Origin of the sequence: Joostella atrarenae (assembly GCF_021764745.1) — a bacterium.
Lineage (GTDB): Bacteria > Bacteroidota > Bacteroidia > Flavobacteriales > Flavobacteriaceae > Galbibacter > Galbibacter atrarenae.
Genome location: NZ_JAETXX010000005.1, coordinates 173015 through 230685, shown reverse-complemented (window position 1 = coordinate 230685; position 57671 = coordinate 173015). Strand labels below are relative to the sequence as shown.

Annotated in this window: 29 protein-coding genes (2 of these 29 running past the window's edge); 14 read left to right on the top strand and 15 right to left on the bottom strand. The window is 33.7% G+C overall.

What is annotated here, in order from left to right; genetic code table 11:
- The 4 genes from JM658_RS10020 to JM658_RS10005 form a co-directional block, all read right to left on the bottom strand.
- A protein-coding gene (locus JM658_RS10020; protein ID WP_236959123.1) for a DUF7507 domain-containing protein crosses the window boundary here: on the bottom strand, positions 1–21535 show its 5' portion. Its footprint begins 4529 nt before the window's first position; the window shows 21535 of its 26064 coding nt (coding positions 1–21535); the start codon lies at positions 21533–21535; its stop codon lies off the left edge, out of view.
- A 482-nt stretch (positions 21536–22017) separates the two neighbouring features.
- Positions 22018–23238 (bottom strand): efflux RND transporter periplasmic adaptor subunit, encoded by a 1221-nt coding sequence (locus JM658_RS10015; protein ID WP_236959122.1) that lies wholly within the window; start codon positions 23236–23238, stop codon positions 22018–22020.
- A 10-nt stretch (positions 23239–23248) separates the two neighbouring features.
- Positions 23249–27643: a CusA/CzcA family heavy metal efflux RND transporter gene (locus tag JM658_RS10010; RefSeq protein WP_236959121.1), complete on the bottom strand. Its 4395-nt coding sequence runs from the start codon at positions 27641–27643 to the stop codon at positions 23249–23251.
- An 80-nt stretch (positions 27644–27723) separates the two neighbouring features.
- Positions 27724–28020: a DUF6660 family protein gene (locus JM658_RS10005; protein ID WP_317207868.1), complete on the bottom strand. Its 297-nt coding sequence runs from the start codon at positions 28018–28020 to the stop codon at positions 27724–27726.
- A 294-nt stretch (positions 28021–28314) separates the two neighbouring features.
- Between JM658_RS10005 and JM658_RS10000 the strand changes: the two genes are divergently transcribed.
- The gene (locus JM658_RS10000) at positions 28315–28953 is read left to right on the top strand and encodes a cytochrome P460 family protein (RefSeq protein ID WP_236959119.1); all 639 of its coding nucleotides are present in this window, start codon (positions 28315–28317) and stop codon (positions 28951–28953) included.
- A 121-nt stretch (positions 28954–29074) separates the two neighbouring features.
- On the opposite strand, the gene JM658_RS09995 is transcribed toward JM658_RS10000, so the two are convergent.
- The 6 genes from JM658_RS09995 to JM658_RS09970 all read right to left on the bottom strand — a co-directional run bounded on the left by JM658_RS09995 (position 29075) and on the right by JM658_RS09970 (position 37921).
- Positions 29075–29623 carry an RNA polymerase sigma-70 factor gene (locus JM658_RS09995; protein WP_236959118.1) on the bottom strand — a complete coding sequence of 183 codons (549 nt, stop codon included), beginning with the start codon at positions 29621–29623 and terminating at the stop codon, positions 29075–29077.
- 205 nt (positions 29624–29828) lie between these two features.
- Positions 29829–31421 carry a calcineurin-like phosphoesterase C-terminal domain-containing protein gene (locus tag JM658_RS09990; RefSeq protein ID WP_236959117.1) on the bottom strand — a complete coding sequence of 531 codons (1593 nt, stop codon included), beginning with the start codon at positions 31419–31421 and terminating at the stop codon, positions 29829–29831.
- Positions 31422–31434: 13 nt separating this feature from the next.
- Positions 31435–32865, bottom strand: coding sequence for a SusD/RagB family nutrient-binding outer membrane lipoprotein (locus tag JM658_RS09985; RefSeq protein WP_236959116.1), 1431 nt, complete (start codon positions 32863–32865; stop codon positions 31435–31437).
- Between the two features lie 84 nt (positions 32866–32949).
- Positions 32950–36435, bottom strand: a complete 3486-nt coding sequence (locus tag JM658_RS09980) for a SusC/RagA family TonB-linked outer membrane protein (RefSeq protein ID WP_236959115.1) — start codon at positions 36433–36435, stop codon at positions 32950–32952.
- 125 nt (positions 36436–36560) lie between these two features.
- Positions 36561–37505 (bottom strand): FecR family protein, encoded by a 945-nt coding sequence (locus tag JM658_RS09975; protein WP_236959114.1) that lies wholly within the window; start codon positions 37503–37505, stop codon positions 36561–36563.
- 233 nt (positions 37506–37738) lie between these two features.
- The gene (locus JM658_RS09970) at positions 37739–37921 is read right to left on the bottom strand and encodes an adenylosuccinate synthetase (RefSeq protein ID WP_236959113.1); all 183 of its coding nucleotides are present in this window, start codon (positions 37919–37921) and stop codon (positions 37739–37741) included.
- A gap of 238 nt (positions 37922–38159) precedes the next feature.
- Between JM658_RS09970 and JM658_RS09965 the strand changes: the two genes are divergently transcribed.
- The 5 genes from JM658_RS09965 (at position 38160) to JM658_RS09945 (ending at position 42775) form a co-directional block, all read left to right on the top strand.
- Positions 38160–39560 (top strand): nucleotide sugar dehydrogenase, encoded by a 1401-nt coding sequence (locus tag JM658_RS09965; protein WP_236959112.1) that lies wholly within the window; start codon positions 38160–38162, stop codon positions 39558–39560.
- Positions 39561–39784: 224 nt separating this feature from the next.
- Positions 39785–40348 carry an RNA polymerase sigma factor gene (locus JM658_RS09960; protein WP_236959111.1) on the top strand — a complete coding sequence of 188 codons (564 nt, stop codon included), beginning with the start codon at positions 39785–39787 and terminating at the stop codon, positions 40346–40348.
- A complete protein-coding gene (locus JM658_RS09955) occupies positions 40338–40907 on the top strand; it encodes a hypothetical protein (RefSeq protein ID WP_236959110.1) in 570 nt (189 codons plus the stop codon). The genes JM658_RS09960 and JM658_RS09955 overlap by 11 nt, the downstream gene beginning before the upstream one ends.
- The gene (locus JM658_RS09950) at positions 40888–41958 is read left to right on the top strand and encodes a DUF4097 family beta strand repeat-containing protein (protein ID WP_236959109.1); all 1071 of its coding nucleotides are present in this window, start codon (positions 40888–40890) and stop codon (positions 41956–41958) included. Before JM658_RS09955 ends, JM658_RS09950 begins: the two co-directional genes overlap by 20 nt.
- A gap of 88 nt (positions 41959–42046) precedes the next feature.
- On the top strand, positions 42047–42775 hold the full coding sequence (locus JM658_RS09945; protein ID WP_236959108.1) for a head GIN domain-containing protein: 729 nt from the start codon (positions 42047–42049) through the stop codon (positions 42773–42775).
- Positions 42776–42864: 89 nt separating this feature from the next.
- On the opposite strand, the gene JM658_RS09940 is transcribed toward JM658_RS09945, so the two are convergent.
- The 3 genes from JM658_RS09940 to trxB all read right to left on the bottom strand — a co-directional run bounded on the left by JM658_RS09940 (position 42865) and on the right by trxB (position 47887).
- Entirely contained in the window at positions 42865–44205 is a 1341-nt protein-coding gene (locus JM658_RS09940) for a hypothetical protein (RefSeq protein ID WP_236959107.1), read from the bottom strand.
- A gap of 10 nt (positions 44206–44215) precedes the next feature.
- On the bottom strand, positions 44216–46639 hold the full coding sequence (locus JM658_RS09935) for a TonB-dependent receptor (protein WP_236959106.1): 2424 nt from the start codon (positions 46637–46639) through the stop codon (positions 44216–44218).
- A 279-nt stretch (positions 46640–46918) separates the two neighbouring features.
- Positions 46919–47887, bottom strand: a complete 969-nt coding sequence (gene trxB / locus JM658_RS09930) for a thioredoxin-disulfide reductase (protein WP_236959105.1) — start codon at positions 47885–47887, stop codon at positions 46919–46921.
- Between the two features lie 254 nt (positions 47888–48141).
- Between trxB and JM658_RS09925 the strand changes: the two genes are divergently transcribed.
- Positions 48142–48585 (top strand): hypothetical protein, encoded by a 444-nt coding sequence (locus JM658_RS09925; protein ID WP_236959104.1) that lies wholly within the window; start codon positions 48142–48144, stop codon positions 48583–48585.
- Positions 48586–48614: 29 nt separating this feature from the next.
- Here JM658_RS09925 and JM658_RS09920 read toward each other — a convergent pair whose 3' ends face one another.
- Together JM658_RS09920 and galK are read right to left on the bottom strand one after the other, a co-directional pair.
- Positions 48615–49655, bottom strand: a complete 1041-nt coding sequence (locus tag JM658_RS09920) for a UDP-glucose--hexose-1-phosphate uridylyltransferase (protein ID WP_236959103.1) — start codon at positions 49653–49655, stop codon at positions 48615–48617.
- 2 nt (positions 49656–49657) lie between these two features.
- Complete coding sequence (gene galK, locus JM658_RS09915) at positions 49658–50824, bottom strand: galactokinase (RefSeq protein WP_236959102.1); 1167 nt, start codon at positions 50822–50824, stop codon at positions 49658–49660.
- A 76-nt stretch (positions 50825–50900) separates the two neighbouring features.
- Between galK and JM658_RS09910 the strand changes: the two genes are divergently transcribed.
- The 7 genes from JM658_RS09910 to JM658_RS09880 all read left to right on the top strand — a co-directional run.
- Positions 50901–51605: an NUDIX hydrolase gene (locus JM658_RS09910; protein ID WP_236959101.1), complete on the top strand. Its 705-nt coding sequence runs from the start codon at positions 50901–50903 to the stop codon at positions 51603–51605.
- Between the two features lie 66 nt (positions 51606–51671).
- Complete coding sequence (locus tag JM658_RS09905) at positions 51672–52313, top strand: DUF4159 domain-containing protein (RefSeq protein WP_236959100.1); 642 nt, start codon at positions 51672–51674, stop codon at positions 52311–52313.
- 1 nt (position 52314) lies between these two features.
- Positions 52315–52860 (top strand): TrmH family RNA methyltransferase, encoded by a 546-nt coding sequence (locus JM658_RS09900; RefSeq protein WP_236959099.1) that lies wholly within the window; start codon positions 52315–52317, stop codon positions 52858–52860.
- 10 nt (positions 52861–52870) lie between these two features.
- Entirely contained in the window at positions 52871–53971 is a 1101-nt protein-coding gene (locus JM658_RS09895) for an AI-2E family transporter (RefSeq protein ID WP_236959098.1), read from the top strand.
- A 7-nt stretch (positions 53972–53978) separates the two neighbouring features.
- Entirely contained in the window at positions 53979–55163 is a 1185-nt protein-coding gene (locus tag JM658_RS09890) for a class I SAM-dependent methyltransferase (protein WP_236959097.1), read from the top strand.
- Positions 55164–55248: 85 nt separating this feature from the next.
- Positions 55249–56316: a substrate-binding domain-containing protein gene (locus tag JM658_RS09885; RefSeq protein ID WP_236959096.1), complete on the top strand. Its 1068-nt coding sequence runs from the start codon at positions 55249–55251 to the stop codon at positions 56314–56316.
- A 260-nt stretch (positions 56317–56576) separates the two neighbouring features.
- Positions 56577–57671 carry the 5' portion of a 3-keto-disaccharide hydrolase gene (locus JM658_RS09880; RefSeq protein WP_236959095.1) on the top strand. It continues 288 nt past the right edge of the window, so 1095 of the gene's 1383 nt are visible here — the first part of the coding sequence; the start codon lies at positions 56577–56579; its stop codon lies beyond the right edge, outside the window.

Sequence of the window (57671 nt, the reverse complement as noted above, 5' to 3'; positions counted from 1 at the left end):
TTCCTGTAGCTCCAGGAATTAAACTTATTGGTGATACTACTACATCTGTAAGTCCAATTCGTGAATCATCAATTAAGACATCTATAATTGTTACATTTCCTGTATTAGTCACTTCAAAGGTATAGTCAATAGTATCTCCAGCATTTACTACGCCATCACCACCATCATCTACAACAGATGTTTTAATAAAAGTAAGCTCTGCATCTTTTGGAATTATAGTTTCAGTTTTATCATCTTCTGTATTTCCATCAGTATCGTTTCCGTTATCAGAAATATCAGAAACATCTGTTCCTTGTGTACTTTGTCCTTCTGCTAATGCACTATTTCTAACTCCTCCAGCATCAATATCGCTTTGCATTAGTGTATAAGTGGCAGTATAAGTAGCTACTTCATTTGGAAGTAAATTTCCTTCTGAACTACTTAATGAAGAACTGCTAAAAGTAGGACCGCTATCCAAACTTAAAGCTTGATCGTTTGCATCTAATAACGTATCTGTTAATCCTATTGAATTTAAAGTAACATTACCTGTATTCTCTACTGAAATTGTATAGGTAATAATATCTCCAGCATTAGTTGTACCGCTTGAATTAGTATCTGCGACGATAGCAGTTTTTACCACATTAATATCGGCGTCTTCTGTAATTGGGAACTCTGTAGGATTATCTCCTGCTCCTGCTGCATTATTAGAAGTATCTGTTACTACTGTTGATTTAGGATCTGTCCCAGAAGCTAACACACTATTACTAACACCTCCAACATCGATTGTTTCTTGTACAATTGTATAACTTACCGTATAAACTGCAACTTCTGAAGGCTCTAATGTTCCTTCTGTATTATCCGATTGCGTTGAATCGAAATTTGGCGTTAAACTCGTACTTAAAGCTCCTCCATTGATATCAGTAAATGTATCAACTATATTTACTCCTGTTAAAGTAGTATTTCCTGTATTGGTAACTGTTATTGTATAACTTATAACATCATCTATTTCTCCTAAAATTCCATCAGTATCTTTATCTGTAACCTGTTGCGTTTTTACCACTTCTATTTCAGAAGAAATGGTAATCGGAGTGATTGTAGGATCATCTTCTCCTCCTGTTGTATTATCGTTATCTGAAACATCTGTAACGGTGTCGCCATCTGGATCCAACCCATTTACAGTTGCCGAGTTACTTATTTCTCCAGCATTAACATCTGCCTGTGTAATTGTATAGGTACTCGAAACGGTTGCTACTCCTCCTGGATTTAATATTGATGGTGTTAATCCTAAATTACTCTCTTGTAATTTTGTATCTGTAATAGTTAAACTTCTAACTGTAACATTTCCTGTATTGGTTACTGTAAATGTATACGCTATTGTATCTCCAGCATCATCCAATCCATTTCCGTTAACATCTGTAATAGCAGCCGATGTTTTTATTAATTCTAATGATGGCGCTTTCAATAATTCTACAAAATCATCATCAGTATCAGTAACTGCATTATTCTGTGGATCTGTACCAGCTACCTCAGCTTCATTAGTAACTCCACCAGCATTTATATCTAATTGTGTAACTGTATACGCTACAGTCAATTCTGTACTAGCTCCAGGAGCTAATTCTGTATCTGGTAAAGTAAGGTCTATAGAACTAGGTAAGAAATCGTCTGTTAATACAATATTATCTACGGTAATATTTCCTGTATTGGTTACCGTAAAGGTGTAATCTATAACATCACCAGCATTCACAACTCCATCGCTGTTAGCATCACTATAAGCTCCTAATTTAGCCAGTGTTAATTCTGGATTGTAACAAAAATCTACTTTTGTTGGTGTATCATTAAGAATATTTGTTCCTGAAACATCGTCTACAGTAGTCCCATTAGGAGCATTAGAAGTAACCGAAGCACTATTGCTTATACTTCCAGTATTAAGTACTGTTTGTGTTATAGTATAATCTGCTTCATATACCCATGTCTCAGTTACATCAAGAACGGTGTCGCTATTAGAATCTCCAGAAATTAAAGTTATAGCTCCTATTCCTGATAAAGTTTCTGTAATTACTACATCGCTTAATGATACATTTCCTCTATTAGATAATGTAAAAGTATACGTAATTGTTTCTCCAGCATCCGTACAGTTATTTCCATTTTCATCATTCTCAACTCCTTCTTTCACTAATTTTATTGATGGATTTGGTACGATAGGTGTTACTGTTGGATCATTATCTCCATCACCATCTGAATCGGTGTCACTAGGATTCCCATCATCTGAAACATCACTTACGTCCGTATTATTTGGTGTTTTTGAGTTTACAGTAATACTATTTTGTATTCCTCCAGCATCAACATCACTTTGTGTGATAATATAAGATGCATTATAAACAGCACTTTCCGTAGGAACAATAATTCCTTCCACACTACTTAAACTAGACGAATCGAATGTAGGCTCTGTATTGAGAGTTAATGTATTTCCACTTAAATCGGTTAGTACATCTGTAAGTACTAAGCTTCGTAATGTAACATTCCCTGTATTTGTAATTGTAATTTCATATTGAACCTCATCACCAACATCAATAGTTGTATTCGCATCATTTTGAACTATTGTAGCTTGTTTTAGGGCTACAATACTTGGATCTTCTGGAATTATAAGAGTGGTCTTATCATTAACAGTGTTCCCATCTGTATCATCTCCATCATCAGAAACATCGGAAACCTCTGTTCCTTTTGGACTATCTCCAGAAGCCAAAATACTATTACTTACACCTCCAGCGTCTATATCATTTTGCGTCAATGTATATGAAACCGTATAAGTTGCAGTTTCATTTATTAACAACGTTCCTTCATCACTTCCTTGATCTGCACTTACAAAAGTTGGTGCGTCTAATGCTATTACATTTCCTTTAGCATCAGTAAAAGTATCTATCAATGCAACACTACTTAAAGTTACATTACCTGTATTTGTAGCAGTAATAGTAAATGTAATTTGATCTCCAGCAGTCGGATTTGTAATTGGAGTTAAGAGTTTAACCGCTTCTATAGATGGATCCTCTGGAATTATAGTTTCTGTTGGATCATTACCTCCATCTCCATCAGAATCTGTATCGTTAGGATTTCCATCATCAGAAACATCAGAAACATCTGTTCCTTGTGTACTTTGTCCTTCTGCTAACGCACTATTTTTAACTCCTCCAGCATCAATATCGCTTTGCGTTAATGTATAAGTGGCAGTATAGGTAGCTACTTCATTTGGAAGTAAGCTTCCTTCTGAACTACTTAACGAGGAACTACTAAAAGTAGGACCGCTATCTAAACTTAAAGCTTGATCGTTTGCATCTAATAACGTATCTGTTAATCCTACTGAATTTAAAGTAACATTACCTGTATTCTCTACTGAAATTGTATAGGTAATAATATCTCCAGCATTAGTTGTACCGCTTGCATTAGTATCTGCTACAATAGCAGTTTTTATTATATTAATATCGGCGTCTTCTGTAATTGGGAACTCTGTAGGATTTTCTCCTGCTCCTGCTGCATTATTAGAAGTATCTGTTACTACTACTGTGTCAGGTCCCGTTCCAGAAGCTAACACACTATTACTAACACCTCCAGCATCGATTGCTTCTTGTGCAATTGTATAACTTACTGTATAAACTGCAATCTCTAAAGGCTCTAATGTTCCTTCTGTATTATCTGAAAGTCCTGCATCAAAAACTGGTGTTAAAGTCTCACTTAAAGCAACCTCATCTATATCTGTGAAGGTATCTACTACATTTACTCCAGTCAAAGTAGCATTTCCTATGTTGGTAACCGTTATTGTATAGGCGATAACATCATCTATTCCTCCTGAAATTCCATCACTATTTGTATCTGAAATTCTTTGCGTTTTAACCACCTCTATTTCAGAAGAAATTGTAATCGGAGTGATTGTTGGATCATCTTCTCCTCCTGTTGTATTATCGTTATCTGAAACATCTGTAACTGTGTCGCCATCTGGATCCAACCCATTTACAGTTGCCGAGTTACTTATTTCTCCAGCATTAACATCTGCCTGTGTAATTGTATAGGTACTCGAAACAGTTGCTACTCCTCCAGGATTTAATGTTGATGGCACTAATCCTAAATTACTCTCTTGTAATTTTGTATCTGTAATAGTTAAATTTCTAACTGTAACATTTCCTGTATTGGTTACTGTAAATGTATACGCTATTGTATCTCCAGCATCATCCAATCCATTTCCATTAACATCTGTAATAGCAGCCGATGTTTTTATTAATTCTAATGACGGAGCTTTTAATAATGGAGTAGTAACCTCACTAGTTGCCCCAACAGAAGCATTCTGTGGATCTGTACCAGCTACCTCAGCTTCATTAATAACGCTTCCAGCATTAATATCTGCTTGTGTAAATACATAAGTAGCACTAACTGTTGCTATAGCTCCAGGAACTAATTCTGTAGCAGATAAAGTAAGATCTGTTGAACTAGGTAAGAAATCGTCTGTTAACACAATATTGTCTATAGTAACATTTCCTGTATTTGTAACTGTAAAGGTGTATTCTATAGTATCCCCAGCACTATCATCTCCACTGCTATCTACATCTACTATAGCACTTGCCGTTTTTAAAAATGTTAATTCTGCATCTTTTGTAAGTGTTGTTTCCGTTGGGTTATCCGTACCATCTAATGAATCCCCATCATCAGAACGATCAGTAACAGGGTCTCCTGCTGGATCTTCTCCTGTAACAGTTGCTTGATTTATAAAAGAACCACTATCTATATCTGCCTGTGTAATTGTATAAACAAAAGACGCATCAGTAAAAGTTACATCTTCACCTGGGTCTAAACTTGTAGGCGTCACATCAAAATCGACAATTCCTATATCAGGATCGCTTATTTGAAGAACATCAACGGTTACGAATCCAGTATTTGTCAAGCTAAACGTATAAGTAATTGTATCTCCAGCATCCACTCTACTATCTCCTCCATCATTAATAGTTGCAGTTTTAATCAATTCTAATTCTGCTTCAGATGGAATTAGAGTTATTGTAGGGTCATTTCCTGGATCTCCATCAAAATTGGAATCTGTATTAGCATCACCATTATCAGAAATATCAGAAACTTGAGTTCCATCAGGATCATTTCCAGTAACTGTAGCTGTATTTTCTACTTCCCCTAAATTAATATCATCTTGAACAAGCACATACGTATAGGTGACATTTGCAACCTCATTTGGAGCCAAAGTAGTTGGAGTAACTACTAAATCTCCCACATTTGTTCCTAAACCATTATCTACTAAAGTAAGTCCGTTTATGGTTACGTTACCTGTATTTCTAATACTAAAAGTATAATTTATATTATCACCAGCTTGGTAAGATCCATCAGCAGGAAGTCCAATAACCTCATTAGGATCTGCTGTTTTCACTAAAGTAAGTGCTGCACTCTTAGTAATATTTGTTGTTGTTGGATTATTAGTTCCGTTAACAGGATTATCATCATCTGAAGTATCGGATACTGCTGTTCCTTGTGCAGTTGTTCCATTTGCATCAGCACTATTAATTACACCTCCAGCATTAACATCACTTTGAGTTAATATATAAGAGGCTGTATACGTAGCTGTTTCATTAGGAAGTAAAGTCCCTTCATCACTTCCTAAAGTAGCATCATCAAAAGTTGGAGTTGTAGTTAATGTTAAAGAATTTCCATCAGCATCAGTTAAAGTATCTGTAATAGAAAGACCACTAACGGTAACATTCCCCGTATTTGTAACTGTAATTTCATAATTTACTGTATCTCCAGCATTATCCGTATTACTATTATCTGTATCAACTAAATCGGCAGTTTTTATAACCTCAATACTTTCATTTTCATCTATAATCCAGACTGTAGGATTATCATCTCCATTAATATTAATTCCATCATCAGAAACATCAGAAACATCTACTCCAGTTGGTGATGTGGCTGTAGCTGATACGCTATTACTCACTCCCCCTTCATCTACATTAGATTGGGTTATGGTATAAGTAGCTGTATAATTAGCTTGTTCATTAGGTTTTAAATTTCCTAGCGTACTATTTAATGTGCTACTCACAAATGTTGGTCCGCTATCTAAACTTAAAGCACCTCCGTTTATATCCGTTAAAGTATCTACTAAATTAAGACCTGTAAGGCTTACATTCCCTGTATTTATTACTCTTATAGAATATGTTATTACATCATCTACACCACCAATAACCCCATCGCTATTAGTATCTACTACATTTTGAATCTTTATTACTAGAATGTCTGGTTCTGGAGCTAAGGTTGTTACCGTTGGTTTCTCTCCTGGATCGTCTGGATCATCATCAGAATCATCGTTTACATCACCTCCATCAGGATCTTCTCCTGTTGCTGTTGCTGTATTTACAACTTGCCCGGCATCTATATCACTTTGCTTAATAGCATATTCCGCTGTAGCAACACCAATTTCTCCTGGAGCCAAAGTTGATGGTGACAATCCTAAGTTAGTTATTCCAAGAGTTGCATCAGAAATACTAATAATTGTTACTGTTACATTTCCAACATTGGTCACTGTAAAAGTATATTCAATTACATCGCCAACATCATCAACACCACTACCATTTTTATCTACTACAACAGAAGTTTTTATAAGTTGTATTTCGGCATCTTTAGTAATTTCTACTACCGTAGCCCCTGTTCCGTTACTATTATTAGAAACAGCTGTAACATCATCTCCATTAGGATCTTCTCCTGTAGCTGTAGCCGTATTCGTTATTCTACCTGCATCTACATCCGCTTGTGTTATGGTATAAGAAACTGTTCTACTTCCTACAGCTCCTGGGTTTAGTGTGCTTGGTAATAAACTCACTCCAGGTGTTCCGATTCCGATTCTTGCATCTACAAGATTAATTCCAGTAATAGTTACATTACCTATGTTCGTAACGGTTAAATCATAAACAATTCTATCTCCAGCATTTTCAATACCGTCACCATTAGTATCTTCATAGGTTGCCTCTTTTAACAATGTGATTTCTCCGTTCTGATCGAACGTTGTTACTGTTGGCTCGTCTGGACCAGAAGTAGGCTTATTGTCTCCTGAAATATCTGTAACCTCAGAAGCATCATCAACTCTATTTCCAGTAACTGTTGCGGTATTGCTGACAGAACCTGAATTTATATCATCTTGAGTAACTGTATATTCAACATTTGCAGCAGTTCCAGATTGATTAGGTCCTAAAGTAGATGGCGTAACAACCATATCTGTCAATCCTAGTGGAGCATCATCAATAGTAATTGTTTCTATAGTGATATTCCCAGTATTTTTTACATCAAAACTATAAGTAATCGTTTCGTTTACATCTGCTAGATTATTTCCATTTTCATCATTAAATACCGCCGATTTTATAAGTTCCAAGGAAGCTTCTGTCATTAAGCTCACATATGTTGGATCATTATCACCGTCTGTATCGGGGTCTAAATCTGAATCTGCAGGATTCCCATCATCAGAAATATCTGTTACCGATGCTACATCTGGATCTGTTCCGCTAGTTGTAGCAGAATTTATTACTTCCCCAGCATCTATATCACTTTGTGTTAATGTATATGAAGCACTCACTATAGCAACTCCTCCAGGCTGTAGCGTAGTTGGAGAAACTGTTAGGTCTGTAGAAGCAGGTAAAAAATTATCTGTTAGCACGATATTATCAATCGTTACATTCCCAGTATTCTCAATAGTAAAGCTATAAAGAATAATATCTCCAACATTATTATCTCCACTACTGTCTACATCGGTAATATCTGTTATTTTTTTAATAAGTGTTAACGCTGCATCTTTAGGAATGTCTGTAACAGTTGGATCATCTCCTGTGTCTCCATCTCCAGTATTTCCATCATCTGAAATATCATCTACACTTGTTCCTACTGAAGTTGTTCCTTCTGCAAGAACGGAGTTTGTAACTCCTTCAGCATTAATATCACTTTGTGTTAAAATATAATTTGCAGTATAGGTTGCTATTTCTGAAGGAAGTAAAGTTCCTTGAGCACTTCCTGAATCTGCTCCAATAAAAGTTGGTCCGCTATTTAATGATAATGCATCTCCATTATTATCTGTAAAAGTATCGGTAAGGGTTATTGAATTTACGGTAACATTCCCTGTGTTTTCTACTGAAATAGTATAAATTATAACATCTCCAGCACTTACCATATTATCATTATCAACATCATCAATTGTAGCTCCTTTTATAACCTCTATTGATGGATCTTCGGTGATATTAAGAATTGTAGGAGCATCTAATTGATCTGTAACTTCTGTACCATTTGGATCATCTCCAGATGCTAAAACTTCATTATTTAAACCTCCTCCATTTACAGCTTTTTGCTTGATGGTATATGTTGCAGTGTATGTTGCAACTTCTGCTGGCTCCAAAACACCTTCATTATTATCTGAAGAGGAAGCTACAAAAGTAGGTCCGCTATCTAAGTTTAGAGAATTTCCTGCTACATCTGTAAACGTATCTGTAATACTCACATTTTCTAAAGAAACGTTCCCTGTATTTGTTACTGTAATCGTATAAGTAACAAGATCATTAATTCCGCCAGTAAGTCCATCACTATTAGTATCTGCAACAACCTGTGTTTTTGTTACCTGTATACTTGGCTCCCCTGTTATTGGTGTTACTGTAGGATCATCTCCTGTTCCATTCCCACTATCGGAAACATCAGTAACATCCATATCATCTGGATCCTTCCCTGTAACGGTAGCTGTATTTGTAATACTTCCTGCATTTACATCAGCCTGGGTAATAGTATAATTGCTTGTAATAGTACCGATAGCATTTGGCGCTAACGTTGATGGAACTACACCTAGGTTTGATACTGGTAATCTTGGATCAGAAATTATTAAACCTGTAACTGTTACATTCCCTGTATTAGTGACAGTAAATGTATAAGTAATAATATCTCCAGCATCGTTATTTCCATTTCCATTAGTATCTGCAATAACTGCTTCTTTTATTAATTCTAATGATGCGTCTTTTGGTAAATCTGTAATTGTTGCTCCTGTACCAGCTCCATTATCTGAAGTTGCAGTTACAGGATCTCCTTCTGGATCCGCTCCTGTTGCTATGGCAGTATTCGTTACATTTCCTGCATCTATATCTGATTGGGTAATCGAATAGGTTACCACAGAATACCCTAGCTCGCCAGGTGATAAATCTGTTATTGCTGTTGCTTCAGTTATATCTGTATAGATGTTTTCTGCAGAAGCTCCAATTCTACTATCTTCTATCGTAGTAGCACTTACGGTTACATTTCCTGTGTTTTCAACAGTAAAAGTATACGTAATAATATCTCCAACATTAACAACAGAATCTCCATTATCATCGACATATACACCTTCTTTTAGTAAGCTTATTTCTGGAACTTGCGTAAAGTTGGTAACTGTATTGTTATTTCCTCCATTTGTTGGATTCCCATCATCTGAAACATCAGAAACATCATTATTATCATCAGACCGTTGTCCTGTAGCTGTTGCGGTATTGCTAAAAGACCCATTGTCTATATCTTGTTGTAGAATTGTATAAGAAACATCGTTAATAACCCCTGATTGGCCTATCGCAAGAGTTGCCGGATTAAGAGTCGTTCCTGTAAAGCTTAGAATAGGATCATCTATTACAATATTTTCAATACTGATGTTTCCAGTATTTGTAACAGTAAAACTATAGGTAATTGTTTCTCCAGCTTGCGTAATCCCATCTCCATTTTCATCATTTAAAACTCCTAATTTCTGAAGGTCTAATTCTGCTAGAGTTGTAAGATCTACAACTGTAGGATCATTTTCAAAATCGCCATCGTTATCATCATCAACATTAGCATCTCCATTATCTGAAACATCTGTTACTGAATCTCCATCTGGATCATCCCCAGTAATTGTTGCTGAGTTTATAACCTCCCCAGTATTAACATCAGGATTTTGAACTATAAAATAATCAGCAGTAAAATTAATAACTTCTCCTGGAGCAATAGAAGTATCTGTTAATGTAAGGTCTGTAGAAGCTGGTAAATAATTATCCGTAAGGATTAAATTATCTATAGTTACATTCCCATTATTTTCAATTCTGAAAGTATATCTTATTCTATCCCCAGCATTATCATCTCCACTACCATCTACGTCTACAACAGTACTTGCCGTTTTTATTAAAGCCAACACAGGGTCTTTAGTTATTAAAGTTTCTGTAGGGTTATCATCTCCATTACCTGTAACACCATCATCAGAAATATCTGAAACATCCGTTCCTTGTTTTGTAACTCCATCTGCTGTAGCGGTGTTGCTCACACCACCAGCATCTACATCTGCTTGTGTAATATTATATGTAGCAGTATAAGTAGCTCTTTCTCCTGGAGCTAAACTTGTAGCTGTTCCATTCCCAGTAGCACTTACAAAACTAATTGGAGAAGTTAATGTTAACACTCCCCCTTCAGCATCTGTTAAATTATCTGTAATCGTTAAACTACTAACTGTAACATTTCCTAAATTTTCTATAGTAAAAGTATACGTAATAATATCTCCTGCATTATTTGTATTACTATTATCTACATCACTAACAGAAGCTGTTTTTATAAGCTCAATAATTGGATTTTCAATAATCAATAAATCTGTAGAATCATCAACATTGTTTCCATCAGTATCATCTCCATCATCAGAAACATCCTGTAATTGAGGTACATCTACTCCTGTACCTACAGCTACTGCACTATTTACAAGTCCACCAGCATCCACATCACTCTGCTTTAAGGTATAAATTGCATTATACGTAGCAGATTCTCCCACTAATAAAGTTCCTTCTGTACTTCCTAAGCTAGCACTCCCTGAAACATAAGTAGGCCCACTAGTTAAAGTTAAAGTAGCTCCCAAAGCATCTTCAAAAATATCCGTAACACTCACATTTGTTAGTGTTTCTTGACCATTATTAGTAACTGCTATTGTATAAGTAACAACATCTCCAGCATTTGTAGATCCATCGCTATTTGTATCCGCTATAGCCTGTGTTTTTGTTGCCTCTATACAATAATTTACAATTGTAATTGATAATGGTGTTGGAAGTACACATCCTTGATCATCTTCAACTGTAACTGTATAATTTCCTACTGCAAGTCCTGTAAATTCTCCTGTTGTATTGGTCTCGCTAGTTTCAGTAATAGTGTAAATGAAGCCACTATTCGATCCTCCTTGAGCTACCACTGTAAATGCCCCAATTGATGGACTATCACAAGTAACATTTTGATGATCTGAAATTTTCTCTGAAATACTCACAACAGCTGTTTCAGTTAAAGTAACAGTTATTGGATTTTCATTGGTACAACCATTAGTATCAGTAATTACTACAGAATAGGTTCCTGCTGTAAGTCCGTTTAAATCTTCGTTATTCTCTTGTCCCGTTGGAATGATTCCTCCATTAGTAGCGGTCCATAAATAAGTATATGACGGTGTTCCGCCAGTAGCTGTTAAGTTTATAGTTCCTGTAGCATCTCCATTACAAAGGATATTTACAGCTATAGTCGTTCCTGAAACTGCTGCAGCAGGTTCTGTAATTGTAACTTCTATAGTATTTGCATTGGTACAACCATTTGCATCAGTAATTACTACAGAATAGGTCCCTGCTGTAAGATTTGTTGGATCTTCAGTAACCTCCACCCCTGTTGGTATGGAACCATCTGTTGTTGTCCATAAATAAGTATAAGGTGCTGTACCACCAGTAGCTGTCAAATCTATAGCTCCTGAGTCATTACCAGCACATAAAATATTAGTTTGAGTTGTAGTTCCAGAAACGATAGCTGCTGGTTCTGTTATTACTACACTTATTGGACTTGCGTTTGTACAACCGTTAGCATCAGTAACTACTAAGTTATAACTCCCCGCAACAAGTCCGCTTATATCTTCATTAGTACTTGTTCCTGTTGGAATTACTCCCCCATTAGTCGCTGTCCATAAATAAGTATAAGAAGATGTTCCACCAGAAGCGGTTATATCTATTCCACCTGTAGCCTCATTAACACATAATACATCTGTTTTTGTGACACTCACAGTTAGTGCTTCTGCAGGTTCTGTAATTTGCACATTAATAGCTGTTGGGTTAGTACAACCATTAGCATCGGTAATTATTACTCTATAAATACCGTTTACTAAGTCTGTTAAATCTTGGTTATTCTCTTGTCCCGAAGGAACTGCTCCGCCAACTGTAGACCAAACGTATGTATAAGGTGCTGTACCACCAGCTGGTGTTAAATCTATAGAACCTGTATTATCTCCGTTACATAAAATATCAGTTTTTGTAATACTTCCTGAAACAACCTCAGCTGGCTCTGTAATTGTAACATCTATTGAAGCCGTTGAACATCCATTAAAATCTGTGATCACTACAGAATATGTTCCAGCTGGTAAATTTGTTAAATCCTGTGCAGTTTCTAATGAAGAAGGAATTGTTCCATCCGTTGTAGTCCAAGCATATGTATATGGTGTCACTCCACCAGTAGGTGTTAAATCTATAGAGCCTGTATTTCCACCATTACATGATACATTTGTTTGTGTAGCTGTTCCTGAAACAACAGATGTAGGCTCTCCTATTAAAACATTTATAGCTACTGGATTTGTACAGCCATTACTATCTGTAATTACAACGGAATACGTTCCTCCAGTAAGTCCCGTTAAATCTTCGTTCGTATTTGTTCCAGATGGAATTGTTCCATCGGAGGTACTCCATACATATGAATACGGTGGTGTACCTCCTGCTGGAGTAAGTGCAATTGCTCCTGTTGCGTCTCCAAAACAAGACACATCTGTTTGTACTGTAGTTCCGCTAACAACCAAGGGCTCTGAAACCGTAACATCTACTGTTGTTTCTGCCTCACAACTTGTATCGTTCGCATCTCTTACTTCAATAGTATAATCTCCTGCTGATAAACCAGCAAAAACACCATTTGTTACTGTTGTTGTAAAGCCATCGATACTATATTCATAAGTTCCACTACCTCCAGTAGCTGTAGCTGTAATACTTCCATCATCACCTCCATTACAACTAACACCAACTATTGTTGGAGTTGCCCCTATTACAAGTGCATCTGGCTGGTTTACTGTTACCGTTATTGGAGTTGCTGCCTCACAACTCGTATCGTTTGCATCTCTTGCCTCTATTGTATAGCTTCCTGCCGATAATCCAGTAAAATTACCATCTGTCACTGTTGTCGTAAAGCCATCGATACTATACTCATAAGTTCCACTACCTCCAGTGGCTGTAGCTGTAATACTTCCATTACTACCTCCATTACAAGTAACATCAACTACTGTAGGAGTCGCTCCAATTACAAGTGCATCTGGTTGACTTACTGTGGCTACTATTGATGATGGAGCCTCACAAGTGGTAAAGTTAGCATCTCTAACTTCTATGGTATAATTCCCTGTTGTTAAGCCAGTAAATACACCATTACTTACTGTTGTTGTAAAGCCATCGATACTATATTCATAGGTTCCGCTACCTCCAATGGCTGTAGCCGTAATTCGACCGTTATCACCTCCATTACAAGTAACATTTACTACCGTTGGCGTAGCTCCTATAACAATTGCTGTTGGCTCTGTAATTACTACATTTATTGAAGACGTTTCGCATCCATTAAGATCTTCTATTACTACGGAATATGTTCCTGATGTAAGTCCTGTTAAATCTTGACTTGTTTCTGATCCAACAGGGACTGTACCTCCATTTGTTGCTGTCCATTGGTAAGTGTATGGAGGTGTCCCGCCAGCAGGTGTTAAATCTATTTCACCTAAAGCTGCTCCGTTACATGTATTATTTGTTTGTGTAGCTGTTCCTGATAATGTTGCTGTAGGTTCTCCAATTAGTATAAACTTTGGAGATGGAATTGTACATCCATTAACATCTGTTATTACTACAGAATATGTTCCTCCAGTAAGTCCTGTTAAATCTTTATTAGTATTTGTTCCAGATGGAATTGTTCCGTCTGATGTACTCCATAAATATGAATACGGTGGTGTACCCCCTGCTGGAGTTAGAACAACTGCTCCCGTAGCTTCCCCAAAACAAGATACGTCTGTTTGCACTGTAGTTCCACTTATTGCCAAAGGTTCTGAAACCGCAACGTTTACAGGAGTTATTGCTTCACAACTTGTATCATTAGCATCTCTAGCTTCAATGGTATAATTTCCTGCTGATAACCCTGTGAAAACGCCATTTGGAACTGTTGTTGTAAAACCGTCTATACTAAATTGATAAACCCCACTCCCTCCAGTGGCCGAAACTGTTACACTTCCATTACTTCCTCCAGAACAAGTAACATCTACTACTGTTGGTGTATTTATTACAAGCGGTGATGGATCGTTTACTACAATATCTGTGATTGTAATAAAACACATCGTGATATTATCTGTTACTGTTACATCATAAATCCCAGCCTCTAAAGCTGATTGGTCTTGTGTATCTGCAACTACTCCATTAGTTCCTGTTGGACTCCACGCATAACTATAATCAAGACTTCCTCCAGAAACTGTAATATTTATAGCTCCATTATTACCTCCTGCACAACTAGGGCTCGTTATCTGAGTAACATCTACTGTTAAATCAGAAACAAAAGGAGTTATAATAATAGGAGTATTTGGAACTACTCCCTCACATATACTAGGATAAGCTGTAGAGGTTATTGTAATATCTGTATAACTTCCAACTTCTAAACCGCTTATAATAATTGTTCCATTTGATTGTGTTGTAGCTGTAAATGGAGTAATTGCACCCCCCTCATAAGTATAAGAAACGGTATAATCTGTTAAGGCTAAAAGACCTCCTCCCGATATAGTTATCATCCCATCATTTCCTGGATCACAAGAAGTAGGACTAACTGCTGTTGCTACTAAGGTAGCTTCATCAATCTCGCAACAAGTATCATTGATTGCGTCATCTAACCAATTTCCAACACTAGGAGTAAAGCATCCTACCGCTGTTACTAAGCCATTAGTATCTACTGCGGTGGCATCAATAGTTGCATAATCTGAAGTATTAATTTCATCATCAGTAAACCCTGCTTCAATCCCATCAGGACATGTATCTCCATCACTATCTAAATCTAAATAATCTGGAATAGCGTCTGGATTATCAGGGTGCAATGCATCTGTATTGATTGGCACAATAGAACCTACTGAAGACTCTCCCGTATTACACCCATTAGGGTCTAGAACATTACCTGGAGTGAACTTACAATCAACAAAATCAGGATTAGAACTTAAAGAAATATTCCCCGAAGCTTCCACTGCATCTGGAATTCCGTCATTATCACTATCTAAATCTAAATAATTAGGCACACCATCGCCATCAGTATCTACAGTACCATCTCCTTCAACCGAATCATAGATTCCGTCATTATCGCTATCAACATCAGCATAATCTGGTACACCATCGCCATCAGTATCTAATAATGTATTATCATAACAGTCACAAGAATTCCCTATACCATCATTATCATCATCGCTATCTAGTGTCTGACTATCTCCTACTCCTTGTCCTGTTCCTGCTATTAAAGGCACTCCATATGATGCGCTATTAGGATCTGTATCTACATCAACACCAAGATTATCAACATTTGGAGCTCCATAACCGTTAAATATAGGTTCTCCATTAGTATTACCTCCAGACATTGTTGATGCTACTAAATCTGATATCGTAAAGCTAGCATCACCTTCAAAAGCATCACTACAACCATCACCATCACTATCTAAATCAAATTGATTAAAAATTCCATCTTCATCAGTATCACACATAGAAGTATCAGACAGAATTATAATTTCTTGCATTCCTAAGCCTAAATTACTCGCATCTACTTTTTCTGCAATAAATTCTAACGAAGTAATATTATAAAACTGAAAAGTAAATCTTGAAAAAGAGTTTGAGCCGTTAGAGTCTTGATCATTTGCATTTCCTGTATAAATGTATATTCCCTTTTCATTATCAAAATCTATTGTGTAATTGTTATCAACGGGAGGTTCGATAATTTCAGCAGGTGGAGTAGAGAATGCACCAATTCTTTCTGTAACATCTAAATCATAAATATTAAAGCTATAACTTGATACATTAAAAGGTATTGTAGTCCCTGTTTCATAAAAATTAACTGTGATTATAGTCCGTTCGTTCGAATTTGGTAGGGAACTAGATATTTCACTTGTACTATTTCCTTCAATACCACTTCCTATCAAAAATTGATTATCGTCAGCTCCAAGAATATTATCAGTTCCTGATGAAGTAACAACCATATCAAAACCATATCCACTAAAATCATTTACAATAAATCCATTTGGAGATGTTGTAGCTACTACATCTTGTTGTGATTTTAAAATTGTAACTGGCTCACACTCATCTACATCTAAAATTCCATCATTATCATCATCTAAGTCATTTACATCAGTAATTCCATCACTATCTGTATCTAAACAAGCAGCTATAGATGAATACAGTACAAAGTTCTTATATGTAGACGAATAGTTTATTTCTCCTGAATCCGCACTACTCTCTACACTATCATCTAAACCATTTACTCCTACATTATTATTAGGGAACTGGAAATCTTCTGATAAATCTGTTGTAGCTCCACTCTCATATGCATCGCTACACATATCACCATCACTATCTAAGTCTAAACGATTTGGAATTCCGTCCCCATCTGTATCTATATCATTACAGACCTGTGTTATTTCATTACTATTCCCAAATAACACATCGGTGTATGTTCTTGAAGTAGGATCATTGGTGCTTAAAGCTAATTGATAATCGTCTACGGGAACTATTTGTGAATATCTAAGTTCCCCATTTTGATACATATTTAAATTACCGCTTTCATCTATTGAAATAGCAAAAATGTCATTACTAGAATAGTTGAATACCGAGGATATGGTACCATTTGCTCTTATATCAAATTGTGTACCTGACCTGAAATAAAACTTATAAGACTCACCACCTAAGCCAGCTCCATCTTTTACTCCATTCTCTGGAATAACTCCTAACATAGATGTAACATTCTGAGCTGCTACCTTATATTCCAAATACATTGGTAAGGATACACTTTGATCACTATATGTAGATCGCCATACATTGTTATTTACATTTCTATTAAAGGTTATAGAATTTTCTGTAGTAGTAGTATTTATTTGAACACTTCCTGTAAAGGTATAAGTAGATAAATCTTCATTAAAATAATATTGACAAAAACCTGAAGATTCATCAACATCTGGCACCCCATCATTATCATCATCAATATCACGAGAGTCACTTATTCCATCGCCATCAGTATCTACACATAAATCCAATTGATCATTTAAAGCATAAATAGAGTAATTACCTTCATAATCTGGGACTCCATTACCATCTATATCTACCTCATCTACTAAACCATCCCCATTGGTATCTGCTCCTGTAAACTGATGATCTGTTTCTTCTGAGTCGATAGCTCCCCCCTCAAAACTATCACTACAACCATCTCCATCACTATCGAGATCTAATCGATTAGGTGTTCCATCTCCATCAGTATCAAGGTCTGCTGCACATAACTCTGATAAATGTAATGCTAGGCCATCTGTTGTGGTATCATTATTATTTGTAAAATTAAGAGAGATCTGTTGGTATGAGCCTTCAAGTAGTATCGACCCAGAGGCACTCAAATCATTATCATTACAATCTACAGTCTGTGTTGTACCTGAGTTTATATCAGAAATTAAATTTCCTACTATTTGAATCTGATTATTTCCTTCTAGTAAAGAAATTCCAGCCAAACCTACCCCACTTACTTCTAGATATCTTTTGTCTAAACTATTTATATTAAGCACTATATCACTAACAACTGCATCGAAACTTATTGTCATAATGCTTCCTGATGGTGAACTACTAACCTCTAACTCAAATGCATCTGTTGCATTTTTTGCATAATAATAAATATCCTCGTCTGAAAAAAAACATGAACTTTCATCCGAAGTAAAACTTCTAATACGAATACTATTACTACTCTCAATAGCTTGATATCCGATACCACTAAATGCTAATTGCCCAGTAACTGATGTTGTTGTATTATAATTTCCAGGGCTTGCTTCTCCACTAATTATATTTGAAAATATCCCGATACAATCTTCTTGTTCATCTATATCTAAAATACCGTCATTATCATCATCTATGTCATCAATATCCAAGACACCATCACCATCAGAATCTAAACATAAGCTCTTACTTCCGTTAGCAGCATATGTGTCATAAGTACTTTGATAATTAACAACGTCATCTGTAGCTTCAACAATATCTGCTAGACCATTATTATTCGTGTCTTGAGCACCTCCAGCTGTAAATACAAATTGATTGTTTACAATTTCTGATGCAATTGCACCTGCTTCAAAACTATCGCTACAACCATCACCATCACTGTCTAGATCTAAAAAATTTTCAATTCCATCATTATCATAATCACATATATCTGTGGCTTCTGGAATTTCATTTCCTCGAACCCATAAATGAAAAGAAACATTGGCAGCTACCTCTCCAGAATTAAAAGTATATCCCTGTTGTGAGGTAGATGGAAGCCAATTAAAGCCATTTCCGTTTCCACATGTATGGTAAATACGCTCACTTAATACATTTGTATTTCCATTACACGTACCATTTGCATTAAACGAAGCTTGACCAACTCCTGTCCAAGAGTTATTAACCGTATTATCTGCAGACCCTCTGTTTAATGTAAAGTTAGAATTAATTCTATTCGCATGAGCTTCATTTGTAGAAACTACATCTACAACACCCATATTATCAGAAATTCTAACTTCAGCTATTCCATTTATTACCGCTAAAGTTGTAGGACTTAAAATTCCTCTTGTAGTTGTCCCCAAGCTACTACTTGCTGGTAATGTTCCTTCTCCGTTTCCAAAATCTATAGCTACCTCTACGTAACCATTTTCATCTACATAAGTAGAAAATGCTTCTCCTTGTAACTCAAAATAATAAATCCCTGCTCCCTTAACATTTCTTGCTTGCGCTATACTTGTAAATGGAGTGTCTTTTGTAATTCCATTCGAACAGTTTTCATCTCGATCTGGAACTCCGTCATTATCATCATCTATATCAACAAAATCTGTAAGTCCGTCTCCATCAGAATCCAAACAAACTCCAAGATTTGGATTTAAACCAAACTGAGAAAATGTGCTTTGATAGTTTAAGTTTCCAGAAACACCATCTTCCAATGAATCTTCTAAACCGTTTCCGTTAACATCTGTAATATTTGTAAAAATATATTCTGGAGCATTACTTGTTGTAGCACCAGCTTCTAATGCATCACTACATCCATCACCATCTGCATCTGGATCTAAGTGACTTGGTAAACCGTCATTATCAATATCACACAATCCATTTCCTGCAACAAAAGCTTCTGCCCCTCCTTTAACCCATAAACTTATATAACTATAATATTTTATCTCTTGAGAAGAGTTCTGTACTTTTTGGTCGTTGGTAACTGGTTTCCAAACCATTCCATTAGTATTCCCACAAGTATGAATAACCGTTTGTTGTAATTCTCTTTGATTAGTGTTAGTATTACAACTTGCATTTGCAGTTAACACTTGAGCGTTTGTTCCTGTCCAAGAGCTGTTAATAGCATTTGTAGCTTGCCCAATGTGTAAAGTCTGGTTTGTAACTAAGCGGTCTGCTATTTCTGACTCAGTTGTAACGGCATCTAAAAAACCATCGCTGTCGTTTATACGTACTTCTTCAATACCTGTTAATGAAGCTAAAATTTCAGGAGATAAAATTCCACGCTCTAAATTATTTATCACATTACCCTGTGGTATATCTCCAACTCCAAAACCATAATCTATAGCAACTTTAACATAACCATTACTATTTACATATGTTGAAAAAGGATAACCTCCTATATTAAAAAAATAAATTCCAGCAGCTGTAATATTACTAGCTTGAGAGATACTTGTAAAAGGAGTTCCCGAGGAAAGACCATCAGAACAACTCTCTTGGATATCTAAAACACCATCATTATCATCATCAATGTCATCGTTATCTAATACTCCATCATTATCAGAGTCTATACAAAACCCTGCATTACTATCCAATGCATATTGATTATAACTAGAAACATAATCTACTCTTCCATCGCCATTAACATCTACAGCATCTACTAAACCGTCATTATTACTATCAATATCAGGAAATTGATAATATGCATCAGTAACTGTAGTCGCTTTAGCTTCTAGCGCATCACTACAACCATCATTATCACTATCGTTATCAAATTTATTTTCAATACCATCTCCATCGGTATCGCTATAACACATTTTTACAGCTAGATAAAATGGATTTACGGTAGATGGATCGGAAGCTGCACCAAAAGGTAAAGAATAATCTATTTGGACACTAGTTATTCCTGCAGATGCTTCAAACTCACTCCTAAACCCACAAGAGTTAAAAGCTCCATTACCAGGCCTAGGCATTATATAACTATGGTTATTCTCACTTACTTTAGTGAAGTTTGGTAGTCGAAAGTTTGAAACTCCACAAACATTATTAAATCTCTCCCCTTCACTAAACACAGTTCCAGAGCTTAAAACTTCTATATTAACTTGTTCGTTTATGGAGTTCCCACCAGATACATTTCTAGCAAACAAATTACTCTCTGAATTTACAACTAGACTTCCAGGCAAAACAGAACCTATAAATGAAATTTTATATGAATTACTCGCTCCGCTGAAAGTTGGAATGAAATTTAAAAACTGACCATCTGTTGTAAATGTTGGTGCGGAAAAAAAATTCCCTGAGGCTTCGACTCTAACATCAAAACCAACAATTCCTGATACATCAGTATATGTCTGCGCAACCCCATTAGTGAAAATAATATCATTTATTAAACCTAATAAAGCAGTATCGATTGATACATAATCGGTACACTCGGTAGTATCTGGCACTCCATCGTTATCATCATCTAAATCATCCAAATTAGAAATACCATCTCCATCGGCATCATCCCCTGGCAAATATTGCAAATTACCTATATAAGAAGGTATGTTGATCGCTGCTATAGATTTCCCTACTTCTAAATTCCAATTACCATCTTTTCCAGTAATATCTGTAGAAGCTGCAACTGAAATATTAAGCTCTTTCTCTATATAAGCTACAGCATCTTTTCCAAATGCTCCTTTGGCAAATTCACATCCGTATATATTAAGGTGTGAAATTCGGTCTGAATTTAATGAGAATTTTTCTTTTAGAAAGCCAACAATTCCTTCTTTACCTAACCACTTATTATTAATATATAATTTACCAGGCTTACCGTGGGAAAACAGTTGATAAACAGAATTTAATTGAGCATAATCATTCAGCTCTAAAGATTGTATGTTCTTTAGAGCGCTATCAATATAAACATTAGAAGTATTATCTATTTTAGTTTTGTAATTATTAATTGTATTACCTTCTGAAATAGAAAAACAATTAATAAAAAAAAGTAAAATAACATTAAGTAATAGTTTCCCCATCCAACTACCTTTAATTTTAAATAAAATACCCTTCTATTGAAGTATATTTCACAACCACAAAATAGTAAATAAACGATATGAAGCTACCCAACTTAAGCTTCATAAATAATTAATAAGTTAATTATTTATTAAAATATACGTATTTATTCTCAAATAAATAAAGAATTTTCATCAAAAAACATAGTGAAAATCATCAACACGAGTACTACAAAGGTTTTCATAGATATGATGATGAGATACTTTTTTATAAAATTTACTTATAATCAATAAATTACAGTTTCAAAATAAGAAATCTTAATATTAGCGGTTATTAGTTACATCATTTAGTTTCGCGAAAATAATCTAAAAAAAGGAAATGAATTATATTTTTTAGAAAAAAATCTTCTTAAAAAGAAATAATCTATACTTACAAAAACAAAAAGCTTGGACTTACATAAGTCCAAGCTTTTCTACCAGAATCAAGTATTCTTTAAAGTCTAAACTTAATGACTATGGCCAGTTTCCCCTTTATTTTTTTCAGCCATTAAATAATAAGCATTGTTATAGCTGAAAAGCATATCATTCGTTACTTCTGAAAGTAACTTAATCTCTACCCATCCGTTATGTGTAATACCTGTTTTAATTTCTACAGGAGTGAACCTCCATATAAATTGACCGTTTTCTTGTTCTTTTGTTGCTGTAAAAACAAAACTTTTACCTTCCTCTTTTACAATTGCATCTTCAGGCAAAGCATAAACATATTCTTCTGAAGTACTAATTATACCGTTTGCATACATTCCAGGAATTAGGTTTTCATCTTCATAATCTATATCTGCATGAACATGAATAGCTTTTGGAGATGTTTCAAATTTCTTCCCTATAGAAATAATAGTTGCTTTTAAAACCTTATTAGGGATGGACTGCACTCTTAAGTCTATTTCTTGCCCAATTTTTAATTTATATACATCTCTTTCAAAAACCATCAAATCTGCATGCACATGGTCATTATCTACAATCATAAACATAGCATCTTGAGGGTTTACATACTGCCCAATTCCTACAGTTACTTTTTCTATATATCCATCAATAGGACTCACCACAGAAACCTCTTCTACAATATTCCCATCTGTAATCCCTTTTGGATTTATGTTTAAATGCTTCAGTTGAGATTCATAACCTTTTACTAACCCAGACAACGTTTTATATTCCGATTGCGCCTGCTGAAAAGATTTCCCAGAACCAACTTCTGCTTCATATAATTTTTGTTGACGATCTAAGTTTTGCTTCGAAAAAACCATATCGCTATAAGCTTTAATATAATCGGTTTGCAATCTTGTTAAGTCCGGATGCGTAATTGCGGCTAATACTTGTCCCTTTTGCACCTTATCTCCTTCAATAACTTTAATTTCAGTTACGTTTGCTCCAATAATCGCTGTTACTGTTGCTTCATATTGTGGCGGAACTTCCAATTCCCCATTTGCTTCTACAATTCCTGATAAAGGTTTTTTAGATAATGAGTCTACTTCTATTCCTAAACTATTAAATTTTAATTCTGAAAGTTCTAAAACTTCACTATGTCCCTCTTCTGCATGGCCATGAGCACCTTCATTCGCAGAATTATTATGTCCTTCCCCATTTGATTCTTCTTTCTTTTCTGCTGAACAGGAAAGAAAGGATATTATTAATCCTAAAAAGAATATTGATTTTATAAGTATATTTTTCATTGCGCTATTTTTATTTTGAAGTCTTTAAATAATATTCTAATTGATATCTACTTGTATAATAATCCCTAAATGCCAACCATGAATCTACTTCTATGGTAATAGCATCTCTTGTATTCTGAAGAAAAGTAACATAATCTACCGCTCCTTCTTTATAGGCTAAAACGGCTCCTGTAATTTGCTCTTCTGCTAATGGCAACGCCACCTCTTTATAATATAACCAAGCATTTTGCCATTTCTGATAGTCTTGGATTATCTGCTGGTATTTTGCATTCATCGTTAACTGCTCTTGTAAATAATTTTCTTGAGCAATTTCTTTTTTAATCTGAGCCTGTTGTTTTTTTCCTAATTGCGGACCAAAAAATAAAGGAATCTCTAATCCTATTTGATATTTGTAGAAACCAGATTGTCCGGCTATCTCTTGTTCTGAATATTGTCCTTGTAATTTAGGGAGAAAAGCAGCTCGCTCTTTTCGATTCGATGCTTCTGCTACTGCAACTTGTTGTTTATACATCTGAAGCAAAGGATGAGCTGTTAAAGAGTCTAATTCATACGCCAAAGGTTTATCTATTGTTGAAACTTCCACTTCAGGAATTACAAATAAAGTATCACTTGCCAACCACATATTTAGGTATTGAATTGAACTCAGGTAGTTTCTATATGCTTTCTCTCCTTGGATTTTCACTTGATTAGCCTGATTAGAAGTTGCTAAATATTCTAATTTAGAAGTTTCTTCTATTTCATATCTCAATTTTGCAGCTCTTTCAATATCAGTAAAAAGAGAATCAATTCTCTTATAAACATTATTAATCTTACTAGCCACATATGTATTTACCCAAGCAACACTTACATCTCGTTCTACTTCTATTACAGAAAGCTCTAATCCGTTTTCGGCTAATGCAATTCGCTCTTTTTGCAACTTTAATTTTGGTGCAATTCCAAATAAATCTATTCCTTGTTGCTGAAAACCAATTTTATTATAAATCCCCTCAGAATTATTACCAACCTCTTCTTTTCCAGTAAAAACTTGAGTAGAACCAAAATCCCAAGCTGATTTTTTTAGGACTTCTTGCTCTCGTATTTTTAAAGCTGCAGATTTTAACTTAGGAAAATTCTTAATAGCTAATTCTTGAGCTTCCTCGATAGTAATCTCTTGGGTTTGTATATTCTCTTGAATATTTTGCTGTGAAAAACCTGAAAAACTTACTAACATCAACACTCCAATTGTAAGTGTAGATTTAGACAATTTTAAATTCATTTTATTATTTTTTCTTTCTTCTATTAATGCATATAATACTGGCAAAACAACTAAGGTTAATAAAGTTGCTGTGAGCATACCTCCTATTACAACTGTTGCTAATGGTTGTTGCACTTCTGCTCCTGCCGAGGAAGAGAAAGCCATTGGTAAAAACCCAAAAATATCTGTTGTTGCTGTAAGCATAATAGGACGGATTCTTTCTTTTGTTCCTTGGAATATTTGATCTTTTACATTAATTACACCTTCTTCTTTTAAAGAGTTAAAACGGTTAATTAAAACCAAACCATTTAATACAGCGACTCCAAAGAGAACAATAAAACCTACTCCTGCAGAAATACTAAAAGGCATATCTCTTAACCATAAAGCCATAATCCCCCCAATTGCAGATAACGGAATAGCCATATAAATCATTACTGCTTGCGAGAATGATTTTAAAGCAAAATACAGCAAGACAAAAATTAAGAAAAGTGCTATTGGAACCACCACCATCAATCTAGATTTTGCACTTTGTAAATTTTCAAACTCTCCTCCGTATGAGATATAATACCCCGGAGGAAGGTCCAAATCTTCATCTAGCTTCTTTTGGATATCCTTTACTACAGACTCTACATCTCGTCCCCTAGCATTTATTCCAACATACGTCCTTCTAAAAGTATTATCTCTAGAAATTTGCATCGGTCCAGGACGAAAACTAATATCTGCAACTTCACTTATAGGGATTTGAGAACCGTTAGGAAGGTCAATTAATAAGTTCTTTAGATCATTGATGCTTTGTCTATTTTTAGCATCAAAACGAACCACTAATTCGTAACGCTTTTCTCCTTCAAAAATTTCTCCTGCAACTCCACCCGCAAAAGCTGTACTTACATATTGGTTAAGCTTTTCTATATTCAATCCATATTGAGCTACATTCTTTCTGTTGTAACGAACCGTCATCTGTGGCAATCCAGAAATACGCTCTGCATTTACATCCCCTACGCCTGGTATTGTTTGAATTAATGTTGCCATCTTTTGTGCTTTCTGTGCTAGCACATCTAAATCTTCTCCATAAAGTTTAACAGCTACATCTTCTCTAACTCCAGTAATCAATTCATTAAAACGCAATTCTACTGGCTGACTAAAAACTAAGTTGACTCCCGATAATACTGACAGTTTTTCTTTAATTTTTCCTATAAGCTCATCTTTATTAGTAGCCGAAACCCAATTATCTGGATTCTTATCTAATACGATAAACATATCAGCAATATCCATCGGCATTGGATCTGTAGGGATATCTGCGACTCCAATTCTGGCAACTACTGTTTTTATTTCTGGAAAATTATCTAATAATATGCGTTCTATTTTCTTTGAAACATCAATAGATTCGCTCAAGCTACTTCCTGAGCGTATTAATGCTTGCATTGCAATATCCCCTTCATCTAATTGAGGAATAAACTCTCCTCCCATTCTAGAAAATGTAAATCCACTAATTACTAGTAATGCAACTCCAATTGCAATTACTGCAATCTTAAAGCGAAGAGCCAATTTTAAAAACGGCAAATATGCATTATGGATAGCACCTATAATTTTATTACTTAAGTTCTCTAATTTTAATTCAAACCTCCGGAATCTGCTTTTCTTATCTTGGATAGGTTTCATAAAAATAGAAGCCATCATTGGAACATATGTTAAACACAAAACAATAGCTCCAATCATTGCAAAACCAAATGTAAATGCCATTGGCTTAAACATTTTCCCTTCCACTCCAGTTAAGAATAAAATAGGAGTAAAAACAATTAAAATTATTATTTGTCCGAAGAAAGCAGAATTCATCATGGTAGATCCTGCTTGATAAGAAATAGTATCCATTTCCGCATTGGTTACCCTTTTAGAATTGGATTTTAAACGTTTCTGAATCTCATGCACAGTTCCCTCAATAATAATTACCGCTCCGTCAATTATAATTCCAAAATCTATCGCTCCTAAGCTCATTAAATTTGCCCAGACATTAAACTGCTTCATCAATATAAAAGCAAAGAGTAGTGATAACGGAATTGTTGTTGCAGTGATGATACCTCCACGTAAACTCCCTAAAAGAAGTACTAAAGCAAATATCACAATTAGCGCCCCTTCAATTAGGTTTTGTTTTACAGTGCTTGTAGTTCTCTCAATCAAAGAGCTTCTATCTAAAAAAGGTTTGATAACTAGACCTTCAGGAAGAGATTTTTGCACGACCTTCATTCGCTCTTGGACGTTCTTAATTACTTTACTAGGATTAGCTCCACGAAGCATTAAAACCATTCCCCCAACAGCTTCTTCGCCGTCTTGAGTAAAAGCACCGTATCGTGTCTGACTTCCATAATGAACAGATTCAGCCACGTCTTTTATTAAAATTGGAATTCCATTTATATTCTTAACAGCGATGTTTTTTATATCATCCAAAGATTGTATCAATCCCTCCCCTCGAATAAAATTCGCCATATTATTTTTCTCGATATATGCTCCGCCAGTATTTACATTATTTTTCTCTAATACTTCAAAAACTTCTGACAAAGACACTTTAGCTGCATTTAGCCTGTTGGGATTGATAGCTATTTCGTATTGCTTTATTTTTCCTCCAAAAGCATTTACATCGATAACTCCTTCTGTTAAGGCTAATTGCCTAGCAACAACCCAATCTTGAATAGATCGTAATCGAGTTGGAGAAAACTCATCTTCATACCCCTCTTCTGGGCTTAAAGTATATTGATAAATCTCCCCCAAACCAGTACTTATTGGGCCAATTGATGGTGAACCAAATTTCTTGGGTATTTCGGATTGTACTTCTATTAATTTTTCTTGTACTAATTGCCGTGGAAGATAAACTCCCATATCATCTTCAAAGACAATAGTTACCACAGAAAGTCCAAATCTAGAAATAGATCGAATTTCTTCTACTCCGGGCAAATTGGCCATTGAAAGTTCAACGGGGTAGGTAACAAATTGCTCAATATCTTCAGTGGCTAAATTCTGAGACATTGTAATTACCTGTACTTGGTTATTAGTAATATCGGGAACTGACCCTAGATTTATGGTAGACATAGACCATATTCCGACTCCCACCAAAGACAAAATAAAGAGTCCGATAATAAGCTTATTCTTTATAGAAAAAGCTATAATATTATTAATCATGTAATTGAATATTAATTCAGTTAAACAAAAGAATAGTAAGTCTGACAATCATGTCAAACAAAAAAATTATGTATACTGAATTATACCCGAGGTGGTTGTAAAATGGAGTTTAAAAAATCATCTTTTATATTAAAATAAAAATGATCCTCTTTTGTAGAGATACTTAAATCGATGACAGCAAAATCATACTCTTCCAAAGTAATCATTGGGATATGACAACACTGACATTGACAAAATGGTGAACATAAGTCTAAATCTAAATCCCCAGGATGTTGATCTTGACTCATCACTACTTTTTCTGAAGTTACATCAACAGCAACCTCATCACTACAAACTAAAAAGCTGAGTGACAAAAAGTAAATAGATAATATTGCCATTAATATTTTCACATTGTAAATATACTCTTTTTATTGTACTTCAAAAACATGTATGTTTCGATTTCCGTAGCAAGTAAAATTAATTAGTGTATTTTGACTAACAGTATGTTTCCATAACATATAGATTATAGACTACCTGCAAGCCTCTTAACTACTCTACGGCTACTTCTTTTAAAACAAAATATGTATTTTATTCTATAAATATTAAGATTAAGATTAATTTGTTTAGTAAAAATACTATATTTACTAGACTATAGGTTTTTACTAAAGAAAACTTATAAAATATTAAACATTATGAGAAAATTAATTACCAAAGGTGCAATTGCATTAGGAGCTACAGTAGTATTTGGTCTCTTCGCTTTTACAAGTGAAAATGATTCTGAGTACACAACTGCCGAGCCATTGTACAAAGAAAAAATGGAGTTTAACAGCAATGGTGAGCTTATGAGACCTAGTCCTGATCTTTACACTTCATGGATTTTTGTAGGCTCAAACGTTGCTCCTGCTGAATTGAACACCGGTAATCCAACATTGTTTCCTGGTTTTCACAACACTTACATGCCGCCTTCGGATTTTGAGCATTTTAAAAAGACTGGAAAGTTTAGAGAGGGTACGCAATTTATACAAGTAAATGTGCTTACAAAAAGAGAACTTAATAGTGGTGTAGGATATTCTGCTGGAGAAATCCATACTATAAAAGCTTCTGTAAAGAGTAAGAAAAGGTTTCCAGACAAACCAGGTAACTGGGGTTATTTTAAATGGAATGATAAACACACGAATCCTCCTGTAGCTTCTTCTAAAGTACAGCCTACAGCCAAATGTAACCAATGTCATGTTGCATTTGCTTCTGATACTGATTATGTGTTTTTACAAAATTACCCAATGTTAAGATTGTATGATCCTAATAAAAAAGTTGACAGAACTAAGATCTAATTATTAGATTAAAACAATTTGATTGTCAAGATTTTTATTAAAACAAAAAGGTCAACTGAAATTAATTTTAGTTGACCTTTTTTTAAAAGTTGACTTTAAGCAGTTCATACAATTAATTTAATTAAAACATAAAAGAAGTAATCCGTATTCTCAATATTTTCAAAGCATTAGAAATATGTGTTTCTACAGTTCTCCTAGAAATATTAAGTTGATTTGCTATTTCTTGATTTGTCAAGTTGTCTTCTCTACTAAGTTTAAAAATTTCACGACAACGATCTGGTAATTCACGTATTATATTAGTCAGCGCATTATCAGTTTGAATAAAAATAAGTTGATCATCAGTAGCAACTTCTGCATCTACTCCTTCAAGATAGTCTTTATGTTTTACACTTAAAGGATTATTTCTAAGCTCTTTATAAACTTTATATTTTATAGCTTGTTTTAAGTAAGCTTCAATATTGGAGCTATCTATTTTTTTTCTTCGCTCCCAAAAATTCATCCAAACCTCTTGTACCAAGTCTTTGGCTATAGCTTCATCATTTAAAATAGATTTTGCCATAATAAAAAGAACCTCCCAATAACGATTAAACAGTAAATGAAATGCTTTTTCATCATCGCTTTTAATGCGATCCATTAGTTGATTGGCAGTAAGTGGAGTGGTGTTATTCATGGCTTTCAAAATAAAGAAAAACACTTCCCTTTTGAGTTAATTTAAAGTAAACTATAAGCTAAGTTCACGTTATTAATCTAATAATATCGGAGATTAAAAAACCCTGCAGAAATTCTACAGGGTTTATTAGAAAAAAAAATCAACTGCTTTCATGGATTAACTCCAAAAAGCACACAAATGAAACTCATTTATTAGAGCTTTAATCTTAATTAGCATTCACTGGTGATTGAGAAGGTGATTCTAATCGATAACTACTTGTTCCAGTGTATGTGTTTCCATACATATCAATTGCTTTTACTTCAATCTTATGGTTTCCTTTTTTTAGTTTAGTTGGTATTTTACCTTTCCATAAATGCTTAGAATCTATTGGATTGGAGGACCTTCTTCCAGGCATTAATTTATTAGTTAAATCCCACTCATAAACTAATACTTCATATGAAGGATCTTGCTCCTGCACATATTCCATCGGCTTCCACTCCCCTTCATCAACTCGATATAAAACCTCATCATTTTCACTTCCGATAAAAAAGTTTACATAAATTCCTGCTTTAGTATTTCTTCCTTCAGCAACGACTTTAGGAACAAATATATTCATCTGGTAATCTGCTGGCTTCCCAGCTACTTTATATTTGACTTCGTATTGGTTTCCTTTAAAATTGATAAAAGCATAACCTTTTGGTGTGCCATCTCTCATTACTGAAATTGGAATTCCATTTTCATCTAACTTCCCAGAATACCAATCGCCAGAAGTAGTTCCAACATTGTAATGATGGTGTGGTTTATCTTGATACCATCCAGATTCTTCATCAAAAAAATCCTGACGTTGAATATGTGTGTGTGCCGATAATGAAAGGGTATTTGGATACTCTTTTAGTAAATCAAATAACTGTTGACGGTCTTCATCTCTAAAGGAATCCCCTTCTGGCTCGCTGATCGGGATATGGAAAGCCAAAACAATTAAATGATCTTTTGGCACATATTTCAAGTCATTTTTTACAAACTCCAATTGATCTTTTCTAAAACCACCCCAATAACTTTTCTGGTCGCGAGGATCGGGATACAAAACATCATCTAAAACAATAAAATGCACCTTTCCTTCATTAAAGGCATAATTAGCTGGACCAAAATGTGTCTCATAGGTTTCATCTGCTAAGTGATCTTCTTGAGCATCGAAATTCAAATCGTGATTCCCTAATAAATTATACCAAGGAAGACCAAGCTCTTTAACCGCTTTTATATAAGGATTAAAAAGGCTCAAATCGTTGCCCACCAAATCGCCCATACTTAATCCAAAAGCCACGCCATCAGTAGTAGCAACATCGCTTACAATCCCACGAGCAAAATAATTAACTTCTTCAAGGGTGTAAGGTTGCGGATCACCAAAAATAAGAGCTGTAAAATCATTTTTCTTTTCGGAAGGTGTTAGTCCAAAATTCACTTCTTTTGGTAATTTTCCTGTAGAGGGAACTCCCTCAAACTTAGTCTTTGGAGAACCTTCTGGCTTATGATTATAGAAAAATTGAGAAAGGTTATCCTCATTCACATTAATTGAGTGATATGCAGGCTTTATAACCGAAATAATAGCATCGTTACTCACAGGAAGTGTGTAAGCTCCATTCTTATCGGTTTGCGCTACTTCTACTCCATTGGTTACAGAAACCCCTTCTATTCCGGCTTCTTTTCTGTCTTTCTTACCATTTTTATTTGTGTCGTTAAATACATATCCCTTTACGGTTGATTGGCTATATGCCATAGATGCTAAAAGAAACACTCCCGTCGTTATAATTATTTTTTTCATTATTTATAGTTTATTATTTATCCCACCAAACTTTTACATTTATATCATCCTTACCGCCTAACATTTCTACTCCTTTAGCATAACCACTTGGGTTTCCTATAGCTAAATCACTAGGATAATATAAACGAGAAGGCATTACCGCATTATTTTCCATTGCGGTTGTAGTTGGTAATTCTGGCAATCCAGTTCTTCTATATTCAAACCACTGTTGATAGTCTGTAAAATAGAGCGCATAATATTTTTGAAGCATTATTTGTTCTAAGGTTCCATTATACGCTACTGCTATATTTTCAAAATATTCATCGGTGACTTCTATCTCTAATTGTTCCATTGCCCCAGATACAGCATTGTTATAATGCATTTCAGCATTAGAAATAAACCCTTTTTGAGCAACCTCAGCTTTTATAAACTCCACCTCGGCATACGTCATTAAAAATATATTCATAGGGTTTGTTACTTGCTCTATATTAAATGTTGAAGCATTGTATTCAAATTGAGAATCTAAACCTTCATAAGCACTAGGAATTCCTTTATAACCTATTTGCTCCCCATCTATATTAGCTTCTGTAGCAATTACAGCTCTTCGTGGATCGTTCCATTCATTTAAATTATCTATAAAAAATGAAGCTACTTTTGTACTTAGCCTAAAATCTTGCGGTCTTCCCCATGGAGAAACGTTTGGTGTTTCACCAGTTACTTTTAAAATAGCCGATTCTTCTGTATTCTCAAAAACAGGATATTTGGATGGATTATTTATTATAGAAGCTAACTTTTCATAAACTTTCAATTCGGTTCTGTTGGATAACCTCAACAATAACCTAAGATGTAATGAATTAGTGAATTTTTGCCACTTTTCTACATCATTATCAAATAATATATCTGCTTCATACACCATTGCTTCTGAAGAGTTGTATAGTGAATTTGCTACTTCTAAATCTGCTAAAATGGTATTATAAATAGTTTCTTGATCGTCAAAACTCGGATATAAAACACCATCCTCTGCGCTAGAAGCTTCTTGCATAGGTATAGGTCCAAAAAGGTCGGTTAAATTAGCATACACCAACGCATTTAAAGTTAATGCAATTGCTTTATAATTATCATCTTCCCGCTCGTCGGCTGCTATCCACATTTCTTTAATATTTTGCGCCCATTTAAAATAATTATTCCATGATGAATTCCCTATTCCTAAACTCACATCATAGCGATGTAGACCTCCAGAAATACTAGGAAATGGAAGCGAAACTTGCATTAAATTAAATGTAATAGCATCACTACGACCTGCATTATGAGAAGCTATGCCATAAATAATGGGATTTAATAAAGTACCTGGACTTATTTCTGAAATTCTATTTGGATCGTCATTTAATTCTTCAAAATCTCCTGTACATGAAACGATGACAGTTAAAAATAAGAAGCTGAATAATACTATAGTTTTATTTTTCATCTGTTAGGATTTGTTATAAATTATCAGAAAAACACTCATCATCTGCTTAAAACTTCAAAGTAAAATGATGAGTATTTTATTTGATTATAATTTGACTTTTAAGTTAACTCCATAAGTTGCTGGAGATGGCATTTGTCCCATTTCTACACCTGGCATAATTCGATTTCCATTTAAAGCTGCTGTTTCTGGATCGTAAATTGGGAAATCGGTAATCATTAATAAATTACTTCCATATAAAGAAATATCTACACCTTGTATCCCGGAGCTTGCTAACCATTTATTTGGTAAAGAATATTGAATACTAACCTCTCGAAGTTTTATATAAGAAGCATCAAAAGAATTTGATTCTACATTAGCACGTCTATAATAACGGTTATACCAATCTGGAGTTACTACTTCAGTTGTATTTGGTGAATAAGTACCATCGCCATTATCCACAACTCCTTCTCCAACAATATATCCAGTATCTCGTCCGTAATAAGTAGAAGTAAGTTTTCCTTGCTGAACCAGTTTATGGTGAGTTTGAGAATATACGATTCCGCCATATTGACCGTCAATTGTGACTCCCGCCGTAAAGTTTCCAAATTTAAACTTATTGTACCAGCCTGCTCTCCAATCTGGCATTGCGTCTCCAATATATTTATAATCCCCAGATTCTGGGTATGCTGGTAAACCCCCTTCATCGTATACAATTTCTCCTTCAGGAGAACGTACAAAACCATATCCATATATAGCAGTTGGAGATTCTCCTACTTTAGCAATCATATAAGCATTTCCTCCAGAATCAATTAAAAATTCATTATCTACTTCATCTGGTAAATCGGATACTCTTCCTTGATTTTTAGACCAAGTTACCGTCGAACTCCAATCAAATTTCTTATTCTTTATGATTTTTCCTTCAAGAGTTAATTCAATCCCTCTATTTCTAACACTTCCAGAATTTACATAAGTAGAACTATAACCTGTGTTATAATCTAAATCTAACTGAATTACTTGATTTTCGGTCTCTATTTGATAAACTGTAGCATCTAAACTTAATCTGTTTTTAAAGAACTTCGCTTCAATTCCTGTTTCAAAACTTGTTGATAATTCTGGTTTTAAATTAGGATTGTATAATGTTGAAGGAACAGTGGCTGAACTAGCAAAATCGCTATTATTATAATACTTACTTGTTTGATATGGATCTGTGTCATTTCCTACTTGCGCATAAGAAAATCTATATTTCAAATAATCCAAGGTGTTTCCTTTTAGATTAAAAATATCTGATAAAATAAAACTTGTATTTACTGAAGGGTAGAAAAACGACCAATTATCTTGCGGTAATGTGCTCGACCAATCATTACGCCCTGTAACATCAACAAAAATTTGATCGTTAAATGAAAAAGTTGCTAATCCATATAAACTATTTACTTTCTTATCGTAATCGGATGTTGAGATGGAAGGACTACTTTTACCATTGGCTAACTTATATACTCCTGGAACTACTAACCCTGTTACAGAAGTAGATGTATATCTGCGTTTTTCTATACGGTTATTACCCCCTACCGACATTTTAAATCCAAACTTTTTAGAAATATCTTTATCATATGATAATAAGAAGTCATTATTGATTTCTTGTTTAAAAACATCTTGATTTCCATAATATCCCTCTGCGTAGCGATTTATACTATAAGGACGTTTAGACTCTCTATCTTGATAATAAGTATTTAAAGATGTTCTTACTAATAAATCTAGATTTTTACCTAAATGTATATTAGCATTAATATTTCCTACTATTTGATTACTCTCCAATGTATTTAGAGATTCGTATGCAATTAAATATGGATTGTCTATGTATGAGCTAAAAGGTTGTATTTGCTGAATATCTTCTTTTCCTTCTTGCCAAATAGGACGATACCAATCTAAATCTACATTTGGATTTTGGAAAATCATAAAGTAAGCTATAGATCCGTTATTATATCCAGTACTAGGAAGATTATCGCTCGATCTATTTGTATAATTTATAACTGCTCCTAAATCTACAAATTCAGAGATTTTATATTTTGAATTGATTGAAGCTGTTATTCTATCAAAACCAGTATTAGGCATTATCCATTCGTTCTTTGTATATCCTATGGAAGCACGCATAGATCCTTTTTCTCCACCACCTTGAATCGATAAATTATTAATATTAGTTACTCCAGTTCTCCAAAAATCTTTTCTATTATCTTTATATGGTTGCCAAAGTTGACGTTCACTAGACTGACCTTCTAAAGCTGGATCATATTGGTAATAATACTGCCCTTTAAATTCTGGCCCCCAAGCACTACTTGTAGACCCTGTATTTCCTCCATCGTCAGACATTCCGTATGAATAATAAGGATTTCCTTCATCATCAAAATATTTACCTGTTCCTTGACCATACTTATATTGATAATCTGGCCAACGCTGGATAACATCAAATGAAGTACTAGAATCAAAAGTTACTCCTAATCCTTTGCTGTTTTTCCCAGATTTAGTTGTTATCATTAAAACTCCATTTGCTGCTCTACTTCCATATAATGCAGCTGCTCCTGGTCCCTTTAAAACGGAAACACTTTCAATATCTTCTAAATTCAAGTCGGATATTGCATTTCCATAGTCAATAGGCGAATCTGCCCCTGTATAAGCCGTACTTGATCCTGAAGTTGTCATCTCTGTATTAACAGGAACCCCATCTACGACTACCAAAGCATAATTTCCGTTTAAATCAAAAGAACTGTTACCTCTTAGAGTTATTTGTTGTGAATTTATAGGCCCAGAACCTGCAGAAACAATATTTAAACCTGCAACCTTCCCTTTCAATCCAGACGACCAGTTTGTAGGCATAGCTTGATCTAGCTTTTCAGATTCTACAGTTTCTTGAGAAAATCCCAACATCTTCTCTTCTCTTTTAATTCCTAACGCTGTAACAACTACTTCATCTAACTCTGATACATCTTGCTCTAATTTAATTTCATAAAAAGTTTTATCTCCAATAGTAAATGAACTTGGAAAGAATCCTACATAAGTAATTTTTACTTCATCTCCTTTTTTTGCTGAAATACTAAAGTTTCCATTAAAATCTGTTACCACTCCTATGGCTTTGTTATTTACCTGTACCGTAGCACCAGGTAGCGGTACTCCTTCTTGATCTACTACCAGCCCTGTTACGGTTACTTGCTCTACGACTTGCACCTCACCTCTTACTGGATTATTACTTATTTTAGAAACACTTATTAATTCGTTAACTCTATAAAAACGTAATTGTTTTTCTTTAGAAATAGATTCCAACAAATACAATAAATTAACCTTTCCTGCAGCGGTATATACAATTGTATTAGTATTTAGATAATCTTCAGATATCACAAAATTATAGGCTGTTTCTGATTCTATAATTCCAAATAATTCTTCAAGTTTGTAAGTATTCTTTTCTAAAAGAATATTTGAATTCTTTAATGTCTGCCCATTTATTTCGGTAGCAAATAAACCATGCAATCCTAAGACTATCATTATATAAAAGGTGGAAATACGCATAATTAATTTATGACATTTACTTGCTTTTTTTTTCATATTTTTATTGCGGTTTAATCAATTACAATAAGTTTGATTTGTGTTGACTGATACATTTTAAATTTGATATGATTATTCTGTTGAAGGGAGTGTTGGCGCACTTCCTTTTTTTATTTCTTATGTTTTCATTTTTCTGTCTTTTTCTGTGGGTTATAGATTAATATTTGGTTTTTAGCTATGTGTTTAAAAGTTAAATTTGTTGCTTTTGTGACAGCCATTAGAATAGAAGTAAGACTCTGATTGGCAAAGGTTCCGCTTACTTTTACATCATTTAAAATTGAATTTTCTAGATCGATAGAAACTTCAAATTTTTTCTCTAATAGCTTCACTATTTCCAATAAAGAAGTATTGTTAAACGTCATTGTTTTGGTCATCCACAAGAGCTCTTCTTTAGGATTAAATAATTCTGTATCAATCTTTTTATTTTTTAAATTGAAGTTTATCTTTTCATTTGGCTTTAAAACCTTTGAAGTTTGAAGCCCTTTTACGTCTACTGAGCCTTCTACTAATGCTACGGAAATTATATTGCCATCCATTTTAATATTAAACTGTGTTCCTAAAACCTTCGTAATAATATTATTTGCTGTAACTGTAAAGGGACGCTTTTTATCTTTGGAAATTTTAAAATAAGCCTCCCCATTTAAAATAACATGCCTGCTATTGGATGGAAATTTATTTGGTAATCTTAACTGACTATTTTCATTTAAAGTAACCACACTACTATCTTGCAAAACAATATTTTTTATTTCGTTCTCATTTGTAGCAATCAATATGTAAGAAATAGTTTCTTTAGGATTAAAAGCAAACCATGTAGAAAGTCCTACGCCTATTAGTACAATGATACTCGCTGCTATTTTATACCAATTAATAGGTGTTTTAGCTGTCGAGCGTTTTACAAAACGGTAAATTTCGCTTTGCACTCTATTTTTATGTAATTGTGACTGAAAAATTGTTGCTTCATTTGTTTCTATAAAATGAGCATCAAATTTTTCTAGAAGTGCGTTTTCCTCAGAAGTAGTTTTTCCTTTTTCGTATTTCTCTAAAAGGTATTTAAATGTTGATTCTTTCATGCTCTTGTTATCGGCTTTCAATAGTAGATACCAAAAACCGCAGAGCACACGTAGTGAAAAATATAAAAAGCACCGCCATTTAACCTTTTGTTTAAATAGCGATGCTTTTATTTACATTGAATTAATAATTTCGATATGTTAAAAGTTAAAATAAAGTGTCAAGCTTTCTAGCTTTATTTAAGGTCACAAGCATAATGCACAGTAATTTAAAAACATCCTCTCGATACTTAATATTAATCCCTCCTATTCCTTTTATTCTTTCTCCAAACAAAATAGAATATTATTAGTAGGATTGGGATCATAACGTAAATAATTACTTCTGACCACGATTGTAAATTTATAGGATCATTATTTCCTGGTTTTGGAATCCCATCTGGAGATTGTAAAGCAAATGTTGCTATTGTTAAAAAATTCATGATTTGTAGCTTTTTTGGTTATAGCTAGAAGATACAATTAATAGCATAAAAGAGCATGGCATTTTAGATGATTTTAACCTTTACAAATAAAGGTTTACAAACAATAATAAGCCATTTTGAACGATTAAAATGAAAGTAGTTACCAAGAAGCTTATATATTTGCATAATAGAATTGCAAATAGTTTCGATTATAACCAATTTCTATATTTCATATTAATTTGCTATCAAAAAAATACGTGTGAAAAAAATAAATAAAATCTGCTGTATCGGGGCTGGATATGTTGGTGGCCCAACCATGTCGGTTATTGCACATAAATGTCCAGAAATTCAAGTTACAGTTGTAGATATAAATGCGGATAGAATTAACGCATGGAACGATAAGAATCTAGATAATCTCCCCGTTTATGAACCTGGATTAAAAGAAATTATAGCTGAAACACGAAATAAAAATTTATTCTTTTCTACGGAAGTTGATAAGGCTATTGATGAAGCAGAAATGATTTTCATCTCTGTAAATACACCTACCAAGACATACGGTAAAGGAAAAGGACAGGCGGCCGATTTAAAATTTATCGAACTCTGCGCTCGTAATATTGCCAAAGTTGCTAAAGATGATAAAATTGTTGTAGAGAAATCTACCCTTCCTGTTAGGACTGCGCAAGCCATTAAAAATATCCTTGACAATACAGGGAATCATGTAAATTTTGAGATTCTTTCCAATCCCGAGTTTTTAGCGGAGGGAACTGCAATTAATGATCTCTTACATGCTGATAGAGTTCTTATTGGTGGAGATGAAACTGAAGAAGGTGAAGCTGCAAAGGAAGCGTTGAGCGCTATTTATGAACATTGGCTCCCGAAAGAAAACATCTTGAAAACTAATATTTGGTCTTCCGAGTTGTCAAAATTGGTAGCAAATGCCTTTCTAGCACAACGAATTTCATCTATCAATTCTATTTCTGCATTATGTGAAAAAACAGATGCCAATGTACAAGAAGTTTCTAAAGCTATCGGTTTAGACAGTCGTATTGGTTCCAAATTTTTAAATGCATCTGTTGGATTTGGTGGTTCTTGCTTTCAGAAAGATATTTTAAACCTTGTTTACATAGCCAAAAGCTACGGTTTACATGAAGTGGCAGATTATTGGGAACAAGTCATTATTATGAATGATTATCAGAAATCGAGGTTTGCCAATAATATTATCAGTACACTTTACAATACCGTTTCTGGGAAAAAAATTGTTTTCTACGGATGGGCATTTAAAAAAGACACCAACGATACTCGTGAGTCTGCTGCCATATACGTAGCCGATGCTCTTTTAGAAGAGCAAGCAGAAATTGTAATCTACGATCCTAAAGTTTCTGCAGAACGAATTTATGCTGATTTAGATTATTTAAACACACGTTCTGAAGAAGAGAATAGAAAACTCGTAACTGTGGTAAAAGATCCTATAAAAGCTTCTAAAGACGCACATGTAATTGCTGTTTTAACAGAATGGGATGAGTTTAAAGATTACAATTGGGAAACCATTTTTAAACAAATGCTAAAGCCTGCTTTTGTTTTTGATGGGAGAAGAATTTTAGATAAAGACAAGCTTAATAGTTTAGGCTTCAATTATTATAGAATAGGAGAAAACGCTTAAAGCCAATTTTCTTCAAACAAAAAATCCTGATAAGGCTATTGTAATAGTTTTATCAGGATTTTTTATTAAAAACATCTCTTCATAAACAGTTGATTATCAGTGAAAATTGTTTTTTATCGTATTTTTTTATACGCCAACTGTAACAAACTAGAAGTAATACTATCTTTAGTATAAACAAACCCATAATAAGGTTTTAAACTCACTAGTGAGAAACGAATAACTTTTTGAGCCAACAAGAATTACATATTAACCAATTATTAGATGCCTGTAAAAAAGGGAATCAATCTGCGCAACTAGCGCTTTACAATCGCTATTATAAAGCTATGTACAATACGGCGTTTCGTATTGTAAAAGATAGCTTTGAAGCCGAAGATATTATGCAAGAATCGTTTTTAAACGCATTTACGAAACTGCATACTTTTAAGGGAGAAGTAGCTTTTGGTGCTTGGTTAAAACGTATTGTTATTAACAACAGTATTCATCATTACAGAAAACAACAAAAATTAAATAATGTTGCCTTGGATGATGTTATTTACAGGGTTGAAGACAATAATGAAATTAATTCTGATCATGAGTTGACCAATATAAAGGCTCAAAAAGTGTTGCAGACCATGAATATGTTGAAGGATAATTACAGAATTGCTTTAACCCTTCATTTAATAGAAGGTTACGACTATGAAGAGATAGGAACCATCATGGAATTAAGCTATGCAAATTGTAGAACTACAATTTCTAGAGCGAAAGAAAGTTTAAGAAAAAAATTACAAGCTGAAGTTTATGAAGCATAATGATAACATAGATAACTTGTTCGAAAACCTTAAAGACGATTGGGATCTTGAGGCTCCAGAAACAGGACATGAGAATCGTTTTTTAGAGAAGTTGCAAGCGCAAGAAAAAGTGATTTCTATTCAGAAGAAAAAATCAAATGGTTTTACATGGAAAGTACTTTCTATTGCTGCTTCGATTGCTGTTTTAGTTGCTATCGGCTTTCAAGTTTTTAAAGCTGAAAATAAAATTGAGCAACAAGTAGCTAAAGAACCCTCACAAATTCAAAAAACGGAATTCTATTTTGCCTCTTTAATAAATGAAGAAATAGAAAAAATTCAAGCAGAGGCCACTCCTGAAACAAAGCAGATTATTGCAGATGCGATGCTTCAGATAAAAAAACTAGAAAAAGATCATGAAAAATTAGAAGATGATTTGGCAAATGAAGGTAGTAGCAAGCAAATATTAAATGCTATGATTATTAATTACCAAACGCGAATTAATTTATTACAAGATGTACTCACTCAAATCGAAGAAATTAAAAAATTTAAAACCTCTCAAAATGAAAATCAAATTATATAAAATAGCTCTTTTATTTGTCTGCATTCCATTATTTGGAATCGCTGCTGGTCCTGGATGGAATGGAAAATATACCAAAGAAAAAAAGGTGAAAAAAGAATTTACAGTAAGTCCAAAAGCCCTTTTAAAACTAAATAACAGCTATGGGAATCTCCATATCACCTCTTGGAATGAAAATAGAACCGTAATAGAAGTTCATATAAAAACCAATAGTAATAACGAAGATAAGGCTCAGAAAAAGCTTGATGAAATTGATATAGAATTTCAAAATTCAAGTACCATGGTTTCTGCTAAAACTATATTTTCGAAAAGCGGTTGGGGATGGAGCAACAATAACGTGAGTATGGAAATAAACTATACTGTAAAAGTGCCTGTAGGAAATACGTTGGATTTAAATAATGATTACGGTGGTATTTATTTGAATGAAATTGATGGCGTTGCAAATATTAGTTGTGATTATGGCCGTTTAGAAATTGGAAAATTAAATGCAGATAATAATATTTTAAAGTTTGATTACACTTCTAAATCAACCATAGAATACATGAAAAGCGGGAAAATAAATGCAGACTACTCTTCTTTCGTTATAGAAAAAGTAGGTAATATTAGTATCAATGCAGATTATACCACTTCTGAAGTTAACAATGGAAAAAACGTTGAATATACTTGTGATTATGGAAGCATAAAAATTAATAATGCAAATAACATCCAAGGAACAGGAGATTACTTAACAACACGTTTTGGTGTTATTCATGGAAATGTGGATATAACTTCCGATTATGGTTCCATCCGTATTGATGAAATGGCCGCTGATGCTGGTAACCTTCAAATAAGAAGCGATTATACTGGAATTAAAATTGGCTACAATAACGCTTACCATTTTGACTTTACAATGAATCTTGAATATGCAGGATTAAATGGGGATACGGACTTTGAATTCTCAATTAAAAGAGAAAAATCAACAGAGAAGTATTACGAAGGTTACTACGGAAGTCAGGGCAAAAATAAGATAAACATCACTTCTGATTATGGAGGAGTGAGCTTTAGTAAAATGTAGCAGTCTTTCTAGGTAATCAATTGGAAGATTCAAGAGAAATCAATATAACTTTAAAATAAAGAAAATCCATCAACTAAAAATTAAAACAATGAAAAAATTACTCTTATTATGTTTAGCTGTAGCAAGTACTGCAACAGCAAATGCTCAATGGTTTGGGAATGAAAAAGTAAAAGGAAACGGAAACGTAACTACTGTTGAGAGAAGCACAGACAGTTATGACGCTGTTGGTGTAGCAGGCTTTTTTGATGTTGAACTTATTGCAGGTAAAGAAGGAAAAATTACTATCACTGCTGAAGAAAATTTAATTCCACATATCGAAACAGAAGTCAAAAATGGATCTCTTCAAATTAAAACAGAAAAAGGATATGATTTAAGTACGAGTCGTAATAACTCTATTTTAATTATTGTTCCTTTTGAAAGTATCGATGCTGTTTCCTTAGCTGGATCTGGAGATGTAACAACTAAAAACATCATCAAAGCTAAAGACTTTAAAGCTAGTTTAGCAGGTTCTGGCGATCTAACACTAGATATTGAATCTACAAGTGTAGAAAGTCACCTAGCAGGTTCTGGTGACGTTGTTTTAAGAGGAAATACAACCGACTTTGAATGTGCTCTATCTGGTTCTGGAGATATTTCTGCAAAACAATTAAAAGCTAAAAATGTAGAAGTAAGCATTTCTGGATCTGGCGATGTTGATTTACACTGCGATGGAGAGTTAAAGGTTAGAGTTTCTGGTTCTGGTGATGTAGAATATTACGGAAATCCAACCAAAGAAGATAGTAAGGTATCTGGCTCTGGTGATGTTTCTAGGGGATAAAATCGAACTAACTTAGTTTTTAAAAAAAAGAAAGCCGTCTAGGAATTAATTCCTAGACGGCTTTCTAATTAATAATTACTTTTTAAACTTTAGAAAGTTCCTATAAAGTGACTTCCATCAATATTTTGCAATTGAGCTCCCTTAGTAACAGCTCCTGTTTCGGTATCAATTACGTAGATATTTCCGTCTTGACCAACTGGTGCTTCAGTAACATAAACTTCAGATCCGTCTACAGCAAACCCTTGGTATTGGAATAAATAGAAATCAGGGTTATAAGGAATATCATCAATTCTCTGTGCAGTTCTTGCATTTAAATCAGCCAAAGCAAAGAACCCTTGAGCTCCTGCTACACCTTCAGCAGAACCTGCATGACGATAAGCTATTACAGCTTTTCCATTACCTACATATCTCCAAGCAAGAATATAAGAATCCTGAACCCCAAGAGCATCATCTAAACTAAACTCATAAGAATTATCATATTGGTTGTTTGAACCGATTTTTAAAATATGAGAACCATTTGGATCTGACTGATTTGCTTGGTAAACACTATTATCTTCAGCTAAGAAAGCATTAATACTACGGTACCCGTTTGTATTTCCATAACCTACTGTAGATGTAATTATTGTTGGATTTAATAAAGATGGGTAATCTAAAACAATTGTTTTAGATCCTAAAATCTCATAATCACTATCACTCTCTGCTGTAGTAGGGTCAACCTTGCTTAAACGAGCTCCAATATATAATTTATCTCCAGCAGCATTTAAAACAGGCATATCTATTCTTGAAATATAATATCCATTAGCCTCTTCTTCAGCACTTAATGCTACGTCATGCTCCTCGAATTTTTTAATTAAAGAATTAACTAAATCTAAAGTTACTACTCCAATTTTTGCATTTGTACGAGTATAATTATCTTCTTCATCAAATTCATTTTCTGTAGACACATATACTGCAGCTCCAGTTTGATCTCCATCAAATAATTTTATCCATCTAGGAGCATTTCCTACATAAGGAGCTATACTAACTTCTGAACCTGTTTTTTCAAAATCTTGGCCTCCATTTACAGTATATTTGGTATAATTACCACCTGTATCTCCAGCATAACTAATATTAAAAATCGTATTTCCATCTTCAGAAGATTGCAATCTAGCAGTTCTGTTAGAAGGTACTATAAATCCATTATCGAATGGTGCTACTACTTTGTTAGGGTCTTTAGCATCTTCACTACTTACAGAGTATATTAAAGTTCCTCCATTTCCGTCTCCTGGGTTGTCTCCCATTTTAGCTGCTGCAACAGTAATCCATCTACTATTGTCTTCATTATTTTCCTCGATGATATCACTAGTATCATCATCACTACAGCTCACTGCAAGAGACAAAACACCAAATGCTAGCGCTAATGTTCTAAGGTTTAAGAATTGATTCTTCATTAGATTATATTTAAAATTTATTAATAAAATAGTTTAATTTTAGATAAAAAGCTCTTCCCGGTTTTTGTACAGATAAGTTGTCATACACCGGTTTATCAAATATATTTTTAACATCAAAACTCATTACAAAATTGTTATTAGGGAAAGTATAACTAAGCCCAAAATCTTGTACTAATTGTTCTGGTACTTTAAAAAATTCATCTCCAACAGTATTTTCTCCTTGCGGAGGTAAGTAAGAAAAGTCATCAGTAAAATATATATTATAAAATAGATTCAACTGTGCACTTTCTTGGAAAAGGTCTTTTAATGAATAGCGTAAACCTCCATTCATTGTTAAAAATGGAGTATTTGGAACATCAATTTCTACACCTCTATTTTCTACCATTAAATCAAAACGAGAAACATTAAAATTAAATCCAAAATTATTATTGTATGAATAGGTTAATTGAGCATCAATACCTTTAGATGTTGCGTGCCCTTGATTTACATAAAGTATAGTTTCGTCGTCTACATTTAATGAATTTTCTATAGGTAAACCTATTCGATCTTTAATGTTTCGTGTAAAAAAATTTGTAGAAATTGAGAAGTCATGCTTCTTCATCCTGAAAGTTCCTAATTTAAATCCTAGATTAAAATTGTTACTACTTTCTGGTTGAATGCTCGGGTTTGCAACGACATTATCTCCATCGTTACCAAAAACTTCTGTTTCATTTGGTAAACGAATTGCTTTCTCCGCAGATGCTAATAATGTAATATTTCTCAAAATAGCATAAGATAATGCAAAACCATATCCATTATTAGTATTATTACTACTGACTATATCATCAACTATTATTTGATTCCCGTTAGAATCAGTATCAATTTCAGGATCGATATTTACTGTTTTTTGCTGATACAATTTTCCAAATAAGCTAGCTTTCATCTTCTCATCAAAAGCATTAAGCTCATAAGTAAAAGAAAGAATATTTTTACTTAAGTCTCTTGTTCCAACAAATGTGTTTTCCAAAACCGACCTTAACTCATCACTATCTTCTCTATCAATACTACTATATACATGATTAAACAATACCTTATGGTTCTCATTTATCTCATATGAAATCCCTGTACGAATTGATGCAACTTTTCTTTTTATTTTGGCAAGTGTAGGCCCTCCTTCTTGTTGAGAACCCCATGAATATTTAAATTCATCACCTTTGTAATCAATAGCTCTTTCTCCTAACCAATTATAAGCCCACGCAACAGTATCGTTTACCATACGATTTCTGTTTCCATATAAACCATGTACATTTACATCTAAACCTTTTGTGAAAAGATCTTTCTTTTGATAGGTTATATTTCCTAAGGTTGCATCCGACTCCATAAACCTCCCTTTATAAGGCATAATAGTCATGAAAGCACCATGTTGAATCTCTTTATAGTCATCGGAAGCTGTAATTCCAACAAAAAATTGGTCTGCCCATTTAACATCTGTAAAACCAACTTCCGCAATTCCTCCAGTAGACCTATAAGCGTCATTAAATCTTTTTGCTGTAACTGGGGTTTGCACACCTCCTAACCCTGTAACTACGACACTTCGCCCAGAAACTTCGTAATCATTATCAGAATAGTTATGAAAAAAAGAACCTTTTACAGTGAATCCAGATTTTTTAAACCTGTATAAACCATTTAAATTGGTTTGTAGTGTATTAAACGATCCATAAGAGACAGAAGCATTAAGATTAGTTTTCGATCCTTTATGAAGTACTATATTAATTGCTCCACCTAAGGCATCATCTGCTAAATAACCTGGCACAACACCCTTAAAAACCTCTATCCTTTTTATCATTGATGGCGGAATACTATTCAAGCTAAATGAAGAACCATAAATTGAAATTGGAATACCATCAATAAAAATACGCACTGCATTTCCAGACAATCCATTTAAACTATACTGAACTTCAGATCCTAACCCACCATTTTGACGGATTTTAACTCCAACTGTAGTATTTAGCAATTCGTTGGTTTGAAAATTACGAAGTCCCGCTTCCTTTGTATCTATAACATTTACAGCGAAACCTTCAGTTTCTATTTTAGATTTTTGTGATTTCCCATGTAACATTACCTCATCTAACTCATGCATATCCGAACTTTCTAAGTTTATATCAAGCTCCTTTACTTCTGAATTGACAAATACATCTAAGATTTTAGTCTTTGCATCTATAGAATGAATTTCTAACGTATAATCCCCGTATGAAATTTCTTTAAATATATAATTCCCTTTTGAATTTGTTGCTGCATCCTTTTGTATTCCATTCCCCTTTAATATTAGATAAACACCTGAAGCAACGGTATTGTCTTCATGTTTAATATTCCCTTTGAGCACTCCGTTTTGAGCAAACACAAAGAATTCAGACATTAAAAACAATACTAATAAAAACTCTTTATTCACGAACATTTTCTACGTTTAGACTGCAAATATATACTTATTTAGATTTAATAAAAACAAAATGTTATTTATTTTTAGTCTAAATAAAGTAGTTATTGTTATAAATAAAACGTGATGATTATCCCTTACTTTCTAGTAAATCTTAATAAATAGAGAATGTAATAACAGAAACACAAAAGGGGTGGTGAAAAGATGAAATTATTAACAAATAGATGATGTATATACAAAAAAAAGGTGAAATCTATTTTATAGATTTCACCTTAACTACACTTATATTATTATAGCTTATTAAGCTTCTACTTCTTCACTACTTTCTACAGTTGCTAGATAACGCTCTGCATCTAAGGCAGCCATACATCCAGTTCCTGCAGCTGTAATTGCTTGACGATATTCTTTATCTTGAACATCTCCACAAGCAAATACTCCTGGTTTGTTTGTTTTAGTAGACTTACCTTCTGTGATTATATAGCCAGTATCGTCCATCTTAACTTGATTCTTAAAGATGTCTGTATTTGGTTTATGACCTATAGCTATAAATAACCCAGTAACATCTATTTGCTCTTTGGCTCCTGTTTGATTATTTACTACACGAATTCCTTCAACTACCTGCTCTCCTAATACTTCTTCTATTTCTGTAAAGTATTTTACAACTAAATTAGCAGTATTATTAACACGATGTTGCATTGCTTTAGACGCTCTCATCTCCCCTTTTCTAACCAATAGCGTAACCTTTTTACAGATATTTGCTAAATAAGTAGCTTCCTCAGCAGCAGTATCTCCACCTCCAACGATTGCTACTTCTTGATTTTTAAAGAAAAATCCATCACAAACTGCACATGCGGAAACTCCTCCACCTCTAAGACGTTGCTCACTAGGTAATCCTAAGTATTTTGCAGTAGCTCCAGTAGAAATAATCACAGTTTCAGCTTCTATATTTGTTGTACTATCTACAACAGCTTTGTGTATTCCTCCTACTTCATCACTCAACTCTATAGAAGTAATCATTCCAATTCTTACTTCCGTACTAAAACGTTCTGCTTGCTGTTGTAACTGCATCATCATAGAAGGTCCATCAATACCTTCTGGGTATCCAGGAAAATTATCTACTTCTGTAGTAGTTGTTAATTGTCCTCCAGGTTCTAAACCGGTATAAATTACTGGTTTCATATCTGCTCTAGCTGCATAAATTGCTGCTGTATAACCTGCAGGCCCTGAACCAATAATTAAACATTTTATTCTTTCTATTTTTTCAGACATCGTTTTATCCTTTCTAATATAATTACATAACAAAAGTAGCTTTTTTAGTAAAAAGCTTACAACTAATCTATGAAAAGTTATTATCAAACAATAAACAAAACTGATACTAGCTCCTAATATGAATAGATGTAATTATCAAATATATTGAAAATCTGTTTACACAACTAATAATACAATCCGAATTATTTCCATAATTAACTGATTATTCGTAAATTAACAGTAACATATTTACTAACTTCTAAATTCTAGCTGTCATGAAAACACTACTCTTTCCTTTCGTTTTTCTATTAGCAATGATATTTCTTTCTGGAAGTCCAGAAAAAATAATTATCAAAGATTCTCTACAAGGTACTTGGGAACTTGAAAGCAGGTATTCTTACGACGGAAATATAGTTATAGACACTATCAAAAATAGTGATGGCTATCGTCAAATAAAAATGTACCAAAATGATAAAGTGATGTGGACACGATTCGTGCCAAAAGATTCTGTGGAATGGTTTGGATATGGATCTTATTATATTACCGATAATTCTTTAGTTGAACGTTTAGAATATGGGTCTGAATCTATGATGAACATTATAGACACCATGCGCGTATTCACTTTTAAATTGGAGGTTGCAAAAAACTCTTTTAGTCAGATCACTTTAGATGGTGAAGGGAATCCTTTGTTTTCTGAAAACTATAAACGTTTAAAATAAAAAAGTCCTCCGAAGAGGACCTATATTCATTATTGCTTACTATAATGTACTTCTGAAAGCTGTCGGAGATTATTCGCAGCAGATTCAGCAGTAATATCTCTTTGTGGGTTAGCAAACATCTCGTAACCTACCATAAACTTTTTTACTTCAGCAGAACGTAATAAAGGTGGATAAAAAGACATATGAAAGTGCCATTCTGGATGCTCTTCACCATCTGTAGGACGTTGGTGGATCCCTGAAGAGTACGGAAACGAAGTTTCAAAAAGATTATCAAACATTATTGTCAGTTTTTTTATTATGGAAGCAAAAGCTATCTCTTCTTCTTCATTTAACTGACTTATGTCTTGATAGTGCTTTTTCGGAACTATCATCGCCTCATATGGCCATACTGCCCAATAAGGTATCAACGCTACAAAGTGATCATTTTCTACTAAAATACGCTCTTTAAGCTCTAATTCTTGTTTTAAATAATCTTGTAACAAACTCCTTTTATTAGTTTCCCAATAAGCCTTTTGATGTTTTTGCTTCTTTAAAACTTCCTGAGGGATTGAAGACTGCGACCATATCTGCCCATGTGGATGCGGATTACTACACCCCATAATCGCTCCTTTATTCTCAAAGATTTGCACATGATTGATTTCTGACTTCTCACCTAATTCTTTGTATTCCTTTTTCCAAAGTTTTACAACATTAGTAATCTCTTCAACCTTCATCAGCGGAAGTGTAAGCGAGTGGTTTGGCGAAAAACAAACAACTTTACAAATCCCCATCTCTGTTTCTGCCTTTAAAAGTCCGTTACTGTACTCCTCTGCTTCTACATTTGGTAATAATGCTGCAAAGTCATTCGTAAAAGCATAAGTTCCTTCATAATCTGGGTTAGTATCTCCACTAGCCCTTTCGTTTGTTGGACACAAATAACATTTAGGATCATAAGTTTCTTTTTGCAATTCACTCTTCTGATCTTTTTTTCCTTGCCAAGGTCTTTTTGTACGATGAGGAGAAACTAAAATCCATTCCCCAGTTAAAATATTATATCTTCTATGCGGTTTGTTATTTATTGTATTTTCCATGCTTATATTTTTGAAACCCCATTACTTATGTTTACCCCAATTGGGCTTAATTCAATATTAAATTTTTTCTTGTATGCTTCCGATATATTTTCAATGTAATCGCTAACATGATCTTCATGTACTAGATTTATTGTACAACCTCCAAAACCACCACCCATCATTCTAGAACCGAGAACAAAATCAAATTCTTTAGAAAAGTCTACCATAAAATCTAATTCATCACAGCTAACTTCATATAATTCACTCAACCCCTTATGAGATTGATATAACAAAGATCCAAATACTTCAAATAGATCATCTTCAAGCGCATTTGAAGCCATCAATGTCCTTTTATTTTCTTGAGTAACATATATAGCTCTGTTAAATGTTTTCTCTGGAAGTTCCTCTTTAAATTCCTTTACAATCTCTTCAGGCACATCTACCAAATACTCATATGATGGATACTTGTTATTAATCGCAGCTAAAGCATCCTCACATTCTTGTCTTCTTGTATTATACTCACTACTCGCTAGATTATGAGAAACATTAGAATTTAAAAGCACCAGTTTATAAGGGTCTAAATCTGATTTAATCAACTCATATTTAAGACTCTGACAATCAAGGAGAATTAAGTGATTCTTTTTTCCACGAACTACAGAAAACTGATCCATGATACCACACTTTGTTCCTACAAAATTGTGCTCTGCATCTCTAGAAAGCGTAATTATTTCATCAGAAGATAACCCTATTTTGAATAATTCATCTAAGCCTTTTGCCAATCCACATTCTAATGCAGCAGAAGAACTTAATCCAGATCCCATTGGTAATTCACTATGAATAATACAATCGAACCCTTTTACAAAGCCTCCTTTTATTGTTCCTATATAATGAACAACTCCTAAGATATAGTTTTGCCACTCTACAGCTCCAGATTTCACATCATTAATATCAAAACTAAAACCAGTACTGTAATTTTCAGACCAAATTGTACAAGTATCAGTATTACTCTTCTTAAGATATATTCTTATCTTTTTATCTATAGCTGCCGGTAAAACATGACCTCCATTGTAATCGATATGCTCACCAATTAAATTAATTCTTCCTGGAGAATCAATAATTACCTCACTTTTAAATTCATTTAAATTCAAAAAGTTTTCTTGCCTATTAGCAGATTGCGTTGTATTTTTCAAACCTTAGCTGTTTCTTTAAAAAACAAATATAATAAAAGTGACTATCACTTTTATTAATTAAACATTAAATTTAAAAATGGAATTAAATTCAGGAGGTTACTATAAGGAAGAATCGAAAATGTTTGTTGCTACAGACTGTATTGTTTTTGGATTTGATGATGGAGAACTAAAGCTCTTAATTTTTAAAAGAAGAGTAGAACCAAAACGTGGTGAATGGTCTTTAATAGGTAGCTTTGTAAAGCCTGAAGAGGATGTAGATAATGCAGCCAGAAGGGTTCTCAAAGAAATTACAGGATTAGACAATGTATTCTTTGAGCAATCAATTGCATACGGAAAAGCCTCTAGAGATGAAGGTGCCCGCTGTATTTCCATAGCGCAATTTGCTCTTATTCGTATTGATGAATACGATAGAGAGCTCACAGAAAAGCATGGAGCTTATTGGTATAAATTAGAAGATTTGCCTTCACTTGTGTTAGATCATGATCAAATGGTTATAGATGCTCTTTCCAAATTAAGAAGAAGAGCAAAACACCAACCAATTGGTTTCGAGCTACTTCCAGAAAAATTTACGATTCCACAATTGCAAAGTTTATACGAAGCTATTTTTCAACGAAAATTAGATCCTGGAAATTTCAGAAAAAAGGTATTATCTCTAAAGGTTTTGAAAAAATTAGATGTGAAAGATAAAAGTTCTTCTAAAAGAGGAGCTTTCTATTATATGTTTGATCATGAAAAATATGAGGATCTAATACAGTCTGGCTATAATTTCGAGATTTTTTAAGAAAACAAATTTTCATTTATTGTTCTCTTAAATACTGTAAATTTGCCTCAACACAATCCAAATTAGATGGCTAAACAATTGTTATTTATTATTTTATGTATTGGTTTCTACGGTAATGCCCAAGAAATTGCATTATTAAAATATAGTGGTGGCGGCGATTGGTACGCCAACCCCACGGCACTTGTTAATTTAATTTCATTTTGCAACAATAATATACACACAACAATAAGTCCAAAACCAGTTACTGTTGAGGCTGGTAGCACAGATATTTTTCTGTATCCATTTATCCACATGACGGGACATGGAAACGTTTTTTTTTCTGATAAAGATGCAGAAAACTTAAGAAATTACTTGCTCTCAGGAGGTTTTTTACACATTGATGACAACTACGGAATGGCTCCATATTTAAAAAAAGAGATTCCTAAAATATTTCCTGACAAGGAACTCAAAGAAATCCCTACAAGCCATCCTATTTTTAATGAAACGTATACCTTTTCAAACGGACTTCCAAAAATACATGAACACGACGGAAAGCGACCGCAAGCATTAGGTATTTTTAATGATAATAGACTGGTTTTACTTTTTACGTTTGAAAGTGATCTTGGAGACGGATGGGAAGATCCTGAAGTTCATAACGACCCCGATAATGTAAGACAAAAAGCACTACAAATGGGAGCAAACATTATACAATACGCCTTTGAAAATTAATATGGTAGAACAATTAAATCATGACAACAATACCTTTAAAGAAAGGAGTTTTCCAGTCACTATAATTTGTGACCATGTAACTAGTGCCTCTAATATTGGTTCTATTTTTAGACTCGCTGATGCTTTTGGAGTAGAAAAAATTATTTTTATTGGTGTAGAACCCGTTTTTTCTAGAAGAGTTGAAAAAACAGCTCGAGCTACGCATAAATTTATTCCCTATGAGTACATTGAAAATGAAGAGGAATATATCGCACATTTAAAAGAAGAAAACTACACTATCATTGCTTTAGAAATAACAAACAATAGCAAAGCAATTGAAAATCTAAAAATTCCATTACAAAATAAAACTGCACTACTTATTGGAAATGAAAATTACGGGGTATCCGAAAAATTACTTTCCATAGCTGATCATGTGCATCACATAGAAATGTTTGGAAAAAATAGCAGCATGAATTTGGCGCAAGCCACTGCCATTTCTTTATATGAAATAACTAATCGCTATCGAATGGTGTTCATATGGGCTTTTTATTTAATTTTACTTAATTAATTTTAATAAAATGGATTCAAAAACAATCTCGGATGGTATATTAAGAGCTATCGCAACACTTGTTGGAATAGCTTTACTTCTTATCCTACTCTACAAAATACAAGCCGTTATAGCTTACATTATTATCGCACTTGTAATTTCCTTGATAGGGAGACCTATTGTTAGATTTTTAAGAAAAAAATGCAAATTTAACGATAACGTAGCCGTTGTATTAACCATGGCTATAATGATTATTTTTATTGCGGGAGTATTAAGACTATTTGTTCCGCTAATTGTAGAACAAGGAAAAAATCTATCGTTATTAAATATAGATAATCTTAAAATGAGCCTACAAGATGTGTATCGTGAAATTTCAGATTACTTTTCTGTAAGTCGATATAAAGTAGAACAATCTATTGAAGAATCTATTAAGACCTCCGAGTTTATTTCAAATTTAGATTTATCTGCAATTCCCAATATGTTTAAATACATAATTGGAGGAATAGGCTCCCTTAGTGTAGCCTTATTTACTGTTATTTTTATTTCTTTTTTCTTTCTGAAAGATAGTCGTTTGTTTCAAAATGGACTCCTAACATTCATCCCTCCTCAGAACGAGCAAAGAGTAATTAACTCTCTAGAAACTATTAAAAATCTATTATCAAGGTATTTTATTGGGTTATTACTCCAAATAGGAATCCTTTTCGTTATTTATACAGCAGTATTAATAATCTTAGGAATAGACAATGCTGTTGTCATAGCATTTATGTGTGCGTTATTAAACTTAGTCCCGTATATAGGCCCACTGATAGGAGGAGTACTCATGGTATCTTTAACAATGTCTAGTAATCTAGGTGCAGATTTTAGTACCGTAGTTTTACCAAAAGCTATTTATGTCCTAATAGGATTTATGGTTGGCCAGCTAGTAGACAATTTCTTTAGTCAACCGCTAATTTTTTCTAATAGTGTAAAATCACATCCACTAGAAATATTTTTAGTCATAATTATAGCAGGAATCGTATTTGGACCTTTAGGTATGGTTGTAGCAGTACCTTTATACACCGCAATTAAGGTTGTTTTAAAAGAGTTCCTATCAGAAAATAAAATAGTTATAAAGCTTACTAGAAACCTATAACTTCATTTTGAACAAAAATATTTTAAATACTGAAGTACAAGAATTTATAAACCAAAATCTGGATAAAGATGTTTCTTCTTTATTACTAAAAGGAATAAATCTTGATGGGGTATCTACAAAAGAGGTTGTAACACAGATTGAAGCAAAAAATAAAACTAAAAAGAAGCTTCCCTCATGGTATAAAACTGAAGGTATTTACTACCCTAATAAACTTAATATTGAGCAAACGTCATCTGAGATAACAGCCGAATACAAAGCTAGCTTAGTTAGTGGTAAAAAAATCATAGACGCTACTGGAGGTTTTGGTGTAGATAGCTATCACTTTTCTAATAGCTTTGAAGAGGTATATCATTGCGAAATAAATAGCGACTTATCAAAGATTGCAACTCATAACTTTAAAGCACTCAAAAAAGGTAACATCCATTCTAAAGCTGAAGATGGGATTGTATTTATCGAGAACTCCAAAGAGACTTTCGATTGTATTTTTGTAGATCCTTCAAGAAGAGATAGCACAAAAAATAAAGTTTTTCTATTACAAGACTGTGCTCCTAACATGCGTCTTGTACTGCCCACTCTATTTAAAAAAGCAAAAATCATTTTGGTTAAAACTTCCCCATTGTTAGATTTATCAAAAGGTATCGAAGAATTAAATAAAGTAGCTGAAATACATATTGTAGCCGTTAATAACGAAGTAAAAGAACTCCTTTGGCTTTTAAAAAGTAACGTTCTTCAAAGAAGAATCATAAAAACAATAAATATATCTAAAAGCAAGAAAGAGGTATTCGAGTTCGAAATGAATGATGAAAGTTCATCTGTAGCTAATTTCTCTGCTCCATTAGATTTTTTATATGAACCTAATGCAGCTATTTTAAAAAGTGGAGGCTTTAACATAATAGCGGACAAATTAAACCTTTCTAAGCTGCATCCCAACACTCACCTATACACCAGTAATGAACTTGTTGCAGATTTCCCTGGGCGTACCTTTATTATTAAAAACATTCTATCTTATAACAAAATAGAGCTAAAGAAAGTCCTCACAAATAATAAGGCTAATATAACAACAAGAAACTTTCCTGAAACAGTAGCTCAAATCCGTAAAAAAACAAAAATCCAAGATGGAGGGAATACATATCTTTTCTTTTGTACTAATCATAGAAATGATAAAATAGTACTTCATTGCGAAAAAGCATAATAAACAATTTAGAAGAAATATATTGAGCGTTAACGTACCTTATTTTAAGTAGATTTACTATATTAGTATTTCTAAAACTTGAATTTTGACAATTAAAGAAATAGCAAAGTTGGCAAATGTCTCTCTAGGAACGGTAGACAGAGTTATCCATAAAAGAGGGAAGGTTTCTAAAAAAACGGAGAAAAAGATTCTTGATATCATAGAAAAGGTTAATTATCAACCTAACATCTATGCTAGAGGACTTGTTTTGAACAAATCCTACCAAGTTGCCGCACTAGTACCCTCTTACTCCAAGGGAGAGTATTGGGAGATTCCTTCAAAAGGTATAGAAATGGCAGCTAAAAACTTTAGTCAGTTTGGTATTAAATTAACCATTTTAGAATTCGACCAAAATTCTGCAATGTCTTTCAATAAGAAGGCAGAAGAACTCTTAAAAATGAATGTTGATGGAGCTATCATAGCTCCTGTAATAAATTTTGAAGCTGTAAAACTAACAAAGAAACTTAATGAAGCCTCTATTCCTTTTACACTAATAGATTCAAATATTAAGAATAGCGGATGTTTAAAGTTTATAGGGCAAGATGCCTTTCAAAGCGGAAAATTAGCTGCAAAACTCCTATGTGCAGAGATTAAACCTAAGGGCACGATTTCTATAATCTCAGTTAAGAACAATGAAAATCACAACAGGACACTTCAGCAAAGAATAGAAGGATTTAAGGAATATTTATATAGTAGACCTTTTATTAATGATATCACCTTAGTAGAAAGTAACATTAATTTGGGGAGTAAAGATTTTGATGAGCAATTAAAGTCTGCTTGTAATCCTAATAATGATACTGTGGGAATCTATGTACCAAGCTCTTTAATTCACTATCTAGCGAAGCATATTGAAAGTTCAGCCTTATCTAATAAAGTAAAACTAATTGGAAACGATTTAATAAGTAAAAATGTAGAATATTTAGAAAAGGAAACTATCACTTATCTTTTAGGACAGAGACCTAAAACGCAGGGATATTTAGCTCTCGAAAGCTTTTACAACCACTTAGTACTAAATAAAAAAATAGATTCTGAAAAGTTTCTTCCCATAGACATTATCACTCAAGAAAACCTCATGTACTATGATACTAACCTAAACAACCTACCCCACAGTTAAATTTAAAATCTAACAAATTTAAACTATGAAAAACTCCTAATAAACAACTAATTAGATGAAAAAATCAGAATCTATCTTTATTTAACACTTTAAAATAAACATTCCTTATTTCCATGATTTATTTTTTTTGTGATAAATACTTTTACTATAAGCTGAAAATTATATATTTTTAAAAAAATTTATTATAAAATGTGCACGTACACATTTCAATCAAAAGAAAAACAAATAAATTATAACATAACAAAAATCACCTTAAACTTATGAATTCAAAACTTCGAAATTACACACTACAAGCTTTCACAGTCTTTTCCCTAGTGTTGGCTACAAGTTGTCAAGAAACTACTCCTAAAGATGACACCCCATGGACTCCCCTATTCAACGGAGAAAACCTTAACGGATGGACGCAAAAAGGAGGAAAAGCAAATTATCGTGTTGAAGATAAAAAAGTCATTGGGAGCACCGTTCACGATACACCTAATTCTTTCATGACAACAGATAAAATGTATGGTGATTTTATTTTAGAGCTTGATTATAAAGTAGATTCTACGATGAACTCTGGTATTCAAATTCGTAGTAATAGCATACCTCAATATCAAAATGGTCGTGTACATGGATATCAAATTGAAATTGACCCTTCAGACCGTGCTTGGAGCGCTGGTATTTATGACGAAGGAAGACGTGGATGGTTGGTTCCCTTAAAGGATAATCCTGATGCTCAAAAAGCTTTCAAGCAAGGAGAGTGGAATCACTACCGAATTGAAGCTATTGGAGATACTTTAAAAACATGGATCAATGGGGTTCCTGCCGCTCATCTTATCGACGGAAAAACTGCTTCAGGATTTATTGCTTTACAAGTACACAGCATTGGTAAAAAGAAAAAAGCAGGTACTGAAATCATGTGGAGAAACGTGAATATCCTTACCGAAGATCTTCAAAAGTACAGCAAGAAAACTCCACTTAAGCCAATAGTTACTAAAAACAACCTGACAGTTGGAGAAAAAGATAATGGTTGGAAAATGCTTTGGGATGGTAAATCGACTAACGGTTGGAGAGGTGCTAAATTAGAAGAATTCCCAGAAAAAGGTTGGGTTATTGAAGATGGTATCCTTACAGTTTTAGAATCTAATGGTGAAGAATCTGCTGCTGGTGGAGATATCGTTACAAAAGAACTATATAAAGATTTTATGCTTACAGTAGATTTCAAAATAACTGAAGGTGCTAATAGCGGAATAAAGTATTATGTAGATACAGAAATAAATAAAGGTCCTGGTTCTTCTATTGGATTAGAATATCAAATTTTAGATGATGAAAGACATCCTGATGCTAAACTAGGAAATCATGACGGTAGTAGAACA

Coding starts and splice junctions, on each gene's coding strand:
- JM658_RS10015 (WP_236959122.1), bottom strand. CDS start 23,238: ATGAAAAATATACTTATAAAATCAATATTCTTTTTAGGATTAATAATA.
- JM658_RS10010 (WP_236959121.1), bottom strand. CDS start 27,643: ATGATTAATAATATTATAGCTTTTTCTATAAAGAATAAGCTTATTATC.
- JM658_RS10005 (WP_317207868.1), bottom strand. CDS start 28,020: ATGGCAATATTATCTATTTACTTTTTGTCACTCAGCTTTTTAGTTTGT.
- JM658_RS10000 (WP_236959119.1), top strand. CDS start 28,315: ATGAGAAAATTAATTACCAAAGGTGCAATTGCATTAGGAGCTACAGTA.
- JM658_RS09995 (WP_236959118.1), bottom strand. CDS start 29,623: ATGAATAACACCACTCCACTTACTGCCAATCAACTAATGGATCGCATT.
- JM658_RS09990 (WP_236959117.1), bottom strand. CDS start 31,421: ATGAAAAAAATAATTATAACGACGGGAGTGTTTCTTTTAGCATCTATG.
- JM658_RS09985 (WP_236959116.1), bottom strand. CDS start 32,865: ATGAAAAATAAAACTATAGTATTATTCAGCTTCTTATTTTTAACTGTC.
- JM658_RS09980 (WP_236959115.1), bottom strand. CDS start 36,435: ATGAAAAAAAAAGCAAGTAAATGTCATAAATTAATTATGCGTATTTCC.
- JM658_RS09975 (WP_236959114.1), bottom strand. CDS start 37,505: ATGAAAGAATCAACATTTAAATACCTTTTAGAGAAATACGAAAAAGGA.
- JM658_RS09970 (WP_236959113.1), bottom strand. CDS start 37,921: ATGAATTTTTTAACAATAGCAACATTTGCTTTACAATCTCCAGATGGG.
- JM658_RS09955 (WP_236959110.1), top strand. CDS start 40,338: ATGAAGCATAATGATAACATAGATAACTTGTTCGAAAACCTTAAAGAC.
- JM658_RS09950 (WP_236959109.1), top strand. CDS start 40,888: ATGAAAATCAAATTATATAAAATAGCTCTTTTATTTGTCTGCATTCCA.
- JM658_RS09945 (WP_236959108.1), top strand. CDS start 42,047: ATGAAAAAATTACTCTTATTATGTTTAGCTGTAGCAAGTACTGCAACA.
- JM658_RS09940 (WP_236959107.1), bottom strand. CDS start 44,205: ATGAAGAATCAATTCTTAAACCTTAGAACATTAGCGCTAGCATTTGGT.
- JM658_RS09935 (WP_236959106.1), bottom strand. CDS start 46,639: ATGTTCGTGAATAAAGAGTTTTTATTAGTATTGTTTTTAATGTCTGAA.
- trxB (WP_236959105.1), bottom strand. CDS start 47,887: ATGTCTGAAAAAATAGAAAGAATAAAATGTTTAATTATTGGTTCAGGG.
- JM658_RS09925 (WP_236959104.1), top strand. CDS start 48,142: ATGAAAACACTACTCTTTCCTTTCGTTTTTCTATTAGCAATGATATTT.
- JM658_RS09920 (WP_236959103.1), bottom strand. CDS start 49,655: ATGGAAAATACAATAAATAACAAACCGCATAGAAGATATAATATTTTA.
- JM658_RS09910 (WP_236959101.1), top strand. CDS start 50,901: ATGGAATTAAATTCAGGAGGTTACTATAAGGAAGAATCGAAAATGTTT.
- JM658_RS09905 (WP_236959100.1), top strand. CDS start 51,672: ATGGCTAAACAATTGTTATTTATTATTTTATGTATTGGTTTCTACGGT.
- JM658_RS09900 (WP_236959099.1), top strand. CDS start 52,315: ATGGTAGAACAATTAAATCATGACAACAATACCTTTAAAGAAAGGAGT.
- JM658_RS09895 (WP_236959098.1), top strand. CDS start 52,871: ATGGATTCAAAAACAATCTCGGATGGTATATTAAGAGCTATCGCAACA.